74 protein-coding genes and 6 tRNA genes (1 of these 80 only partly in view) are annotated in these 53,061 nt (G+C 39.8%); 21 read left to right on the top strand and 59 right to left on the bottom strand.

From position 1 onward, the window contains the following. A protein-coding gene (locus NTZ93_02280) for an anti-sigma factor (GenBank protein MCX6816663.1) crosses the window boundary here: on the bottom strand, positions 1-41 show its start. 481 nt of this gene lie to the left of the window's left edge; the window shows 41 of its 522 coding nt (coding positions 1-41); its start codon is at positions 39-41; the stop codon falls past the left edge of the window. A 46-nt stretch (positions 42-87) separates the two neighbouring features. On the opposite strand from NTZ93_02280, the gene NTZ93_02275 reads away from it, so the two are divergent. After that, the gene (locus tag NTZ93_02275; GenBank protein MCX6816662.1) at positions 88-804 is read left to right on the top strand and encodes a glycosyltransferase; all 717 of its coding nucleotides are present in this window, start codon (positions 88-90) and stop codon (positions 802-804) included. A 48-nt stretch (positions 805-852) separates the two neighbouring features. On the opposite strand, the gene NTZ93_02270 is transcribed toward NTZ93_02275, so the two are convergent. From NTZ93_02270 to nadE, 5 genes are all read right to left on the bottom strand, one after another. Continuing rightward, entirely contained in the window at positions 853-1,050 is a 198-nt protein-coding gene (locus NTZ93_02270; protein ID MCX6816661.1) for a hypothetical protein, read from the bottom strand. Positions 1,051-1,137: 87 nt separating this feature from the next. Beyond that, the gene (locus NTZ93_02265; protein MCX6816660.1) at positions 1,138-1,365 is read right to left on the bottom strand and encodes a ferredoxin; all 228 of its coding nucleotides are present in this window, start codon (positions 1,363-1,365) and stop codon (positions 1,138-1,140) included. 27 nt (positions 1,366-1,392) lie between these two features. Continuing rightward, positions 1,393-2,088, bottom strand: a complete 696-nt coding sequence (locus tag NTZ93_02260; GenBank protein ID MCX6816659.1) for an FAD-binding oxidoreductase — start codon at positions 2,086-2,088, stop codon at positions 1,393-1,395. 11 nt (positions 2,089-2,099) lie between these two features. Then, positions 2,100-2,687: an HD domain-containing protein gene (locus NTZ93_02255; GenBank protein MCX6816658.1), complete on the bottom strand. Its 588-nt coding sequence runs from the start codon at positions 2,685-2,687 to the stop codon at positions 2,100-2,102. Then, positions 2,677-3,399 carry an NAD(+) synthase gene (gene nadE / locus NTZ93_02250; protein MCX6816657.1) on the bottom strand — a complete coding sequence of 241 codons (723 nt, stop codon included), beginning with the start codon at positions 3,397-3,399 and terminating at the stop codon, positions 2,677-2,679. Before nadE ends, NTZ93_02255 begins: the two co-directional genes overlap by 11 nt. A gap of 18 nt (positions 3,400-3,417) precedes the next feature. Here nadE and NTZ93_02245 point away from each other — a divergent pair, with 18 nt between their 5' ends. Beyond that, positions 3,418-4,437, top strand: a complete 1,020-nt coding sequence (locus NTZ93_02245; protein ID MCX6816656.1) for a quinolinate phosphoribosyl transferase — start codon at positions 3,418-3,420, stop codon at positions 4,435-4,437. Here the strand turns inward: NTZ93_02245 and NTZ93_02240 are convergent. The 11 genes from NTZ93_02240 to NTZ93_02190 all read right to left on the bottom strand — a co-directional run bounded on the left by NTZ93_02240 (position 4,430) and on the right by NTZ93_02190 (position 12,303). Continuing rightward, positions 4,430-4,969: a cysteine hydrolase gene (locus NTZ93_02240; GenBank protein MCX6816655.1), complete on the bottom strand. Its 540-nt coding sequence runs from the start codon at positions 4,967-4,969 to the stop codon at positions 4,430-4,432. The genes NTZ93_02245 and NTZ93_02240 overlap by 8 nt on opposite strands. Before the next feature lie 69 nt (positions 4,970-5,038). Beyond that, positions 5,039-5,284, bottom strand: a complete 246-nt coding sequence (locus tag NTZ93_02235; protein MCX6816654.1) for a DUF1858 domain-containing protein — start codon at positions 5,282-5,284, stop codon at positions 5,039-5,041. After that, the gene (locus NTZ93_02230) at positions 5,239-5,595 is read right to left on the bottom strand and encodes an SUF system NifU family Fe-S cluster assembly protein (protein MCX6816653.1); all 357 of its coding nucleotides are present in this window, start codon (positions 5,593-5,595) and stop codon (positions 5,239-5,241) included. Before NTZ93_02230 ends, NTZ93_02235 begins: the two co-directional genes overlap by 46 nt. Positions 5,596-5,635: 40 nt before the next feature. Next, the gene (locus tag NTZ93_02225) at positions 5,636-6,853 is read right to left on the bottom strand and encodes a SufS family cysteine desulfurase (protein MCX6816652.1); all 1,218 of its coding nucleotides are present in this window, start codon (positions 6,851-6,853) and stop codon (positions 5,636-5,638) included. Then, entirely contained in the window at positions 6,834-8,150 is a 1,317-nt protein-coding gene (sufB, locus tag NTZ93_02220; protein MCX6816651.1) for a Fe-S cluster assembly protein SufB, read from the bottom strand. Before sufB ends, NTZ93_02225 begins: the two co-directional genes overlap by 20 nt. A gap of 92 nt (positions 8,151-8,242) precedes the next feature. Further along, on the bottom strand, positions 8,243-8,911 hold the full coding sequence (locus NTZ93_02215) for an ABC transporter ATP-binding protein (protein ID MCX6816650.1): 669 nt from the start codon (positions 8,909-8,911) through the stop codon (positions 8,243-8,245). Beyond that, on the bottom strand, positions 8,905-9,282 hold the full coding sequence (locus NTZ93_02210) for an Rrf2 family transcriptional regulator (protein ID MCX6816649.1): 378 nt from the start codon (positions 9,280-9,282) through the stop codon (positions 8,905-8,907). The genes NTZ93_02215 and NTZ93_02210 overlap by 7 nt, the downstream gene beginning before the upstream one ends. A 39-nt stretch (positions 9,283-9,321) precedes the next feature. Next, positions 9,322-10,347: a phosphoglycerate kinase gene (locus tag NTZ93_02205; GenBank protein ID MCX6816648.1), complete on the bottom strand. Its 1,026-nt coding sequence runs from the start codon at positions 10,345-10,347 to the stop codon at positions 9,322-9,324. Then, complete coding sequence (locus NTZ93_02200; GenBank protein ID MCX6816647.1) at positions 10,340-11,020, bottom strand: hypothetical protein; 681 nt, start codon at positions 11,018-11,020, stop codon at positions 10,340-10,342. The genes NTZ93_02205 and NTZ93_02200 overlap by 8 nt, the downstream gene beginning before the upstream one ends. A 9-nt stretch (positions 11,021-11,029) precedes the next feature. Beyond that, positions 11,030-11,821: a hypothetical protein gene (locus tag NTZ93_02195; protein ID MCX6816646.1), complete on the bottom strand. Its 792-nt coding sequence runs from the start codon at positions 11,819-11,821 to the stop codon at positions 11,030-11,032. Further along, positions 11,800-12,303, bottom strand: a complete 504-nt coding sequence (locus tag NTZ93_02190; GenBank protein MCX6816645.1) for a hypothetical protein — start codon at positions 12,301-12,303, stop codon at positions 11,800-11,802. The genes NTZ93_02195 and NTZ93_02190 overlap by 22 nt, the downstream gene beginning before the upstream one ends. Before the next feature lie 76 nt (positions 12,304-12,379). On the opposite strand from NTZ93_02190, the gene NTZ93_02185 reads away from it, so the two are divergent. Beyond that, on the top strand, positions 12,380-12,511 hold the full coding sequence (locus NTZ93_02185) for a hypothetical protein (GenBank protein ID MCX6816644.1): 132 nt from the start codon (positions 12,380-12,382) through the stop codon (positions 12,509-12,511). Positions 12,512-12,558: 47 nt separating this feature from the next. Here the strand turns inward: NTZ93_02185 and NTZ93_02180 are convergent, their stop codons facing one another. Beyond that, positions 12,559-14,139 carry a hypothetical protein gene (locus tag NTZ93_02180; GenBank protein ID MCX6816643.1) on the bottom strand — a complete coding sequence of 527 codons (1,581 nt, stop codon included), beginning with the start codon at positions 14,137-14,139 and terminating at the stop codon, positions 12,559-12,561. A 56-nt stretch (positions 14,140-14,195) separates the two neighbouring features. Here NTZ93_02180 and NTZ93_02175 point away from each other — a divergent pair, with 56 nt between their 5' ends. Further along, on the top strand, positions 14,196-14,927 hold the full coding sequence (locus NTZ93_02175; protein MCX6816642.1) for an endonuclease/exonuclease/phosphatase family protein: 732 nt from the start codon (positions 14,196-14,198) through the stop codon (positions 14,925-14,927). Here NTZ93_02175 and NTZ93_02170 read toward each other — a convergent pair. Genes NTZ93_02170 through NTZ93_02155 form a run of 4 tightly spaced genes read right to left on the bottom strand, consistent with a single transcriptional unit; the run spans position 14,924 to position 16,919 of the window. Further along, positions 14,924-15,757, bottom strand: coding sequence for a GNAT family N-acetyltransferase (locus NTZ93_02170; GenBank protein ID MCX6816641.1), 834 nt, complete (start codon positions 15,755-15,757; stop codon positions 14,924-14,926). The two genes, NTZ93_02175 and NTZ93_02170, sit on opposite strands and share 4 nt — an antisense overlap. Beyond that, positions 15,754-16,227 (bottom strand): hypothetical protein, encoded by a 474-nt coding sequence (locus NTZ93_02165; GenBank protein ID MCX6816640.1) that lies wholly within the window; start codon positions 16,225-16,227, stop codon positions 15,754-15,756. Before NTZ93_02165 ends, NTZ93_02170 begins: the two co-directional genes overlap by 4 nt. Positions 16,228-16,243: 16 nt before the next feature. After that, positions 16,244-16,633, bottom strand: coding sequence for a hypothetical protein (locus NTZ93_02160; GenBank protein ID MCX6816639.1), 390 nt, complete (start codon positions 16,631-16,633; stop codon positions 16,244-16,246). A gap of 13 nt (positions 16,634-16,646) precedes the next feature. Continuing rightward, positions 16,647-16,919 carry an RNA-binding protein gene (locus NTZ93_02155; protein ID MCX6816638.1) on the bottom strand — a complete coding sequence of 91 codons (273 nt, stop codon included), beginning with the start codon at positions 16,917-16,919 and terminating at the stop codon, positions 16,647-16,649. Between the two features lie 116 nt (positions 16,920-17,035). On the opposite strand from NTZ93_02155, the gene NTZ93_02150 reads away from it, so the two are divergent. Beyond that, positions 17,036-17,437, top strand: coding sequence for a vitamin K epoxide reductase family protein (locus NTZ93_02150; protein ID MCX6816637.1), 402 nt, complete (start codon positions 17,036-17,038; stop codon positions 17,435-17,437). On the opposite strand, the gene NTZ93_02145 is transcribed toward NTZ93_02150, so the two are convergent. Beyond that, positions 17,396-18,001 (bottom strand): dTDP-4-dehydrorhamnose 3,5-epimerase family protein, encoded by a 606-nt coding sequence (locus NTZ93_02145; protein ID MCX6816636.1) that lies wholly within the window; start codon positions 17,999-18,001, stop codon positions 17,396-17,398. The two genes, NTZ93_02150 and NTZ93_02145, sit on opposite strands and share 42 nt — an antisense overlap. A gap of 29 nt (positions 18,002-18,030) precedes the next feature. Between NTZ93_02145 and NTZ93_02140 the strand changes: the two genes are divergently transcribed. Genes NTZ93_02140 through amrA form a run of 4 tightly spaced genes read left to right on the top strand, consistent with a single transcriptional unit; the run spans position 18,031 to position 21,262 of the window. Beyond that, complete coding sequence (locus NTZ93_02140; protein ID MCX6816635.1) at positions 18,031-18,990, top strand: PIG-L family deacetylase; 960 nt, start codon at positions 18,031-18,033, stop codon at positions 18,988-18,990. Further along, on the top strand, positions 18,987-20,003 hold the full coding sequence (gene amrS / locus NTZ93_02135; GenBank protein MCX6816634.1) for an AmmeMemoRadiSam system radical SAM enzyme: 1,017 nt from the start codon (positions 18,987-18,989) through the stop codon (positions 20,001-20,003). The genes NTZ93_02140 and amrS overlap by 4 nt, the downstream gene beginning before the upstream one ends. Next, entirely contained in the window at positions 19,987-20,745 is a 759-nt protein-coding gene (amrB, locus tag NTZ93_02130) for an AmmeMemoRadiSam system protein B (protein MCX6816633.1), read from the top strand. Before amrS ends, amrB begins: the two co-directional genes overlap by 17 nt. Then, complete coding sequence (gene amrA / locus NTZ93_02125) at positions 20,738-21,262, top strand: AmmeMemoRadiSam system protein A (protein ID MCX6816632.1); 525 nt, start codon at positions 20,738-20,740, stop codon at positions 21,260-21,262. The genes amrB and amrA overlap by 8 nt, the downstream gene beginning before the upstream one ends. On the opposite strand, the gene NTZ93_02120 is transcribed toward amrA, so the two are convergent. Together NTZ93_02120 and NTZ93_02115 are read right to left on the bottom strand one after the other, a co-directional pair. Next, a complete protein-coding gene (locus tag NTZ93_02120) occupies positions 21,239-21,898 on the bottom strand; it encodes a polysaccharide deacetylase family protein (protein MCX6816631.1) in 660 nt (219 codons plus the stop codon). The two genes, amrA and NTZ93_02120, sit on opposite strands and share 24 nt — an antisense overlap. 186 nt (positions 21,899-22,084) lie before the next feature. Beyond that, positions 22,085-22,342, bottom strand: coding sequence for a heavy metal-associated domain-containing protein (locus tag NTZ93_02115; GenBank protein MCX6816630.1), 258 nt, complete (start codon positions 22,340-22,342; stop codon positions 22,085-22,087). 32 nt (positions 22,343-22,374) lie between these two features. On the opposite strand from NTZ93_02115, the gene NTZ93_02110 reads away from it, so the two are divergent. After that, positions 22,375-23,109, top strand: a complete 735-nt coding sequence (locus NTZ93_02110; GenBank protein ID MCX6816629.1) for a hypothetical protein — start codon at positions 22,375-22,377, stop codon at positions 23,107-23,109. Here NTZ93_02110 and NTZ93_02105 read toward each other — a convergent pair. Continuing rightward, a complete protein-coding gene (locus NTZ93_02105; protein ID MCX6816628.1) occupies positions 23,092-23,658 on the bottom strand; it encodes a ferritin-like domain-containing protein in 567 nt (188 codons plus the stop codon). The genes NTZ93_02110 and NTZ93_02105 overlap by 18 nt on opposite strands. A gap of 9 nt (positions 23,659-23,667) precedes the next feature. Continuing rightward, complete coding sequence (locus tag NTZ93_02100; protein ID MCX6816627.1) at positions 23,668-24,300, bottom strand: hypothetical protein; 633 nt, start codon at positions 24,298-24,300, stop codon at positions 23,668-23,670. Between the two features lie 68 nt (positions 24,301-24,368). Here NTZ93_02100 and NTZ93_02095 point away from each other — a divergent pair, with 68 nt between their 5' ends. Continuing rightward, a complete protein-coding gene (locus NTZ93_02095) occupies positions 24,369-25,229 on the top strand; it encodes a phosphatase PAP2 family protein (protein MCX6816626.1) in 861 nt (286 codons plus the stop codon). Positions 25,230-25,504: 275 nt separating this feature from the next. Here NTZ93_02095 and NTZ93_02090 read toward each other — a convergent pair whose 3' ends face one another. Genes NTZ93_02090 through NTZ93_02065 form a run of 6 tightly spaced genes read right to left on the bottom strand, consistent with a single transcriptional unit; the run spans position 25,505 to position 26,974 of the window. Further along, positions 25,505-25,837, bottom strand: coding sequence for a hypothetical protein (locus tag NTZ93_02090; protein MCX6816625.1), 333 nt, complete (start codon positions 25,835-25,837; stop codon positions 25,505-25,507). Then, a complete protein-coding gene (locus tag NTZ93_02085; protein ID MCX6816624.1) occupies positions 25,834-25,977 on the bottom strand; it encodes a DUF3096 domain-containing protein in 144 nt (47 codons plus the stop codon). Before NTZ93_02085 ends, NTZ93_02090 begins: the two co-directional genes overlap by 4 nt. Positions 25,978-25,994: 17 nt before the next feature. Beyond that, a complete protein-coding gene (locus NTZ93_02080) occupies positions 25,995-26,132 on the bottom strand; it encodes a lmo0937 family membrane protein (GenBank protein MCX6816623.1) in 138 nt (45 codons plus the stop codon). A gap of 27 nt (positions 26,133-26,159) precedes the next feature. After that, positions 26,160-26,363, bottom strand: coding sequence for a hypothetical protein (locus NTZ93_02075; GenBank protein ID MCX6816622.1), 204 nt, complete (start codon positions 26,361-26,363; stop codon positions 26,160-26,162). A 22-nt stretch (positions 26,364-26,385) separates the two neighbouring features. Beyond that, a complete protein-coding gene (locus NTZ93_02070; protein ID MCX6816621.1) occupies positions 26,386-26,787 on the bottom strand; it encodes a YggT family protein in 402 nt (133 codons plus the stop codon). 16 nt (positions 26,788-26,803) lie between these two features. Beyond that, positions 26,804-26,974 carry a hypothetical protein gene (locus NTZ93_02065; GenBank protein ID MCX6816620.1) on the bottom strand — a complete coding sequence of 57 codons (171 nt, stop codon included), beginning with the start codon at positions 26,972-26,974 and terminating at the stop codon, positions 26,804-26,806. 87 nt (positions 26,975-27,061) lie between these two features. On the opposite strand from NTZ93_02065, the gene NTZ93_02060 reads away from it, so the two are divergent. Continuing rightward, positions 27,062-27,988, top strand: a complete 927-nt coding sequence (locus NTZ93_02060; GenBank protein MCX6816619.1) for a hypothetical protein — start codon at positions 27,062-27,064, stop codon at positions 27,986-27,988. Here the strand turns inward: NTZ93_02060 and NTZ93_02055 are convergent. Both NTZ93_02055 and NTZ93_02050 read right to left on the bottom strand, forming a co-directional pair. Next, positions 27,981-28,454: an NUDIX domain-containing protein gene (locus tag NTZ93_02055; GenBank protein MCX6816618.1), complete on the bottom strand. Its 474-nt coding sequence runs from the start codon at positions 28,452-28,454 to the stop codon at positions 27,981-27,983. The genes NTZ93_02060 and NTZ93_02055 overlap by 8 nt on opposite strands. Continuing rightward, positions 28,451-28,795: a lipopolysaccharide assembly protein LapA domain-containing protein gene (locus NTZ93_02050; protein MCX6816617.1), complete on the bottom strand. Its 345-nt coding sequence runs from the start codon at positions 28,793-28,795 to the stop codon at positions 28,451-28,453. Before NTZ93_02050 ends, NTZ93_02055 begins: the two co-directional genes overlap by 4 nt. 34 nt (positions 28,796-28,829) lie before the next feature. Here NTZ93_02050 and NTZ93_02045 point away from each other — a divergent pair, with 34 nt between their 5' ends. Then, positions 28,830-28,994: a hypothetical protein gene (locus NTZ93_02045; protein ID MCX6816616.1), complete on the top strand. Its 165-nt coding sequence runs from the start codon at positions 28,830-28,832 to the stop codon at positions 28,992-28,994. A gap of 53 nt (positions 28,995-29,047) precedes the next feature. After that, complete coding sequence (locus tag NTZ93_02040) at positions 29,048-29,236, top strand: hypothetical protein (protein MCX6816615.1); 189 nt, start codon at positions 29,048-29,050, stop codon at positions 29,234-29,236. Between the two features lie 462 nt (positions 29,237-29,698). Here NTZ93_02040 and NTZ93_02035 read toward each other — a convergent pair whose 3' ends face one another. Next, positions 29,699-30,715: a fructose-bisphosphate aldolase class I gene (locus NTZ93_02035; protein ID MCX6816614.1), complete on the bottom strand. Its 1,017-nt coding sequence runs from the start codon at positions 30,713-30,715 to the stop codon at positions 29,699-29,701. A 459-nt stretch (positions 30,716-31,174) separates the two neighbouring features. On the opposite strand from NTZ93_02035, the gene NTZ93_02030 reads away from it, so the two are divergent. Beyond that, positions 31,175-32,251, top strand: a complete 1,077-nt coding sequence (locus NTZ93_02030) for a hypothetical protein (protein MCX6816613.1) — start codon at positions 31,175-31,177, stop codon at positions 32,249-32,251. A gap of 192 nt (positions 32,252-32,443) precedes the next feature. On the opposite strand, the gene NTZ93_02025 is transcribed toward NTZ93_02030, so the two are convergent. From NTZ93_02025 to NTZ93_02010, 4 genes are all read right to left on the bottom strand, one after another. Beyond that, on the bottom strand, positions 32,444-32,989 hold the full coding sequence (locus NTZ93_02025) for a hypothetical protein (protein MCX6816612.1): 546 nt from the start codon (positions 32,987-32,989) through the stop codon (positions 32,444-32,446). A 76-nt stretch (positions 32,990-33,065) separates the two neighbouring features. Further along, the gene (locus tag NTZ93_02020) at positions 33,066-34,316 is read right to left on the bottom strand and encodes a DUF2130 domain-containing protein (GenBank protein ID MCX6816611.1); all 1,251 of its coding nucleotides are present in this window, start codon (positions 34,314-34,316) and stop codon (positions 33,066-33,068) included. 8 nt (positions 34,317-34,324) lie between these two features. Next, on the bottom strand, positions 34,325-38,920 hold the full coding sequence (locus NTZ93_02015; protein ID MCX6816610.1) for an AAA domain-containing protein: 4,596 nt from the start codon (positions 38,918-38,920) through the stop codon (positions 34,325-34,327). After that, positions 38,907-39,092, bottom strand: coding sequence for a helix-turn-helix domain-containing protein (locus NTZ93_02010; GenBank protein MCX6816609.1), 186 nt, complete (start codon positions 39,090-39,092; stop codon positions 38,907-38,909). The genes NTZ93_02015 and NTZ93_02010 overlap by 14 nt, the downstream gene beginning before the upstream one ends. A 281-nt stretch (positions 39,093-39,373) precedes the next feature. On the opposite strand from NTZ93_02010, the gene NTZ93_02005 reads away from it, so the two are divergent. The 3 genes from NTZ93_02005 (at position 39,374) to NTZ93_01995 (ending at position 41,789) form a co-directional block, all read left to right on the top strand. Then, positions 39,374-39,610: a hypothetical protein gene (locus NTZ93_02005; protein ID MCX6816608.1), complete on the top strand. Its 237-nt coding sequence runs from the start codon at positions 39,374-39,376 to the stop codon at positions 39,608-39,610. A 172-nt stretch (positions 39,611-39,782) separates the two neighbouring features. Continuing rightward, positions 39,783-40,118 carry a recombinase family protein gene (locus NTZ93_02000; protein ID MCX6816607.1) on the top strand — a complete coding sequence of 112 codons (336 nt, stop codon included), beginning with the start codon at positions 39,783-39,785 and terminating at the stop codon, positions 40,116-40,118. A 174-nt stretch (positions 40,119-40,292) separates the two neighbouring features. Then, positions 40,293-41,789: a recombinase family protein gene (locus tag NTZ93_01995; GenBank protein ID MCX6816606.1), complete on the top strand. Its 1,497-nt coding sequence runs from the start codon at positions 40,293-40,295 to the stop codon at positions 41,787-41,789. On the opposite strand, the gene NTZ93_01990 is transcribed toward NTZ93_01995, so the two are convergent. Further along, a tRNA-Asn gene (locus NTZ93_01990) sits at positions 41,763-41,835 on the bottom strand. The genes NTZ93_01995 and NTZ93_01990 overlap by 27 nt on opposite strands. Before the next feature lie 65 nt (positions 41,836-41,900). Here NTZ93_01990 and NTZ93_01985 point away from each other — a divergent pair. Continuing rightward, complete coding sequence (locus NTZ93_01985) at positions 41,901-42,146, top strand: DUF5652 family protein (GenBank protein ID MCX6816605.1); 246 nt, start codon at positions 41,901-41,903, stop codon at positions 42,144-42,146. On the opposite strand, the gene rpoD is transcribed toward NTZ93_01985, so the two are convergent. From rpoD to NTZ93_01895, 18 genes are all read right to left on the bottom strand, one after another. Continuing rightward, entirely contained in the window at positions 42,143-43,234 is a 1,092-nt protein-coding gene (gene rpoD, locus NTZ93_01980) for an RNA polymerase sigma factor RpoD (GenBank protein MCX6816604.1), read from the bottom strand. The two genes, NTZ93_01985 and rpoD, sit on opposite strands and share 4 nt — an antisense overlap. Positions 43,235-43,245: 11 nt before the next feature. Next, positions 43,246-44,997, bottom strand: coding sequence for a DNA primase (dnaG, locus tag NTZ93_01975; protein MCX6816603.1), 1,752 nt, complete (start codon positions 44,995-44,997; stop codon positions 43,246-43,248). A gap of 29 nt (positions 44,998-45,026) precedes the next feature. After that, positions 45,027-45,221, bottom strand: a complete 195-nt coding sequence (locus NTZ93_01970; GenBank protein MCX6816602.1) for a hypothetical protein — start codon at positions 45,219-45,221, stop codon at positions 45,027-45,029. Positions 45,222-45,223: 2 nt separating this feature from the next. Next, positions 45,224-46,198, bottom strand: a complete 975-nt coding sequence (locus tag NTZ93_01965) for a lysylphosphatidylglycerol synthase transmembrane domain-containing protein (GenBank protein ID MCX6816601.1) — start codon at positions 46,196-46,198, stop codon at positions 45,224-45,226. Position 46,199: 1 nt separating this feature from the next. Then, entirely contained in the window at positions 46,200-46,754 is a 555-nt protein-coding gene (locus NTZ93_01960) for an MFS transporter (protein MCX6816600.1), read from the bottom strand. 9 nt (positions 46,755-46,763) lie between these two features. Next, the gene (locus NTZ93_01955) at positions 46,764-47,003 is read right to left on the bottom strand and encodes a GIY-YIG nuclease family protein (GenBank protein MCX6816599.1); all 240 of its coding nucleotides are present in this window, start codon (positions 47,001-47,003) and stop codon (positions 46,764-46,766) included. A gap of 63 nt (positions 47,004-47,066) precedes the next feature. Beyond that, a tRNA-Ser gene (locus tag NTZ93_01950) sits at positions 47,067-47,150 on the bottom strand. 12 nt (positions 47,151-47,162) lie between these two features. Continuing rightward, positions 47,163-47,585, bottom strand: coding sequence for an NUDIX domain-containing protein (locus tag NTZ93_01945; GenBank protein MCX6816598.1), 423 nt, complete (start codon positions 47,583-47,585; stop codon positions 47,163-47,165). A 28-nt stretch (positions 47,586-47,613) separates the two neighbouring features. Then, positions 47,614-47,685 (bottom strand) — tRNA-Arg (locus NTZ93_01940). Between the two features lie 15 nt (positions 47,686-47,700). Next, on the bottom strand, positions 47,701-48,033 hold the full coding sequence (locus tag NTZ93_01935) for a GIY-YIG nuclease family protein (protein MCX6816597.1): 333 nt from the start codon (positions 48,031-48,033) through the stop codon (positions 47,701-47,703). Then, positions 48,007-48,089, bottom strand: a tRNA-Ser gene (locus NTZ93_01930). Before NTZ93_01930 ends, NTZ93_01935 begins: the two co-directional genes overlap by 27 nt. A 60-nt stretch (positions 48,090-48,149) precedes the next feature. Beyond that, positions 48,150-48,221 (bottom strand) — tRNA-Arg (locus tag NTZ93_01925). Then, positions 48,222-48,779 carry a hypothetical protein gene (locus NTZ93_01920; GenBank protein ID MCX6816596.1) on the bottom strand — a complete coding sequence of 186 codons (558 nt, stop codon included), beginning with the start codon at positions 48,777-48,779 and terminating at the stop codon, positions 48,222-48,224. A gap of 95 nt (positions 48,780-48,874) precedes the next feature. Next, positions 48,875-48,957: transfer RNA gene (locus NTZ93_01915), tRNA-Ser, on the bottom strand. A 246-nt stretch (positions 48,958-49,203) separates the two neighbouring features. Beyond that, positions 49,204-49,548 (bottom strand): hypothetical protein, encoded by a 345-nt coding sequence (locus NTZ93_01910; GenBank protein ID MCX6816595.1) that lies wholly within the window; start codon positions 49,546-49,548, stop codon positions 49,204-49,206. Then, on the bottom strand, positions 49,535-49,774 hold the full coding sequence (locus tag NTZ93_01905; GenBank protein MCX6816594.1) for a hypothetical protein: 240 nt from the start codon (positions 49,772-49,774) through the stop codon (positions 49,535-49,537). Before NTZ93_01905 ends, NTZ93_01910 begins: the two co-directional genes overlap by 14 nt. Before the next feature lie 59 nt (positions 49,775-49,833). Beyond that, positions 49,834-50,913 carry a hypothetical protein gene (locus NTZ93_01900; protein ID MCX6816593.1) on the bottom strand — a complete coding sequence of 360 codons (1,080 nt, stop codon included), beginning with the start codon at positions 50,911-50,913 and terminating at the stop codon, positions 49,834-49,836. A gap of 6 nt (positions 50,914-50,919) precedes the next feature. Next, on the bottom strand, positions 50,920-51,132 hold the full coding sequence (locus tag NTZ93_01895) for a helix-turn-helix transcriptional regulator (protein ID MCX6816592.1): 213 nt from the start codon (positions 51,130-51,132) through the stop codon (positions 50,920-50,922). 84 nt (positions 51,133-51,216) lie between these two features. On the opposite strand from NTZ93_01895, the gene NTZ93_01890 reads away from it, so the two are divergent. Further along, on the top strand, positions 51,217-51,540 hold the full coding sequence (locus tag NTZ93_01890) for a hypothetical protein (protein MCX6816591.1): 324 nt from the start codon (positions 51,217-51,219) through the stop codon (positions 51,538-51,540). Between the two features lie 50 nt (positions 51,541-51,590). Further along, on the top strand, positions 51,591-53,061 hold a 1,471-nt coding region (locus NTZ93_01885; GenBank protein ID MCX6816590.1), incomplete at its 3' end, for a recombinase family protein.

Genomic DNA, 53,061 nt, shown 5'->3' with positions numbered 1-53,061 from the left:
AATAAAACCGCCAATAACCCTAAAATTATTTTTTTTAACATACTCCCTCCCTTTCTTATAACTTATACTATAATATCTTATCTAACTATGCCAATACCTAAAATTTCCGTCATCGTCCCTGCCTATAATGAAGCTAAATCTATCGGTCTTTGCCTAACCTCCCTGAAAAATCAAGATTACCGTCACCCCTACGAAATTATTGTTGTCGACAACAACTCGACTGACTCCACGGCCGCCATCGCTAAAAAATTTAATATTCGTGTTGTTAGCGAAACTAAGGCCGGGCCGGGCCGGGCCCGTAACGCCGGCGCTAAGGTCGCCCGTGGCCAAATTTTAGCCTTTATCGACGCCGACTCAATTGCTCCTTCTGACTGGCTCGATAACATTAATAACGCTTTTAGTTCCCAACCAGATCTCGCTGCCCTAGTTGGCATCTATCGTTTTCATCACAAATCAAAATATCGACTCATCCCCTTTTTAATCTTTCCCTTAGGCGAAATGCTCAATAAAATGATCACTGGCTATTTTTCTTTCGGTGGGGCTAATTTTGCTATCAAAAAAAAGGTCTTTACCACTGTCGGCGGCTTTGACTCTAAATTCTTCTCTTTCGAAGACATGGAGTTAGCCCGACGAGTTAGCCGCGTCGGCAAAATCGGTTATCTCCATGAATTAGAAGTTAAAACCAGCGATCGCCGTCTGCGTTATGGCATCAACCGTTATCTCAAATACGGTTTACCTATTTTCCTCTCCTTTGCTTTTCTTAATAAACCCTCAAAAAAAATCTTTCCTAACATTCGGTCATAAGAAACCCCGCTGCTCGCGAGCAGCGGGGTATATTTTCGCTTTAAAAAATTAAGCTTTCTTCAAAACCGGCATTCCGGTTCTCTGAGTTTCCATCACTGCATATCCGGACGGAACTGCATCTAAAGATCCGCTTCTCACGTCACGGGCAAAGAAGTAAATTCTCTGCTTTTTCCCGCCGCGAAGATTAACATCTTTAAAGTGTAAGTAATAAGTTACACCTTTTTTATTCTTATAAGAATAAGCCATTTATACCTCACCCCCTCTCTATATCTGACCTAAGCCTAGACAGTTATTCCCCTGATGTCAAGAGGCGCACCTCAAGAATATTATAAGCTAGTCCTTGGGCCACACCTTTTCGTTTGTTTCCGCGTCGTAAATTTCAATCGCGTTCGTCGGACAACTTTGTGCGCCTAATAAAATATTCTCTGCCGTATCCCCGTTTTCGTCCGCCACATAAACAATATTATTCTCATCCAATTGATAAACTTTAGGGGCGATTCCCACACACGCCGCCGCGCTGATACACTTATCTTTAATAATTTTAATCTTATATTTCGCCATATTTATCCGCCTGTGGCGGAATCCTCCTTAGAATTTTTCAAAATGAATATTGACTTCTGGTACTCCCTTATCTTGCAACATTTGTTTAACTTCTGCAATCATTGTTTGGTTTCCGCACAAATACGCCCCCCAATCATTGTTTAAATCTAAATTCTTAATCTCATCAGTCACGTGCCCGCTTTCCACCGGCCATTTTTCCGGCGGCTTAGATAAAACTAACCGGTAATGAAAATTAGGATAATACTCGTCAATCTGCCGGAATTTTTCTTCCCAAAACATATCTTCCACATACCTTAGTCCCCACAACAGCCAAATTTCCCGTTTATCTTTTTTGTCTTCCAATAAATCAAATACCATGCTCCGTATTGGCGAAATCCCACAGCCGGTCGCCACGAACAACAACTTCTTCTCTCTGCCAACAATAAATCTACCCAGCGGCCCTAAAAATTTTACCTCATCTCCTGGCTGTAAATTTTTTAAATAGGTTGTCCCCTTCCCTTGGGGCGATAAATCCACGCACAAATCCACTCCGTAATTTTTTGTCGGTGTCGAAACAATTGAATAGGCCCGTTTCTCTCCGCCGCCAATTTCTAAAGAAAGATACTGGCCGGCCTGAAAATTAATTGTGTTGGGTTTAATTAACTCCAGTTGAAATAAACAATAGTTTTTATTTAATTGTGTCTTTTCGCTTAATTTAGCTGTATATTGCTGCGGAGTCACCATGAACACTATTATTACTGAATTATCAAACCTATTTCAACCGCCGCTTTGCTTACTTCATTAAACGCCTGATACTGTGTTTCAAATATTTGGTGCGTTTTTCCCCAAAGTTCGCCTGCCTTACCGATTAATTCTCTCGAACTTTGAAATCTAAGCCTAAAACGACTTTCGTCTAAAATCCCATTTTTGCTAAATCTCACTCCATCCAAATTATCTGCATCTTTAAATACCTTTAATAACCAAGCTTCTGTAGGATTTAATCCATAAATTTCATTATCATCAACCCAGTGACAATTGCATAAAAGCTTAACGAGATTTCTACCTTTTTCACTAAGCTTATCGCCAATAATCTGATCAACCTTCTCCGCCGCTTTCTGCCCGTGAGTAAAATCATTTAACTCTTTCATTTCTGTATCATGTAATGCTCCTGCCCAATCTAGCACCTCAATAAAAAAAGCTGGCTCTTGATGAATTTCCTCTGGAGCATTAATTGCCTCTAATCGGAATATTTCTCGCGCTAAATACATTACTCTAAAGCTATGGTCCGCTTTGTATTGCTCAAGCCGACCTTCTGCAGAACTAATTAATTCCTTATTTAGCATAATCGGTCAATATTATATCATCATCTCCAAGATTATATGGCGCTCTTTTCTTAAATTCCACCTTTTTTAGCCATTTCTCAATTTTTTTATTTGGTTTTTTGTTTTTAAAATATCCTTCTACTTCTTCATAGCTAAAACCCAAATCGCCCTCATCAGTTTGCCCTTGCCACAAACCTGCGCTCGGCGCCTGCTTAATAATTTTTTCCGGAATTTTTAATTCTTTCGCCAGTTGGCAAACTTGGGTTTTGTACAAATGAATAATCGGCTCAATGTCTGAGGCCTCGTCGCCATAACGGGTATAGTAACCTAAAAGTTTTTCCGACTTATTCTCCGTCCCCACCACTAAGGCTTTTAGTTTTTTCGCCTGGTCAAAAGTATATATCATTCTCACCCGTGCCATAATATTTCCCAACCTCACTTTGTCTTTTACCCCGAATCCATCCACGATTTTGGCAATGTTTATTTTAACTCTGTTTTCTGCTGAAATTTTCACCCAATCGATAATTAAGCTAGAATTCTCTACTGACTGGTTTTTATAAGGTAATTGCATCGCATAAACATTTTCCGCTCCCAAGGCTTTCACCATCAGCACCAACACCACGCTGGAATCAATCCCACCGGACACTGCCACCACGGCTTTTGATTTTTTTTCTTTTTCAAAAATAGCTTTAATAAACTCAATTTCTTTATTCCCTGCTGACATAGTAGACATATATTGTATTATAACCTCATGATTAAGTTTTATTTCCCGACTGCTAAAATCCGGCGTGGCGACTATAGTGACGTATATTTTAACCGTGCCAGAAAGATTTTAATCGACGACAATTACCACCCAATCCTTACTTTGCAGGTTTTTCAAAAACAAAAAAACATAACTCTTTGTGGCATTGAAGAAACTAAACAACTCTTTCGACAAACAATTGATTCTATTTCTCAGTTAAAAATTCATGCATTAAAAGACGGTCATCAAATCTCCTCATGGGAAACCGTGTTAACTATTGAGGGGGACTATTCTTATTTTGCTCATCTGGAAACTGTCTATTTAGGTATTTTCGCCCGCCGCAGCCTGATTGCTACCAATATCCATAATGCTGTTGTGGCCGCTAACGGCAAACCTGTTCTCTACTTCGCCCCCCGCTTTGATTATTTTCTTAATCAGGAGGGTGATGGTTATGCCGCCCTTATCGGTGGCGCCAGTGGAGTCAGCACTCCCGCCGCTGCCTCCTTAATTAATCAAAAACCTGTCGGAACCATTCCCCATGCCTTAATTGTTGCTTATCATGGTGACACCGCCAAAACCGCCATCAAATTTAATCAATATTTTCCTGAAATTAATACTATTAGCCTGATTGACTTTAATAATAATTGCGTTAAAGGAGCCCTCGAATCAGCTAAAAAATTGGGTAAAAAACTTTGGGGGGTCCGTCTCGACACTGCCGAAAATATTGCTGATATTTCTACTCCACAACAAACCGGCGTTAATCCTCTGCTGGTCAAAAAAGTCAGGCAGGCTTTAGACAATAACGGCTATAATTGGGTAAAAATCATCGTTTCCGGCGGCTTTAATCCGGAAAAAATCAAACAGTTTGAATTAACTAAAACTCCTGTTGATATTTACGCTGTTGGCAGTTCAATTTTTTCCGGCAAAATTGATTTTACCGCCGATGCTGTTCGTTTAAACGGCAAAAATTTGGCCAAAACCGGCAGAAAATATTCACCCAACCCCAGATTAAAACCCTGGCCTATTTAATTAAATCTTTAGCTTTCACTATTTTCGCTTTGTAACACATCTTTAGGTATTCCAAGCCTTTTTCTTGATCCTCTTGAGTAAATGACTCAACGCAATCACGCGGAATAATAATATCGTAATTTCTCGCAAAAGCGTCGGCGCTGGTATGCCGCACGCAAATATGCGTATGTTGACCTGTAATAATGACTGTTGTCACCCCATTTTGTCTCAATGACAAATCCAACCCTGTTTCATAAAAAGAGCTGTAAGTTCTTTTTGGTAAAATCACATCGCCCTTTTGTGGTTTCAGCATCTTAATGACTTGAGCTCCCGACGTCCCCGCTAAAGCATGCATTCCCCAAACTTTTTCTTCTGGATCTCCAGGCAAATGAGCATCATTCGCATAAACCACTAACCAATGTTTCTTCCTGGCATAAGCTAATAACTTTTTTATGGGGTTAATAATTACTTCTGCTCTTTTATTGGCCAAACTGCCAAAAACAAAATCCTCCAACATATCTATCACTATTACTGCTTTTTTATCTTTAGACATATAACTCCTTTATTTTTTAATAAATTGATAGTGGCATTATAACAGACATGGTTAAGCTTGCCTCTATCATTAATTTCCGTCTCGGCGCTTCTTCTTAATTATCTCGTTTAATTTTTTCACCATTTTCTCTACCTCTTTATTATCAAACCCGTGCGCCCTCGCCCCCTCTTCCAAAGTTTCAAACGCCGCCGCCATACAGCCAACACAATGTAAACCGTAATCATCCATCAATACTTCTGTCAACTCCGGATAAGCCCCTGTTAACTCACCTAAATTAGTAGTTTTTGTAATACCACTAGTCCGAGTGTGGCGCATTTTTTCCTCCCTAAACTAACATTTATGCCTAATTTTTTAATCATGTCCTGATCGGTTAATTTTTTTACTTGAACCACTGTTTTCCCTTTCACCATTTCCGTCAGCATGCTGGTTGCCGCCATGGCAATCGCGCAACCTTCGCCTTTAAATTGAATGTTCGTTATTCTTTTATCTTTAATCATTAATCCTATCTCAATCACATCCCCACAGCTGGCATTCCGATCCATCGCTTTTATCTTAAACTCATCAACCGGACCAAAATTTCTCGGATTTTTATAATGGTCCAGTATTTCTTCTCGATATATATCCATAAAACTTATTTGACGCAGGCAATACAAATTTTTCGCGCGATCATTTGAATACTTTCCTTACTTTTTCTAATGCCTTAATTAACGCATCTATGTCTTTTTTGTCATTATAAATATAAAAACTGGCTCTAGTCGACGCCACCAACCCAAACCGCTGGTGTAACGGCATCGTGCAGTGGTGGCCGGACCTGACCGCCACTCCTTCACTGTCCAAAACCTGCGCCACGTCATGTGCGTGCACCCCTTTAAAACTAAAGCTCAGTACCCCGCCGCGGATGTTCACGTTTTTGGGTCCGTAAATTTTAATTTCTTTAAATCTAGCTAATTCTTTCAAAGCATAGGCCGTTAATGCTTTCTCGTGCTCTCTAATATTTTTCAACCCCAGCTGATTATGATATTCGCAGGCCGCCGCCAAACCCACTGCTCCCTCCACGTTCGGCGTCCCTGCTTCCCATTTTTCCACCCCCCTCGCCCACACCGCCGGTTTGTCAATATAAACTTCAGAGATCATCCCGCCACCGGTTAAAAATACACCCATTTCCTCCTGCCGTTCTTTTTTAATATACAAGGCGCCAATTCCCATCGGCCCCAACATTTTGTGTCCTGAAAAAGCTAACCAGTCACAATTGATTTTTTTCACATCAATCCCTACATGCTGCACGCTTTGCGCTCCGTCAATTAACACCCGGGCTTTCACTTTTCTGGCCATCCTGACAATTTCTGCCACCGGATTAATTGTTCCTGTCATATTGGACATGTGCCCTACTGATATCAACTTAGTTTTTTTTGTTAACTTCTTCTTAAAATCTTCCATATCCAAAACCCCTTCATCAGTCACATCCACAAACCTTACCGTTAACCCCAGTTGCATCCACGGCAAAATATTGCTGTGATGCTCCATCACCGTTGCTAAAATCTCTCCGTCTTTATCAATATTTTTCCCAGTCCATGCTTTAGCCACTAAATTAATTCCTTCAGTCGTATTTCTCACAAAAATAATTTCGTCTGAATTTGCCCCCACGAACTTCGCCACTGCTTCCCGGGATTTTTCATACAATTCACTCGCCTCTTCTGACAAAATGTGTAAACCCCGATGCACATTGGCATTGTGTTTCAAATCAAAATCCCGCATCGCTTTAATTACTTGAAGCGGTCTCTGCGACGTCGCCGCGTTGTCCAAATACACCAAACGCTTACCGTTAACTTTACGTTTTAAAATCGGAAAATCTTGTTTTATCTGCTTAATGTTCAGCATAAAGATCGATCAATCTATTTATTTCCACAGCATACTCCAAAGGCAAATTTTTGACTACCGGTTCAATAAAACCATTAATAATTAAACTGGTTGCCTCTTGTTCTGACAATCCCCGGCTCATTAAATAAAACAGTTCCTCCTCAGCAATCTTCCCTGTTTTGGCTTCGTGCAATGCCGTCACGTCGTCTTCTAAAATTTCCATGCTTGGATAAGTTTTAGCCTGGCTTTTGTTGTCCAATAACAATGATTCGCAATTAACACTGCTTTTTGCCCTTTTCGCCCCTGGTAATATTTTTACCAACCCTCGGTAACTCGCTTTCCCACCGTCTTTACTGATCGATTTCGACACAATATTGGAAGTGGTCTTCTTGCCGATATGGATCGCTTTCCCACCCGTATCCATCTCCTGCCCCTTTCCTGCCAAACTTAAAGATAACTGACTCGTCTTCGCCCCGTCGCCAATTAAAATACTCGCCGGATAGACCATGGTCGCCTGACTGCCCAAACTAACCGACACCCATTCCATCACCCCATCTTCGGCTACCATCGCTCTTTTCGTGCCTAAATTATAAACATTTTTACTCCAGTTCTGAATCGTGGAAAATTTGACTCTGGCCCTTTTCCCCACAAATATTTCCACTACCCCGCTATGCAGAGAATCCTGCTGGTAAACCGGCGCACTACAACCTTCAATAAACTCACTTCTGCTCTTTTCTTCAGCCACAATAATCGTGTGCTCAAACTGCCCTCCCGCCCTTAAGTTCAGCCAGAAGAACCCTTGCAATGGTTCTTTGATTACTACCCCTTCCGGCACATAAACAAATACCCCGCCAGACCAAATTGCCCCGTTTAAACTGCTGAATTTATTATTATTTATTGTCACCGCTTTCGTCATAAAATACTGCTTGACCAAATCCGGCCACCGCTTCACCGCCTCTTCCATCGGGCAAAAAATCACTCCCTGGTTCTCCAGTTTTTCCTTTAATTTCTGATAAATTATTGTGCTATTCCATTGCGCTCCCACTCCGGCCAAAATCTTTCTCTCTTGTTCTGGAACCCCTAATTTTTCAAACACATCCTTGGTTTCTCTCGGCACCTGATTCCAACTTCTTTTCGGTGAATCTTCCGGCTCGCTAAAATAATTAATTTTCTCAAAGTCTAAACCGCTTAAATCTACCCCCCAATTAGGCATTGGTTTTTCTTGGAAACTTTTTAAAGCTTTCAATCTTAACTCCAACATCCACCCAGGCTCTTTTTTTTGCTTGGAAATTTTCTTAATTAAATTTTGGTCAAGAATAGTCATATTAATATAATTTGACGCAGGTAATGTAAATTTCGCGCGCAATCATGTTGCCCTTCGGGCACGCGTGAGCACGATAATTTATCTTTACCGAGTCAAAAATTACCATAACCGTCTTTCTCAATAATTTTTATCAGCTCTTTTCCGCCGCTTTTAACAATTCTTCCCTCTTTCATTACTAAAACCCTATCCGGTTTTAAGTATTTAAAAATTCTGGTGTAATGTGTAATCAGCAAAATTCCTAATTTTTTCTGTTTAATTTCCCCTAGTAATTTTAAGGCGTCAATATCCAACCCCGAATCAATCTCGTCCAAAATCGCATACTTTGGCTTCAACATTATCAGTTGTAAAATTTCCAGCTTTTTCTTTTCTCCGCCGGAAAAACCCACATTAATCTCTCTTTCTAAAAACTCCGGCTTAATTTTTAAATCTTTCGCCGCTAACAACAACTCTTTTCTTGGCTTTCTTACTATCTGCCCCACCGTCACCCCCCTGATGCCGATCGGATTCTGCCACGCCAAAAATAAGCCTATTTTTGCCCGTTTATCCGGGCCCAAATTCAATAAATTTTCCCCGTCAAGTGAGGCTTGTCCGCTCACTAACTGATAGCTCGGGTTTCCCATTATGGCGTTCGCCAAACTACTTTTCCCACTGCCGTTCGGCCCCATTAAAGCGACAATTTCTCCCCGCTCAATTTGCAAATTAATCCCGTCTAGAATTAATTTATTTTGCACTTTTACTTTTAAATTTTGCACTTTTAACATAACTCTTCCAAATTCATCTGATTTAACTGTTTTTCCAAAACTTGATTTAATTTCACCAGCACTTTTCGCTGATGGCAAAACTTGGCCGCCGCGCATGTCTGCCCCTGCAGACACGCCACCACTCCCTTTTTTCCTTCAATTGCCTTAAAAATCTCTCCCACTTTGACTTTTTTATTCAACCAATAGCCGCCCTCTCTTCCCTCTCGGCTTTTAATTAACCCCGCTTTTTTTAGCTTCACCGCAATCTTGCTTAAAAACCTATATGGCAGCTTCTTCTCTTTCGCCCACTCCGACAAACTTAACGACTTTTTTTCGTAAAGTTCCGCCATTAACAGCAACCCTAAATCCACCTCTCTGGAAATTTTAAGCATGTAGTACTCCTCCTAATATAGTCGGAGTTTACCACAAAACTACTTGTCCATCAAGACATCAATCCCCGGCAAGCTCCCCTTTTCAATCAATTCCAACATCGCTCCGCCGCCGGTCGAAACATGAGTAAAACTTTTGACATAATCTTTATTTTTATTTAACGCCGCCAACGTGTCCCCTCCACCCACAATCGATAAGGCCTGTCGATTCTTTTTAATTGACTGATAAATAAACTCCGTGCCTTGGGAAAATTTAGGTTTTTCAAACATTCCCATCGGCCCATTCCAAATAATTGTCTTGGCCCGGCCGATTATTTCTCCAAACAACTCTCGCGTCTTTGGTCCAATATCCCTCATTATCTTTTCTTCCCAAACTCCGTCAACCGGCAACCTCATTTTCTCTCCGTTTGCCAGCTGACTATCAACATCTTCCATTAGTTTATTAGCTACCGCCCCGCCGACTAACAACTGATCTGCTTTTATCAGTAATTTCTTAATCAACCCTATTTTTGTCTCCAGTTTAGCCCCGCCGACGATTACCACTAACGGTCTTTGAGGCTTCTCCATTGCTTTAATGATAATGTCCACTTCTTGCTCCAGTAATAACCCCGCCACCGCCGGTAAAAATTTTGTCACTCCCACCGTTGACGCCTGCGCCCGATGGCAAACCCCAAAAGCATCATTAACAAACACTTCTCCTAAATTTGCCAACTGGCGGCTAAAATCTGCAGTGTTTGCTTCTTCCCCCGGGTTAAACCGCAGGTTTTCCAACAAACTAATTTTACCTTTCGGCTCTCCAAAGCTTACTTCTTTTTGCAGGAATTTGGCCAAACATTCAACTACTGGCTTTAAAGATAATTCCGGTATCACTTTTCCTTCCGGTCGTCCTAAGTGTGACATTAAAATTATCCGACAGTCTTGTTTTAATAAATACTCAATTGTCGGAATTGTTTGACTGATTCTTAACTCATCTGCCACTTGCCCATTCTCCAAAGCCACATTGTAATCCACCCGCAATAAAATCTTTTTCCCTCTTAAATCAATGTCTCTGATCGTCTTTTTATTCATAACCGTTAACAATTTCCACCAACTGTTTAATTCTGGATTTGATTATTTTTTCGTTCAAGTTATTCACCTGATCCTGCCACAGCGCCCGCCCGACCGCAATTCCGCGCGCCCCGTTTTGGCAGCTAATTTTTACCTGTTCTTTGTACTCTTCAAACCCTACTCCAAGCGAGAGTAACACCCATGGCGTTTTCACTTTTGCCCCCGGAAACTTTAACTTTAAAATATCCGCCCCAAGCCCTTCTAACTCCGCCTCGGGACAATCCATCACCTCCAGTAAAAAAATCATTTCCTCTTTTTTACATTCTTCCCCGATTTTTTTCACTGCTTCTTTCTCCTCCACGCGATAATACCACAACAATTTTGCCCCCACCGCCCCGGCTGCTTTTGCCTGTTTTACTCCCCAATTCGGGTGCAAACTTAATTTTTCCTTACATTTTCCCGATTCTTCCAAATTATAAATTAGTGCCTTGTTGGTCACTAATTTGGCTGCTTCTTGGCCATACTCCGGATCCAGTAAAATTGCCGATACCTCCGGTAATAATAATTCTGTCAGTCTTTTTTTAAACCCCGCCATTTCTGGTTCCGGTAAAAGTTTTTTTAATGACTCCCTATGGTCCAACGCCGCAATGATAATTTTTCCCTTGTTATTTAAAATCGGCTGTAAATTCACCATTAACCTATCTTAAGCATTTTTCGCGTAATAATCCAGAATTTTCTTCATCCGCTCCTCTATCGTTAAACTGCTCTTTATCCCCGGCCCGCCGATGCATCCGCCTTCGCAAAACAAAATATCCAGCAACCTGAGCTTAGGATCTGTATTAAAATCTTTAATTGCCTGCTGGCAATTTTCCCACCCCGACACCACCTTAACTTCCCCCCCGGAAAATTTTTGCATCACCCCGCTGCTGTGGGACAACCCCCCATCCACCGGATAAATTCTGGTTAAACCTGTCTCTGCCAGATCAAATCTGTCGTTTTCCCCGCCTTTCTCTTGAATATTTATCTTAAAATGGTCAAAAACCTGCCTTAGCTCTTCGTACGTAATCACTAAAATATTCAGTTCCGGATGGTCTTCCACCGCTTCCAATTTTTTCACAATACACGGCCCGATAAAGACCGGTTGGCAGCCTGGAAACTTTTCCGCCGCAATCTTAGCCGTCGCCACCATCGGCGAATCCACTCCAGTCGTAAAGTATTTAGCATACTGAGGCATTTGCTTCCTGACCATCCGGACGATCGTCGGACAGGGACTGGTAATATACCGTCCTTCCGGATTTTTTCTCATTAGTTCCAGTAATTCTTCGTTAGTTTTTTTGGCTCCGACCGACACCTCAATAAAATAGCTAAATCCTAACTTTTTTAAACTGGCAATAATACCCGGGTAAGCAAAAACAATCGGAAAAGACGGGGCCATCATTGCCACCAACTTCTTTTTCTCAGTTAAGGCTTGAATTAAGCGATCGACTTCAGACATTTTGCTACCAACCCTCCTAAACAGGCAGTTATTAATTGAATTGCCCCCATCGACATCACGAACAATTGCGGCACAATATTCAACCTAAAATAAATATTGGCAATACCCACTAGCACGATATATTTAGCTACTGCCGCTCCGCCTATTCTCAAACCATAGCTTTGTCCTTTCGTTAAACCAAACACTGTCACTTGAACATAATTCCCCAGCCAAATAAACGGCAGAAAGTAAATCAGGAAAAATGTCTGCGGCCCAAACAGCAGTCCCCGGCTGACCGCCCCCAAACTGGGCAGGATCAAAATCGGCCACAGGGCTTTTTTGCTTAATCTATCCGCCACCGTAAAAATTAAAGCATTAACAATTGTTCCGGTTACCACCTGCGGATGAGTAAAAATAAGGGGAATTAAAAATCCTGCCAAATAAATCACCAAGTTTAACCTTAAGGCTAAATATCTTTGTAAAGTTAGAGCCACTGTTTTCATACTTTATGTTTTTTCATTATATAATATAAATGCGGTTTTAGGTCAAACCTCAGCTTATTACTTTCCCAATGTCTCTATGAAAACCGAAGAAGTCGCCCTGTTTTATTATTGGGCTAATCCTGAACTGCGGGATAAAACCAGTCTCCTCGCTTCTAGTGAAAACCCCGGCACAAAAGTCATTATCTACGGCGACGCACCTTGGGAATAATTATTGTCATATCAAGTTAATAACTGAATTCCGTTCACTAAAAATACTCAGGAATGATCTATTTTCATTCCCGCCAACACCTTCAGCCAAAACTGTTTTTCTTCTGGCTGTTTCAAATCTTTAGCCTGATTGCCAACATGCACTTTAATTGTTTTATCCAGAAGCACATATATTTCTACATCTACCCCGTCTTCCTTATTCCCCGCTGACTCCAATCTATCCTCAGTCAATCCCCGACTCGAGACACCTTTAATATCTACCCTCATGTGCGTTGTCACAATTTTACCCTCGTCTTGCGTTGACATCACTGAACCATAACTGTAATTATGCAATGAGTTTTTATAAAAATATCCCGCCTTCCAGGCAATTCCCTTCACTACCGCCTGATTATCTTTATTTTCCCAAAATGCCGACCGCTTTTCCCCAACAACTCCATCTTTTACCCTTTCTCCCCAACCTCCTCCCAGCCTTCTATCCAGATAATCAAATAAATTAAGGTCTCCATTCTCTAGCCACGCTGCTGTCTTCAATGTCTCCTCATTATCTAAATCAACTATCCTGGCTTTATTTTTCTCTGCTTCAGCCTCAATCATCTGTATTTGCTCCTTTAATTTTGCCGCGTCTTTTAGCCACCCTTTCTCATCAAACACCCTCAGTGTTTGTTTTTCTAAATTGACTTGAAGCAATGCCGTGCGCAAACTGCCAAATCTTTCTGAAACAAAAATTCCAACCGCTCTAAGTCTTTCCGTATCTCTCATGTTTGCCAGTTTATTGTTAGCTATATCACTGGCGGATAAAAAATTGGTGCCTAAATTATCAAATAAATCAACCTCATCCCCATCCTTCCTCGCCCTCACTTGCCCTCTTTTACCGGGAATAATTTCTATATCCAAAGTTGTAATTTGACCCGCCTCCTCCACTAGAATCTTTGGCCGCAACTGCTGACTAATCTGCTTCCCTGACTCAGTCATCACCAACACTGGTAATTCTACTGTTTCCCCATCCACCTCGGTCTTTATTCCCCACAATCTGGCTGAACCATAATTTGGACTCATCCATTCTCTTTCAAAAACCCTATTAATATTCTCTCGCGTCCTATCCACTAAACCAATCTCTTCCTGTAGTTTTTCTATTCTTGGATCTATCGACTGAACAGCTTCACCCTCAAGATTAATCATAAACCGCTCTGCCCAAAAATCATTAATCGTGTTTCTTGCCTCTCTTCCGGTAATAATTTTCAATCCTAACTTTTGTTTCTCTGGATCAAATTTTACAAATCCTCCTTCTTTAAGATTAATTTTTACTCCCTCTTTATCAACTTCGCCAATGGCCAAACAATCCGAGTCTCCCACCTCCACAAAAAATCCAAGCTTCCCCTTATTATCTCCTCTTAATTCACTCAATATACGTTTATAACCCAAGCGCAAATTCTTAAAGTTACCGTTTTCATATTCTCTTTTTGCCGCTTCACTAAATACCAAAACTGCCGGTAAACCACTTGGTAGAGCTTCCCCCAACGGATCACCGGATCTTTCCGGCATAATCTGCACCGGCAAAACTAATCTGTCTGTTAAACTTTCTCCCAAGACATGTTCCGCTTTTTCTCTGAGATGTTCCGATATTGCCATAAAAAATCCTGCTTTCTGGCAGGATAAGACGAATTATATCATAGTATAATTTATCTATGTCTCTTAAACTTATCTCTTTAAATATCGAGGCCAGAAAACACTTTCAACTGGTTATCCCCTTTTTAAAAAAGGCCGAAGCGGACATTGTTTGTCTTCAAGAAGTTTTCCAAAAAGACGTCGCGTATCTGGAAACAGCGCTTAGCCTCAAAGCCGCCTTTGTCCCCCTCTGGTATCTTAGCGAACAAGAAAATTATCACTCCGGTAACCTGCAAAAAGAAGTCTGGGGCATGGCAATTCTCTCCCGTTTATCCCTAACCAACACCCAGCATCAATATTATTTCGGCCAAGCCAAGCCCCTTCTGACTTATACCGGCCCCGGCTCTTCCGGACGCGCCCTGCTTTGGACCACTGTTACCAAAAACCACCAATCGTTTACTGTTGCCAACGCTCATTTTACTTGGGCCAAACCGGAAACCGCCGACCAAATTCAGGCAAAACCACTGCAAAAACTTCTAGACATTCTTAAAACTATTCCCGAATTTGTGCTTTGTGGTGACTTTAACGCCCCCCGCGGCCAAAAAACTTGGACCACCCTGGCCTCTTTATATCATGATAGTCTTCCCCTCAATATCACCACGACTATTGATCCCCAACTCCACCAGGCCGGCCCGCTCCAATTAGTGGTTGATGGCCTGTTTTCTAGTCCCCAATACCTGGTTAAAAATATTTATCTCCAAACCGGACTTTCCGACCACCAGGCCATCATTGCCGAAATTACCAAGCTCTAAAGCTCTATTTCTATCTTGTATAACTGTAAATTTTTCCCTCCCAACTCGTATTTATACCGCTCGCTGCCGCGCAAAAAATCATATTTTTTCTTACCCGCCTCAATCGCCTGTTTAATACTCAGGGCTTTTAACAATAACCCCACACTGTAAAAACTAAATTCCGGGCCATAACCGGAGTTATACAACCACCACTCGTCTTGATTCTCAAAGCTCATTATTCCGGCGGCATATTTATCTTCTATCTTTAAAAAGTTTAAAGACACCTTCCAACCCGGAATTTTTGCCTCAACCACATCTTTAAAAAACTTTGCCATTGGCTCACTCATAAACTTATTTTTCGCCGGATCAGACAAACGGTGCAACCGGACAAATTCATCTATATTTTTCTCGGTCACCACCTGATATTCTGTTTCCCCTAGGCGTTTAAATTTTCTCTTTAATTCTTTTCGATATTTTCTTTCCAATCCGCCCAAATACTCTTCCCAAGAACTCGGTAACTCAATATAGGGAGAAACCTCCTGCTTCGTGACCCTAGCGAAGCTTTTAGCGAAGTGGGTGTATGTTTCACTATCCTCCCTCACATAATCCAACTGAATTTTTTTATACCCCGTCGGTAACTGTTTAATATCCGTTTTCGCATAATCAGTTACTTCCTGACCACCCTCGCCCCGCGAAGCCTCGGCGAAGTGGGGTAACACCGGCTTCATCCCCAACAAAACCAATTTATCCTCATAAATTTCCCAAATCCCATCAATAATATTTTTTGGATCACAAAAATTCTTGGCGAAAATTTCGCCATATTCTTTTGTCTGAAACAGCCCGACGCTCATTGCCCAGCCCCTTTCATCATCTCTCCCAGGTCAGTAAACTTAATTTCATTCGGCGGCACAAATTTATCATCACCAAATATTGCCGGGCCACAGTTGTATTCCTGGCTCCAATCAATTCCCTGGAATTTATTTTCATCTGACGCGGCCGGTTCAGAACAAAGTTTCATTCCTGTCGGTTCTCCTTTATTCCAAGTCCAAAAACAATTATCTTTCAGAATAATGTATCCTGTTCTCTCCGCGTGGGTCGTTTCAATGAACATCTGTTTGCCTTTAATATAAGCCGTCGCTTGACTGGTATCTTTCTGCCAATCACACTTTATTGGCAGACCTGACCCCATCGCCTTTAGTAAGTTACCGGTAAATTCTTCCACTTTACTGGGTTTTTCTTCAGGGGTAGTTACGGCTGTCTTTTTTTGTAGACAGCCTGTTAATAATAACGCCGCTAACCCGAGAAATAATAGCTTTTTCATTACTTATCTCACCTCCTTAAATTTGGCAACTGCTTTTTTGCATCAATTGTTCAACACTCATTTCCCCCTCCACTCTCTCGCCGTTGCCAAAAATCCACGTCGGATATACCTTAATCCCGGCGTCTTTACATTCTTGGGCTGGCTCATTTCCTACCGCTAAAGCACATTCCACGTACTTAATATACTGGAAAGAATCCCCAAAGCTTCGTTTTTGATTTTGGCAATGCGTACACCAATAAGCGCCAAACATTTTGGCACCCGACTGGGTCAAGCATTTAGCCAAATTGTCGTATTGTCCTGGTTTAACCGCTGATTTGGTGCTAACCAAGCCCCAAATTATCACCGGTATTAACACCAGTAAAAACATTCCCAATGTTAACCAAAAAGTTGACTTACTTGGAGTCATTCTTTATTAACTATTAGTGATTTCTGGGTCGAAAATCTTGTCTTGGCTGCAACGGCCTAGCTTCATTAACTCTTAACTTTCTACCTTGAAAGTCAAATTCGTTAAATTTTTGCATGGCTTTTTTTGCATCCTCGTCAGCCATTTCTACGAAACCAAAACCTTTTGAACGGCCTGTATTTCTGTCAGAAATTACTACTGCTTGAATTACTTGACCACACTCACCAAACAACTGCGCTAACGCATCGCCAGTAACGGTGTAATCTAGATTGCCTACGTATAACTTCATTTACTTATCTCACCACCCCTCAAAAGCAGAATCCCTTGGCAACCGACTGGCAACCAAAAGACACCTGCGAAAACTTACGTCTTGATTGTACAATAAATATTTATAATAATAAAGTTATGAAACTTTCCGTTATTCTTTGCCTCATTGGCATTCTGTTAGCCAGCTATTTATTTTACAACTATCTGGCAGTCATCCCTTCCGGTCTCTGCAACATCAGTCAAACCGTTAATTGTGAGGCCGTCACTAAAGGCAACCTGGCGACTCTTTTCGGCATTCCCGTCTCTTTAGTCGGCCTAATCGGCTATATTTTAATTCTCTACGCCTCTTTAATGAAGTTGCTCAAACTTCACTTGTTTATGAGCACGTTTGGCATGCTTTTTTGCCTGCGCCTAACTTATTTGGAAATATTTATGGAAAATGTCCTCTGCCCCGTCTGTCTTGCCTGCCAATTGGTTATGCTGACGCTCTTTATTATCTCACTTAAACTTCTCCGGAAACCTTTGCCGCAAAGTAATTGAGTTCTTATCTCTCTGGCTTAAAATCATCTCTTCTCTTTTAATCGGCCACTCAATCTTTAAGTCCGGATCAAACAAAGAAATCGCCACATCCCCTTTTGGATCCCGCTGACCGTAAAGCCGGTCAACGCAATAAACATAATCCACCGGCCCCTTTAACACGCAAAAAGAATTGGCAATTTCTTCTTCCACCAGCAATGATCCGGTTAAAAATTCCTCTCCGAACCCTAATTTAAAGTTAACCACTTTACCGAAAGTGGCGGACTCTGGCCGGACATCGGCCAAGGCGCAGAAAGCCGCACCATTCGTTACCGTAATCACTTTTTTCCAATCTTCGGCATGCATTCCCCTTACCACATTGGTTATTGACCGGGAATGATTAATCTGTTTTACCACAAACTGCCGCCCTAATACTTTTTCCAATTTATAAGTCTGGGCTACTTCTGTAAAAAAACCTCTTTCATCGCTGAATTGCTTTCTGGCAATATACCATAATCCTTTAATTTCTGTCTTGAATATGTCCTCTTCTATCTCCAAATCCTTTGTCGGTTCAAAAAGTTTTATCATTTTTGAATTATACCGTGATAAAATTCATTATGTCCAGCTTTTTCCGTTGGCTAAAAAAAATTAACCATCGCCACCGACGCCTAATTATTATTGTCTTTATTATCTGGGGATTTTGGTTTTTTGGGTTTGGCGCCCTACTTAGCTTTTTCTTATCTAAAGGCCAGTTAGCCCGATTTCCCGATCTAACCAACCATGACCGGATTTTGATCCTGGCACCCCATGTCGACGATGAAGTTATCAGTTCTGCCGGAATTATTAACCATGCCCTTAAAACCGGTGCCGCTATTAAGATTGTTTATCTGACTAACGGCGACAATAGTCTCAGCGCTGTCATTAAAGAAAATAGAAATCTTAAACTCAGCCCCAATGAATTTGTCAGTCTGGGCGAGCAAAGAATGTCTGAAGCCAAGGCGGCCACGGCCGTTTTAGGTTTAACCGCTGATAATCTTATTTTTTTAGGCTACCCTGACCAAGGCCTAACTCCGATGTTTAATAAATATTATGACCCTTCCAATCCCTATGCTTCTAAGGGCACGGAATTTACTTACAATCCATACAGCGGCACATATAAATCCGGGCAGCTTTATACCGGCACCAATGTTGTCAACGATCTGAATGAAATTATTCAATCTTTTAATCCTACTGTCATTATTGCCCCCCATCCTAGAGACATTCACCCTGACCACCATGCTGCTTATTTATTTCTTGAAAAAGTTCTCAATGAAAATTCCCTCCGGCCGCAAATTTTTACCTACCTAGTCCATTATCCCCGCTTCCCCGTCGACAAGAAGTTAGCCAGCAATCAATTCCTTTACCCTCCCAAAAAACTCTACACTCAAGAAGGCTGGTACAGTTATGACTTAAGCCCGGATCAAATTACTATCAAATTAGAAGCAGTCAAACAAAATGTTTCTCAAAAAGAATTCGGCCGGGTTTATGATTTACTCCAAAGCTTTGTCAAAAAAAATGAAATTTTTGAAAAAATGTGAAAGCAGCAAAAGTATTTAAAAAACTGAGTGGTGGAGTCGTCCAATGCCAGGCTTGTTCTTGGTATTGCCGCATCGCTCCTGGGAACTTAGGCGTCTGCGCCACCCGCTTAAATAAAAACGGCCGGCTTTATTCTTTGGTTTACGGTCAAATCGTCGGCCCGGCGCTCGATCCGGTTGAGAAAAAACCGCTCTATCATTTCTTACCCGGCTCTAACCTCCTTTCTTTCGGCACGGTCGGCTGCAACTTTGCTTGCACTTTTTGCCAAAACTGGGAGCAAAGCCAGGGAAACAAAACCGGTCTGAAAATCAATACCACTAAAATTACTCCTGAAGAACTGGTGGACCTGGCCTTATCCCAACACGCTTCCGGTATTGCCTACACTTACAATGAACCGGCGATTTTTGTGGAATTTGCTCATGACACCGCTGTTTTAGCCAAAAAGAAAGGCTTGAAAAACGTCTATGTTTCCAATGGTTTTGAGTCTGTCGAAACGTTTAATTATTTAAAACCATATTTGGACGCCATTAATATTGACTTAAAAAGTTTTTCCGCTAAGTTTTACCAAACGATTTGTAAGGCTAAAATCGAACCGGTAAAGGCCAATATTAAGCGCTTTTTCCAGTCCGGCATTGCCACCGAAATTACCACCTTGATCATTCCCAACCATAACGATTCTGTCAAAGAGTTAACCCAAATTGCTAAATTTTTATATCAGATCTCTCCGGATATTCCCTGGCACCTTTCCGCTTTCCACCCGGACTATAAAATGACTGATATTCCAGTCACGCCTCATTCCACTTTAATCAAAGCTTGTCAGATTGGTAAAAAGTCCGGTTTGCATTATATCTACATCGGCAATGTTTTTGACCCGAAACACTCCTCGACGATCTGCCCCCACTGTCAAATCCTGCTGATCTCCCGCAGCCATTATGTCGGTCAAATCGAGAATTTAAATACCAAAACCGGCCGCTGTAGTAACTGCGGCTATAAAATTTATGGCGTCTGGCACTAGACAAGCGGCTGTCGCCGGCAGTTTCTATCCCGATAATCCTCTCGGGCTAAAAACACTTTTGAAAAATTATTTTTCTCACTCTCGCCCTATTGCCCTAAACCCTAAAGCCCTGATCCTGCCCCACGCCGGCTATATTTATTCCGGCCCAACTGCCGCCTGGGGCTTTAAACAATTAAAGCCCACTAAAAACCAGCATTTTGTTTTACTTGGCCCATCGCATCATGGTTATTTTTCCGGTTTAGCCGGCTCTACTGACAAGTTCTGGCAAACACCACTAGGGAAAATCGCCCATCTTCCTGCCAAGGATTTTTTAAACAACCAGCCGCATCAGCTGGAACACTGTCTGGAAGTCCAACTACCCTTTCTACAATTTTGCTTGCCGGAATTTTCTTTTACGGCTTTTTTAACCGGTGAGCTAAGCCATCAAGAAACGGCCGATTATCTGATTAAAGCTTACCCTGATTCGATTTTTTTAGTTTCTTCTGACCTCTCTCATTATTTACCGGAAACAGTTGCCAATAAAACCGACCAAACCACAATTGATGCCATTTTAAAATTAAATTCCGGGTACTTTGCTGACCATGATAATGTCGCTTGCGGCACTACGGCCATTCAAATCCTCTTAGGTATTGCTAAAACCAAACATTGGCTCCCCCAGCTGCTTTGCTATGATACTTCCGCTTCAGCTTCCGGTGACAAATCTCAGGTTGTCGGTTATGCTAGTCTTGGTTTTTATGAATAACGAAGAATTGGCTTTCCGCGCCATCAGCCATTACCTCAAAACCGAACAGGTGTTGGAAATTAAACCAAAAAAACCAGTCGGCGCCTGCTTTGTGACACTTTATATCAACGGTAGGCTAAGAGGTTGTATTGGCACGCCGGAAGCCTTTGAACCGCTGGAGAAAAATATCATCCGGAATGCCATTGAAGCGGCAACTGCTGACTGGCGGTTTAACCCAGTTACTCAAGACGAACTGCCCCGCCTGACGCTAGAAGTTTCGGTGCTAACACCCCTAAAACCCTATCACCCTAAATCTACTGCCAGCCTGTTAAGTTTTCTTTCCAAAGATAAACCGGGGCTAGTAATTGAACAGTCCGGCAAGCGAGCCCTGTTTTTACCTCAAGTCTGGAAAGAATTACCCGAACCAAAAGAATTTGTCACCCAACTCTGCCTCAAAGCCGGCCTGTCTCCGACCGCCTGGCAGGATAAAAATACTGAATTTTTTATTTTTACCTTAAAAACCGTAAGCCGCCAGTGAAGCATTCCCGATTCTTGTCCGCGGTAACTCTAATCTCATTTTTTTACATAAAATCGAACCGGGTTGGGTCGTAAAACCCAACAAATAGCCTTTTTCCCCGGCCACTGTTTCTGCCAACCCCCAAGCCGATCCGTAAGGATAGGCCAAAAGTTTCGGTGAATTTAAACCGTGTTCTGTCAGTTGTGTATCTGCCAAACCAATCTCGTTATTCACGGTCTCCCTATTCCCCCCTAAATTATTGTGCGACCAAGTGTGGTTACCAAAAGTCACGAGCCCTGACTGGCTCATCTCTCGAATCTGGTCCCAAGACAAATAACCCGGATTATTGACTAAACCGGTCGGCACAAACACAGTCGCTTTAAAACCAAATTCTTTTAAAATTGGATACGCCTCGCTAAAAAAGTCCTCATAGGCATCATCAAAAGTCAACAAAACCGCTTTCTTCCCTAATCCTTGTCCTTGGTCAAACCAAGCCACTAACTCTCCCGCTCCGATTACCGTATAACCATGGTCTCTTAAATACTCCATCTGTTTTCTGAACCATTCCGTGGTCACCGTCAAATTTGCCGCTTCTTTGGCAATATGATGATACATCAGGCTCGGCGCCCACGCGCACGGACCATAAAGCTGATTCATTTCACTAAAACTCAACGGGCTAGGGCTGGGACTAGGACTCAAGCTGGGGCTTGGGCTGGGACTAATGACCCCCACGGGTTGAACTGGTTTTGGCCGTGAAATCATTACTCCCACTCCTATGAAAACCAATAATATAATTAAACTAAGTCCTAACCGCTTCATAACCGGCTATTTTAATCGATTGTGTTATTTTTTAATCCTGCCGATCAAGCAGGAAACATAAGACTGGGCTTTTTTCAACAAACTCTTAGCTTCCGGACTGTCCGCGGCCGGATAACCCATACCGGTCAAGATTTTTCGGGCCACGACTTCATCGCCATTAAATTCAACAGTTTGAGTTTCCGGACTGACTTTAATTTCAGTCAAACCCTGCTTTCCCAGTATCCTCTTAATGCTGTTCTCACAGCCGCCGCACTTGATATTAACTACTTTAAGTTTAGTCATACTTTAGAAAGTATACTATATAATATTAACTTATGAAAATTCTCGGTTTGGATCGTGGTGCTTCCTTTGTTGATGCCGTTATTATTGATAACAAAAAAATTGTCTTTAACCAATCCGTTTCTCGTTCGGAATTTTCTTCCTCTTGGCTTGATTCTCTCCCTTCTTTTGATCAAAAAGTTGTCGCTCAGGACAAAAACGAACTTGACTGCGTTTGTCAGGGAGCCTTATTTCTTGCCTCGCTCACCCAAGCTGTTGTAGTCAGCTGCGGCACCGGCACCAGTGTTTCCTTGGCTAAAACCAACCAACCGTCTGTCCACCTCGGCGGCACCGGCATTGGCGGCGGCACCCTGATAGGCTTAGCCAAACTTATCCTAAAAACCGATCAGCCGGAAATCGTGTTTAAACTCGCTCAAACCGGAGATAAAACTCAGGTTAATTTAACCGTTGGTGATATTCTCAACCATGGTATCGGCTTATTGCCCCCTGAGGCCACCGCCGCTAATTTCGGCAAATTAAAGTCCACCAAAAAAGAAGACATAGCCGCCGGGATTATCTGCTTAGTTAGTGAAACTATCGCTATGACCAGTTGTTTGGCCGCCAAATCCACTCAGGAAAACAATCTCGTCTTTGTCGGCCGCTTAGCCACCAATAAGTTAATTCAAAATTATTTACGCCAAGTTTGCGCCCTTTTTCAACTCCAGCCGCTTTTCTTTCCTGATGCCGCTTACGCTACCGCCTTAGGTGCCGCTTTATCTTACCAACCCTAATGGCATGTACCAACTAAATGGTTTCTGGCAGACCGGGCATTTTTCCGGCGGCCGCTTGCCTTTATAGATATAGCCGCAATTAACACACTTCCACTCCAGTTCCGCGTCGCTGTCATACAAAGTTTTGCTGTCTAGTTTATGAGCAATAATGATGTATCTTTCTTCGTGTTTTTCTTCCACTTTTTTTAAGCTGCCGAACAGCCTAATCGACTCCGGCTCTTTATCGCTAATCGCCTGTTTTTCAAAATCCGGATACATCTTTGTCCATTCAAATTTTTCTCCCGCTGCCGCCACTTTCAAATTATCAATCGTTTGACTATAAGCCTTTATTTCTAATTCTGCCTGCGCCTTTACTTCCCCCTTAATCTGCTCAAATAATTCTTCGGCGTGGACTCGTTCGTTTTCCGCTGTTTCCTCAAATACTCGAGCCACCCATTCCAAATTCTCTTTTCTGGCCATCTTGGCAAAAACTGTATACTTATTTCTCGCCTGCGACTCGCCCGTGAAAGCCCTCAATAAATTTTGCTGGGTTAAAGAATTTGTCTGCATGTCCCTCCTTTACTTGTAATTTTTTATCCCTTCGGCAATCTTGCTGGCAAAATTAATCAGTTCTTCCGTGCTTAAATTACTGCCGGAAGACCGCTCAATGCTGATAAATTTTTCATCTCCTAACACCAGGTAAATCGTATTAACCACCCCGTTTTCCTGATACACCACCATGTTGCGCATCGGAATTCGCGGTTCTTCTTTGGTTGTTCTTCCCATTGCTTCCTGGCCGATTTTCTGATTAGCAATCGTTAAATAATCCAATACCAACATCACGTATTCCTTGTCGTCCAAATAATAAGAGCAATTGTACAGTCCGCTGATTTTTTCCGGCTCAATTCTTACAATAGTTCTTCCTAAGGCATTTTCCACAAACTCTTTGGCAAACTGGCCGCAAATATCTTCCACTACGTAGTAACTCTTGTCCTGCCGCGTCGGCTCGCCCGGATATTCCACAAAACAATTGCTTAATCTTTTTCCTTTGTCGCCGTAATTCTCCAAACTCACCTCTCCCGGCTGACACTTTCCCACCTTTTCAGCAATGGCCACCGGACTATTGCTAACTTTTGTTGATATTTTTGAACTACAGCCTGAAAATGTTAACCCGCTCAAAATTAACAATAAAATTAAGCCTTTTTGCTTCATTCCTTATCTTAAACATCGCCCTCTATTTATGCAAGTCGAGAGTCATTCGTTTTATACTATAATTACTTATGTTTTGGATAAAAATTAAACGGAGCGAATCATGGTTACTGTTAGCCGGTTTATTCGCGACCGCGCTATTAACTACCATCAAGTTAGCCGATAATTTTATCGATAAAGACGGTTTAATTCTTTTTGACCAACCCATCAATTTATTTATCCAACATTTAAGAACACCCATCTTAAATAAACTCATGCTTTTAATCAGTCTCACCGCTAACTGGCAAATGCTCCTCTGGGGTACCCTGCTGGCCTCTCTTCTTCTCTTGGCCGCCAAAAAAAGACGTTACTTATTAACCATGTTAATCAGCAACACTAGCGCTTGGATTTTAGTCGAGCTGACAAAACTTCTCACTGCCCGCCCCCGGCCGCCGGTGGAAAACGCCTTAATTGTCGAACATGGGTTTGCTTTTCCCAGCGGCCACAGTTATTTTGCCGTTGTCTTTTACGGCCTGCTCACTTACTTTTGGGTCAGGCATTTTCAAAAAAAATGGGAAAAAATCAGTATTCTAATTTTAGGTTCAATTTTTATCTTACTGTTAGCCTTCTCCCGGATCTATTTAGGCGTCCATTGGTCCACCGATGTTCTGGCCGGCCTCTCTACCAGCACGGCTTGGCTAACCATAACCATCGCCTACATCGAATACAAAAGAAGATTTTTTCGTCAAGAGCATCAATCATTTAATAAAAAATTGGTCTGGCAAGGATTTGGTATTTTTATGATTTTGTGGTTAACCGGCCTAATTTGGCTTTATCGAAACAACATCAATATCTTAGGCAAAAATATTATTAAACCCACCACTGCCGCTGTCAGTGCCATTACTAATACTGCTCCTGCCGCCAAGTCCCGCACCAACTTGGTCGCTCCCTGACCAAATTTATTGCTATCGCGGACAATATTAGCCAATTCTTCAATACTGCTATTAAATAATTCCGCTGTTAAAACCATTCCTATCAACAATAAAACTACCAACCACTCAATTGTCGAAATCTTCAGCCCAATCGAAGCCGCCAGCACCACCATTGTCACTCCCAGTTGAATTTTAAAATTCCGCCCTTTAAATCCCTGAACAATCCCTTTCAATGCATATCCAAAGCTTTCCATCATTACTATCAGTATTCCTAATCTAACCCCAACAGTCAAGATTTACGTCACTATTCTTGTCGTACTTAACTCTTCCAGCTTAGCGATCAGTTCTTTCTTGGTGTAGTTAAAAGTGTCTATTTGTTTATTTTCAAAAATCCTTAACCCCTCGATAATTCTTCCCTCTTCAATATTAATGGTGTCGGGAAAAATATCCAAAGGAAATGCATGAGAAGAGATGCTTACCAATATCCGATTGGATTTTTTAACCAAATTTTCCACCGCCTTGCTATTCAGTCTTTTTTGTTTATTTACCACCTGCCCCTCTTGCTTCTCTTCTCTTTTCTCCAACAAAACATCTACTTCCTGCTGCGTATAAAGCTTTCCCGCTATCATTTTATTAATCCTAATCCGATAATTCCAATAATAATCAGGTAAACCGCTATTAAATAATTAAGAAATTTCGGAAACATCAGAATTAATATCCCGAATACCAATGAAGCCAAAGGGCTTAAATTTGTAAAAGATAGACTCATATTTTTTCACCTCCTTTTTACCCTAAAAGACGGACAATCAGAATAATTACGGCAATCACCAACAGTAAATGAATTAGCCCGCCGCCAATCTTGAGAGAAAATCCTCCCAACCAGGAAATCACTAACAATATAATGATGAAATCTAATAACCCCATATCTCTCACTTCCTCTCTTTATAGAATTTATTGATTCGGCTGATTAATATTTACGTCTATTTTGCTCGGTATATTAATCTGCGGCGCTCCGACTTGCACGCGTCTAATCGCCGGCAGTCCGAACATAAAAAACAGATAGACCACAACAATCAGAACAATCAACCCAATGATCATTCCCATATTTCCTCCCGACTCTTTAGTAGCCGGAGGCGTATTTATAATGGTTGTCATATTCTTCTCACCTCCTGTATTTTTATTGATTATCAACTGTTTCTTCTACTTCCTCTTGATTCGTGGGCTTAACTAGTTGAAAAAGCGCCACAATTCCATAAGCAATCACGGCATAAACTGCCATAGCAATTAGCGTTGACCATTCCAGGATCATTCCTGAAACTCCTGTTTTCCCTAATATTCCCGCAAACGGCAAAGCTAAGGGGCTGCTGATTGCATAGATGAAACTGGTAAATCCGCTCTGGGTGCTTGCCCCAAGAAGTTTAAACAGAACTCTAAATGCCAGAACCACCTCAATTACCCCTAGAATGTACCAAATGACTTGATAGGTACGAAAAATTGCCTTTTTTGTTTGGTAGGCTTTTTGGGGAGACCCTGTCTTAACCTGGGCTTCTTCTCCTGTCTGTGTTTGTTGTTGTAACATATCTCTCTCACTTTCTTTAATTTTTATTAATTTCAGCTTTCTTAATTACTGTTTGCGTTGGTAAGTAGTTAGTCAGGGCTTTTTCTACAAGATTAGTCAAAGTTAATTCCTCAACGACCGCCTGAGCCCGAGCCTGTTTAACAATCGCCGGATTAATAAATAGAGTTATTCTCTGCTTAGTTGTCATACTTCATACACTACAACTAGTTATACTACTTGTAAAGCACCAACGATAGTATAAATTAATCCTATAATGTAGAGTATAATCAGCTGCATGAAAGAACTTTCTTTGATAAATACTCTTAGCGTGCTTGCCCTTATTGCCAGCCAGACTGGATGTAAGGCCTCGCCCACCACACCTGAGGCAACTCCAACAAACACTTTTCCGACTTTGACAATCGAAACCCCAACCTTCGCTCCTTTTGATACACCAACATCAATCTCAATTGCGACTGAAGCTGCAACCACCCAAGAACCAACAAAAAGCTGGGAACCTCTAACTGAGGAAAAACGCAAATCTTTATTAGCCAATCCCGACTTTTTTACAAAACCGCTAGATTCAAGCGGAAGAGTCATTCTTACGTCCCAATTTGACGATACCCAGTATGAAGGAATTGTCGGTACTGAAAACCGTAGTGTCAGATGTGGTGAGGCAGTTATTGCCACTATATTAAAAATGTTTACCTATTTCGAGACTGGTAAGGTTCCTGACATTACCATAGCTAATGTCTACAATAAACTTAAAGAAAAAATGCCGCCTATACAAGCAGATGGCCCCATGAGCGATTATCAACTTTGGTCGGCAATTGATTATCTTGGCCAAGAAAACGGTTTGTCAATATCAACACGTCCTTTGATACCTTATTGTGATGATCATTGCAGCTCGGCTGCCCACGAGTCTGACTGGCCCAACTATTTTGTAACTACCCTTAGTAAGAGTGGAGTTTTGCTCCTACGGGCCTGGGCGCACGACCAGCCACACTTTTTCATCATTAGCGCAGGTAATGAAAGGGGGGCATTAATTATTGATTCTATTGGTTCGGGTGATCAAGGATCTGTTGGGGTACAAAACTTGGGCGGTTATATTGAAAAAATCCCAGAGACGGAAATGCCGAACGCGGAGGGAAGATTGGCTCCGTATGAATTGGCAGGTCAAAAAGTAATCCTCTCGATGACGCTTATCTTTCGCGCTTCTAAGTAGAATTCGATAGTTTCCGCTGTTTCAGCGCTTCATCAATCAAAAACACCTGATTTTTTCGAAGCAAAGGCAGTTTGTCTTGGGTAAACCAACCATATTCAGATACTTCGTGAGTTGGTTTAAAATCGCCGCCAATTAAAACACCGATGTAGCACATATCCAGACGGGCGCTCTCCCGATCGGTCCGGGTTTTCAGCGATTCATCCACGCTGACGACCAGTCCCGACTCCTCTTTAATTTCTCTTTCCAGGGCTTCGCACGGATGCTCCCCGCTCTTTAAGTAGCCACCCGGTAAACTCCAGGCATGCGATCGATAAGTATGCTTGAAAAGCAGTACTTCATTTTTGTCATTAAAAATAATTCCTGTCACCCCAACTAGAAATTTATCTTGAAAAAAACGCATGACAAATAATTGCAATCCCTTAGAAAGATGTAAAATTTTATAGATTTTGGCTAAGAGATTTTTCACAAAGCGTTTCTGTCGTCTGGTTCAGAATTTGACTTATGTTTTAGTTTTTCGTTTTCCAACTCCAACTGGTGCACTCGTTTGGTTAACTCCAGCACTTCATCCTTTTCTTTCTTAATTTCCTTATCTTTACCCCGAAATTTAAAAGAGTTAGAAATCGTGTGGACAAAATAAACCAAATAAGATAGAACCAAACCCGTCAGCAACGAACCAACCATTACATAAAAGAGGGAAACATCCTTAAAAACATACAACCCTAAATTAACTGAAACTAACATGAAATTAAATTTTGAGATATAGACAAGAATCGACCCAACAATCAAAAACAAGATTAAAATCAACATATCTTACTATACACCTGGAGGTATAAAATTAGCTGTGTCTACAAAAACTCTTTATTACCTAGCGGCCTTTATCGGATCGATAATCGGCGCTTACCTACCGGCTCTCTGGGGAACAAATTTAATTTCCTTTTCCTCAATTTTTTTCAGCGGCGTTGGCGCCATCATAGGAATTATCATCGTCTGGAAGTTTTTTAGTTAGTCTGCATATAATTAGTATGTGAATTCCTTTCTCAAGCCTACTAAAGAAAAATTGTGCGGACTACAAATTGTGTTGGAAATAAAGACGAATTAACTCATGCTCTGGCGAACCAAAAACCAAACGATACCGTGACCGTAATTACCAATGCCAATACTTACCACGTTGCTTTATTTGCCAATCCCCAAAATCCCCAACAAGTTCTTTTAGGAATTGGAGTAAAACAAACTGCGTGCGAAAAATAATCTTCATTAATAACTCCTCAGTTCTGAAATAATTATAGCAGCCTTGGATAGGATATTATTAGCTTTACAGGATACTGTTCAAATGGAGTCAGTTAAGAGTAAATGGGAAGAAATTAAGAAGTCGTCAGGTCAAATGGTTCTATCTTCTACCTAAGCCAACGCCCAGCCACGTATGAATAGGGTCTACTTCCACCGATAAAAATGTACAGCTATATACATTGCTAACATCCCTATCAAGAAACCAGCGGAAAAGATACCTATGCTCATCCCTCTACCAATAAACCACAACCACACAATAAAATTAATAATTGCGAGAACGATAATAACGCCAGTTACATACAGACTAAGGGGGTATCTTTTCATGATTTCATTCTAGCATAACACCTAAACCGCGTGGTGCACAAAATTAGCCTCAGCTCCCCCGCCATGAACTAACACGAATTTTAATTGTGTTAATCAACACTACCCCTCCATTCCGGGTTTATACATTCCGAAACGTGCAGAGCTGTTTAACCACGCCCGCTTTATGAAAGCCTTTTGAGCGGCTATTACGTTCTCGGGCTTCCCCACCCATGCCCGGAGTACCGGCTCCTGAAGAGCGCGTCCATAAGAAAAGCTAAGCTGCCAAGGAACTTTATCCCTAAACATTCTATTCATTGCGTTTAATCTTCTTGTTGCCTCTTGAGGATTTTGTCCTCCTGATAAAAAAACTATGCCGGGAACCGAACGGGGAACGGTCGCCAACAGCACCTCTATTGTTTGTCTAGCAATTTCTTCGTCATCAACTTGATCGGGGGAATTCTTTCCGGGAAGAACCATGCTTGGTTTAAGGAGCATACCGGAAAGGTCTACATCGTGATCTTTTAACGAAGCAAAAACCTTTGTTAAAGTAGCTATTGAAACTTCCCGACACATCTTTATTGAATGGTCACCATCCATGAGAACCTCTGGCTCTACGATTGGAACCAATCCGGCTGCTTGAGAAAATGCTGCATATTTTGCCAATCCTTCAGCATTTCTGGCAATTGCGGCATCGGTGGGTGCACCATTTCCAATGTTTATGACTGCCCTCCATTTCGTAAATACAGCTCCCAGAGCCGCATACTCTGCCAATCTTTCGGGAAGACCTTCCAATCCTTTCGTAACCTTTTCGCCGTTTTCTCCCAAGGGCTCAAGCCCCTGATCAACTTTTATCCCAGGCTTGACACCTTTTTGTGTGAGAAGGTCGGGAAATAAAACACCCCCGCGTGTACTTTGTTTTATTGTTTCGTCAAACAGAATGACGCCGCTTATATACCGCTCCATTCCTGGCGCAGTAAACAGTAATTCTCTATACGCTCGTCTATTTTCTTCTGTAGAAATCACCCCAATGGTATTAAATCTTTTCTCTATTGTACCGGAACTTTCATCAGCAGCTAAAATTCCCTTACCCACAGGCGTGAGACCTCGAGCTACCTCTGCTAAACTTTCTACATTCATTAGCCGCAATCTACTCCAAAAATAATGTTTTTGCAAGTTAAAAGTTTTAGGCTAAAAATGGTTGGCTCCAAAGCCCGCCGAACGTTCTGTATCAGCTATTCCCTAGAGAAGCGTTAGCACGAGTTAAGGTTCAGTTACAAGTATTACAAGACTTATTAAAAATGCAAACTAATTATACCGTAGTGGAGGCAAACAATGGAAGATTTTGGAAAATACCTGTACCAGTATTAAGTAAATAGACACAGTTTCAGCTTCAGTATCCCTCGTGGAAGTAGTTATCAATTACGGCTTTGTGCAGAAGTAAAGTAAAAACCGGATAAATATATCCTCTAAAACTACTTCTCTTCAAAATGCGCTACCTATAATCCTAAACCCATGGGATAGCTTAGGAGGTTAAAAACCTCTCTAGTATCTCTCTGAATTGGCATTCATAGGGAACCGATTTTTACGGTTTCCTATATGAATAATCTAAATAATGAAAAATGCGCATATTTTCACTATGATGCCAAAGTCGTTCTAGAAGACAGAACAACAAAGAAGATTGGTTATCTCGTAAATAACAGGGTTAAAGCGAATATACTAACGTTAAACACAGATACAAACAGTATTGAGCCAAAACCGATATTAAACTGGATTCATAATAGTAAAGCAGAATATTTCATTCAACTTTATTCAACTAAGTGCGAAGGAAATGGAAGAGCAAGATTCGCCTGTACTCCAGAACAACAAATATTAACACCAAATGGTTATAAAACAGTTGGAGAGATAAATGTCGGTGATAGTATCCTTTTATTGATTAAAGAATGGCAACCGAGCGATATCCAAAAAGAAATTATTTTAGGTGGATTACTTGGTGATGGATGTTTAAGAAGAATAGGCAATGAAAAATTTCAATATAGGGAAACCCATTGTAAAGAACAAGACGACTATTTACTGTGGAAATCTAGTTATTTTAAAGTTAAAACAATGGGAAAGCACAAACGGGGAGGTTTATATCTAGAAACATTTTTAAGCACTACGTTTAGACAAAGATATATTGATTTCTATCAAGGAACAAAGAAACATAAAGTCCCCAAAGACATAGATATTTCCCCCCTTGTTCTAGCTATTTGGTATCAAGACGATGGATCTTTTGTTGATGGTGACAGAAAAGCTATTAAAATCTGTACAAATTGCTTTAATGAGCCCTCCATTGAGATATTAAGAACTTTCCTAAAACAGAGATACGATATTAATACAAAAACAACAATAGCACGCGATACCGAGCTCATAATAACCCTTGGAACAAAAGAAACAAGGAAATTCTTTAATATTTGTGGGGAATATATTCATCCTGTAATGCGATATAAAGTACCTGTTGAATATCGATCGAGTAATTTTATAGAACCAAAAAGAGTCTTTGAAACTAAAAAATACCTTATAAAGGAAAGTAAGATATTAACTAAGTATATAAAACAACGAACACGCACAATGGAAAGATTTAGCCTTGAAACAGAAAATAACAACTTCTTAGTTGACGGAATTATTGTTAAATAATGGCAATATGGAAACCCAAATATAACTACTGGGGGTCGTGCTTTAGGCTTCTATGCTTCATTAAGAGTAGAAGTATCAAGAGGGGAATTAATCGAAGAAGATAAAAAGGTAATAGGACAACAGGTTAAGTTCAGAGTAACGAAATCGAAAGTTTCCCCGCCTTTCAGAGAAGGTTAAAAATGTAATGCCTTTCTATTTTTCTTTCAGAGTAATTTTGAAGGATCCAAGCCTATCTATTTTAATCCTGAACCTTGTTTGCGCATCGTCTCCTTTTTCATAAGCGAACCTGCCTACTCTACCTCCTGTATTCACCAATGGACAATCCAGGAGTATTTCCGTTAACAGCTTTTTGAACTTAAACCATTTACCATTATTTTCAATTAGATCCAATGATAAACCGTTTTTAACTAGGAAATTTCGTAGTTCTTCTTTTAAATCTACTAACAGGTAGAAATTTCTTTCTCGTTCTTTAAAAAGTCTTGATATTTCTTTCAGATCGGTAATACCTGAAAAAAGGGATTCGAATCTGTTTAAAAGTGTTTTTGTTGGAGTTCGATCCATTTGAATGTGTAAAACCCAATCGCAATAGAAGTATAGGTTGGGATAATTTTCTTTTTCCGCTTCATCGTAACCGTCAATGTACTTTCTAATCTCAGCAAGTATATATAGAGTCTTCGGTTCGGTATCAATTCCACTACTGAGTTCTCGAGATATTTTTTCTAGTATAGCTACTCTCATAAAATTCCAATAACCATTTCTCTAAAAGCTTAATTTCATTTAATCTTCGTTGCTAAAACATTAAAGTAATCCATATTTAGACTTTTTCCGCAAAAGCCCTTGCAACACTTGGACTGTTAGCTGTCAATCTTTTTACTGTAAGTTCTGTGGCTTTGTTGTTAGCTAATCTCAGGTTATTGTCTGATTTGAGCAAATTTTCTTTAACCTTATTGAGATGATCAATAGTCTTATCGATTTCTTCAATTGCTTTACTAAATTGATCAGCAGCTAAGTTATAATTTCTAGCAAAAGCATCCTTAAATGCATTTATATTGGATTCAAAATTGGTTACATCGATGTTTTGATTTTTAAGATTTTGAATAGTCAGTCGCAATTCTTGAGATTTCAAATTACCTTGGCGTAAAAACCCAATTATTGTAATAAAATGTTGAGGCCTTATGGCAAACATGCATGGATATTCAGGCACTGTAACAATATCGTCATAATATTCGTTTTCTTTTTCCAATAAGCTGACAAGTACTGCATATTCACATTTTTTTTCTCGTCGATCTTTATCTAATTCCCTGAAAAAGTCTTTATTTTTATGTTTAGTAGATGTTTCATCTTCCTCATTTTTCATCTCAAACATAATGGTTAAAATTTCATTACCGTCATCGTCAAGTTCTCGATAGATATAGTCTCCTTTGGACCCCGAAGTTGAAAGTTGATTATCTTTTCCGAATTGAGCCTTAGGAAAAGCAAACGGGCGAAGCCTATTAAACTCGTTCTCACAGTGAACCTCTAATGATTCACCAATCATTTTGGTACTCATTCTAGACCGCATTTCTTTTAGAGAGACTAAAGCAGTTTCGCTCGCTTTGAGTTGATCCTGGTATTTTTGCTCATTTAGTTCTTTTTGATGTTTAATCTCTTGAATTTCAGCTTCTTTTTCAGTCAATTTTTGCTGATAACCATCTTCCAAAGACTTTTTCTCTTCTAAGGCTTCAATTTTTGCATCCGATTCAACCTGTTTGGCAATGTTTTCGACTTTAGTGTTTAAATTGACAATCTCCTGATCTTTCTTTGCAAGCGCTTCTTTCGCTCTATTAATAATGTCTTTTTCTTTGAGTTGAGCCTCAAGACCCTTCTCTTTTTCGATATTGCGTTTTGCTTCCTCTAGCTGTGAATTAAACTCATCAGTTTTGATTGATTTGATTAGGATATCAATTGTAGTTTTATCTATATCCGTTTCGTGTATCGATTTGAGATCGATTATGTCACCCCTTTGGGCATCTTCTAATAGTTTTAGTGTGTTTTCGTCCTGGATTGTTACTTTAATTTTTTTCATATTTTTAATTAGATATATTGTCTAGTTCCTCTACAATAAGGGAAACGGGAACATCCATAAAAACGGCCATATCTCCCATTTCTTAAAATCATACTTGAACCGCACTTGGGACAATTCTTATCACCAGAAGTTACAACGTCATTAACTTCTTCGACGGGCTTATCAACTAGCGTATAACCCTTACAATGCATGCAAAATCGTCCATATCCGGTTGTCAAATCGGGGTCCCTAAAATCTTTGTATTCTCTAACCTCCTTACATTTTGGACACTCCTTCATCGAACCATTTTCTAAATTTTCTACTGTCTCGTGTATATGACTAATAACATTGTTTTTCCCTGCACCATTTTTAACTAAACTTGTTATTCTCTCGTTAAGAGTGGCAATGGGGTTACTACCAATGTTAAATTTATTTACTCTTAAAAATCTGTAGCCGTAACTTTCTAATACTTTTTCTCTATAAATATCTGACTCAGAATAATAGTCTTGATAGTTATATTCATTTATCTCATCTACATCCTTAAAGTGCTCCTTAAAACCATCATATTCCATTACGATCTTATGCTCTTTATGTGTTTCATCTTTATATACAAGTAAGAAATCTACCTTATATTTTGGATGATTGTAGGTTCTATCAAGTTGCTTCAAATATTTTCCAAGCTCAAACTGGGGAATAAACTCAACACTATCTTTATGTTTTGTCCAAAAATCCGTCTGGTAAAACCAATTCATAACTTCAGGCTCCATCTTGGATTTTTTATCAACTTCGGTAACACTATGCTCTTTTTTGGCTTCATTAAGGACAAAATAATAGTGTCTCAAAGCCTCGCCTATTGAGCCGGTATAGTTTTCAATAGGTTTACTTAGCACAAAATGCATACATTCTTTAGCACGACTTAAGCCAACATTTAATCGTTGGGCTTTTATTCTTCCTTCTTCTTCAACATCAACATCATTTAAATCTTTGATGAACACGCCCCAAAGATGATCGTCTTCTTCAGTCGCAACCATTGAATAAAATATAATGTCTCTCTCTTCACCCTGGCAGGTATCAAAAGTCATTATCTTTAATTTAAAAGTATCGTAAAAGTAATCCTTTTCGGGTAATTGGCTAATTTTTTCAACTAATAATTTCTGTTGGTTAGTATGAGGCGTAATAATACCAACGCTTTGGCTAGATCCTGATTCCTTTAGTTTTTTCAATTCCGAAATAATATATTTGACTTCCAATTCATTAGAATTTTGCAACAACTCCGTTTTTCCATCATGTTTGATAAACGAAAATTTCAGTACTTCATCAATCGACTTCCCTCGAATTTTCATTACTTGAAGACTGTCCTGATAAAAATATTTATTCGAATAGGAAATAATCTCTTTGTAGCCTCTAAAATACTTTAAGAGTTGCGTGTTGTAGTTGCTAATAAATTCAAAGAACTCAAGAATAGAGGTTTTAATGTTAAATTTTTCGAGCTTTACTAATTTTGTACCTTCATCAGAAATACATTTAACAAAACAATCTTTTAATTGACTTAAATATTTTCTATTTTCATCTGATCGAGCTTGGGCAGTCTTAACGTTACTAAATTGTTTCTTGTCTCCAAGGATTAATACCTTTTTAGCTCTTAATAGAGCAGGAAAAGCCTGAGCAACGCTTACTTGTGAAGCCTCATCAATAATTACTAGATCAAATATTTCTGGCTCGAGAGGGATGTACTCGGCATAATCTCTAATTCCAGCTAAAATGCAAGGGAAAGCCTCCTTAAGCTTTAGAAATTCACTTTGAGGAAACTTCATTTTGCTTTGAATTATTTTCTTTAAAGCAATCGCAGTAGCCTGATGTTGAGTCCAAAACCCAATGAGCCTGTTGTCCATGACGTGAGTCATCTGCACAGTAAGTAAGCTCTCAATATCCTTCTTTTGACTGTCGTAGTTAAGAGCAGGAATGTCTTGAAAATCCTTTTCAATCTTTTGGTTTAGACTCAAATACCTGATTAATTTATCAAAATCCAAATCTGATATTTTTGTGAACTTATTATCAGTAAGAGTTTTAAACGACGAAAGATTAACTTTCAGTTTTTTAGCCGTAAGTGGATACTTATTTATATTGGAGCCGAGATATTTTATATCATCATTTAAAGCTATTAAGTCATTTAAAAATGACAAAACACTTTCATCTTTTATGACTTGATGAAAAAAGTGTAAGTAGTCCAGTTTACTAATAAATTTGTTGTCAAGTTTGCTAAATATTTCATCTGCGTAATTATAAATGTTTGCCGCTTCGTCAAGCTTCTTTAAGTTTTGTTGTGGTTCAATTGACGATGAATATTTAAAATTTTTTCTAAATTCAGTATTTAGCCGCTCTATCTGATCTTTTTTGAATAGATAGCCGAATAGCCAGTTTTTCTCCTCTTTATATTTTTGTATTGAGGAATTTAGAACTTTTAATCTAGAGGAATCGAAGTTTTCGAACTCTAGAATTGAATTTAAGTTATCCCCATATACTTCACGCAGTTTAGTGATAGAGGAAGAAAGAGAGTTCAAAAACTGTAAATATTTTTGAAAATCAGATGTATCTTTAAAGTCATCAAGAGAAAAATCCAATAATTCAAATATTTTTAGCGTCTTTTCATTTTCATCAGTATCAATTACTAATTTAGCTTTCAGTGTTAAAAATATCTTCCGGAATTCTTCAAGATCTATCGCAGACTCCTGCTGTTTAACTACTTCTTCTAAATCAATCGGAAAGCCATTGTTTGTATGGTAGCTTTCAAGATCAAAGTATTCGTGAATCTCTTTTATGTCGATATCCTTATAGGTTAATATTTCGGCTTCTATGTCCTCTTTTAATGACTTTTGAGATTTATCAATATTCTGTTCTAAATCCTTATAATTTTTCTTTACTGCAAGAAAATTATTTGTAATAGCTTTAATTGATATTGGACTTAGTATCTTTGCATAAGCATTACCTATTTTCCCCAATCTTAAAACAGGGTTTTGAAAATTATCATCAGTCCTGACTTTATTCATCGTTTCCGTTATCTTATCCTCGACAACATCAAGAGCCTCTTTCTTGTCCGATAGAACTAAAACGGATTGGTTTTTAAGTATTGCGTTGAAAACAACTGCGGTTATTGTATGGCTTTTACCTGTTCCAGGAGGACCTTGCACAATAATATATTTACAATCATCTTGCTTTATAGCAGATAGTATTTGAAGCTGCTCTTCATTTAAAGGAATTGGGCTTTGGAATACAAGTTTATCCTGGACTTCTTGATCATTCCAATCTTCTTGAATTTCTATATTGAAACTTTTTGGGTCTTTCTGAATAAAGTCATCAATTAACTTGTTAAAAGCGCCAGCTAAAATACTATCCTCGGAAGAAAGAAGCTTTAAAATTTCTTCGTAATCGTTTACCAGCGCCTCATCAGATTTATCGAATAAGGTTATGTAGCATGAATTAGACGCCCTAACAAGGAAACTCTTTGCAACCTGCGGATCTGTTTTGTCTATATTAATATTGTTGTCTAATTCAAAAAAGTTAGTAATCTCATTCAATATTTCGCTTATTAATTCTCTGAAATCATTTTGATGTTGTGCTAGATAAATAATTCTTTCAGCAATGGTTTTTAGATTTCCCTTTTTATCTTTTTCTTGATTATATTGCTGTGAAATGTATTCAAGTGCTTTCTTGTTTATATAGACTTGAGAATCAAACTCTATATTTAATAGATCATTTTGTTTTTCTACAGTAAACGGAATATAGAAAATTGGATACTTTGCCTTTTCAAAAGTAATATCGCAAAAATAAAGATAGAATTCCTGTTTATCTAAAATGGTACGATTCCGCTCCATCTCATATACTTCCGCAAATAAATCTCCGACACGGAAACTTTCAAAAAATGACAAAATATTAGCTTTTGCGTTATCGATGTCAAAAACATCCTTTAGTTGTTTGGAGATATCAACCTTTTCTTTTGCCAATAGAAGCTTAATTACTTCTGAAATTTTATTTTCAAGCAAGGAGGTGAGAACAGAGGTAAGTTCCTCTTCCATTAAGTAAGTGCTGTCTTCATCTCCCAAATTCAAATTCTCTAGCGGCTTTTCTAAATAACTAATAAACGGTAAGACTAAATTTGTTTGGATAATTTTTGAAGCTGCTTCAAGGGCGGTACTTAGGGCTTGATCATATTCTTTTTTATATAGAGTAGATGATTTTTCAATCTCTTCTGTGACTTGCTCTAGTATTTGAGCAATTTGCTTATTTGTTATTTTATTGAGAGATAATTCTATTAAATCAAGGAGATTTTGAGGAATATTGGTGCGATAAACCCCTTTTGGTATCCCATTTAAGACACTTTTATCGAAAGAGTGGTTAATCGCTTTCCAAACCAGATTAGCAAAAGTGGGATACTTGTTGAGGTTTAAACCAATAAGCAGATTATTTCCACTCCTTAATTGAACACTTCGTTTTGGATTTTTTCTTTTATGGAAGTCTGTTTCCAGGAAATCCATAAAATATTTAGCCACTTCGCGAATAAAAGTAAGGCTCTTAGAGAGCTTAACATTGTCCTCACTGTTATCAGTTTGAATATTATTTTCGTTCATTTTTCTTAATAAAATTTTCTATATCTATTTTCCTATATCTTCTTACTTTCTTCTCACCAATACGCACCGCAGGTAATATCCCATTTTTATCCCACAACCTAAGTGTGTTTGGATGTACCTTTAATATTTTACTGGCTTCTTTGAGAGTTATTAACTCTGGAATGTCTGACATATTCGTTTTCCTACTAATAGATACCAATATCATACAAAAATAACCGCTTTTTTACAAGTATTTTCCCTCGGTTGTGAGGCAATATATGTTAGTTCATAAAGACGGATATCAATAAATAACCCGAACCATTCCTCTCTCATACAATCATGTTCTTATCTTCTTAATCCCCAAAGATACTACCCCCCGTTTTACCCAGTTAATACCGCTAAACCCCTCGTGCCATATTGATAATTTGTCGTGATAATTATTTAAAAGTTAATAAATAAAGGAGGTGAATATCTATGTCATGGACCGAAACACAAAAAAAATACGCCCACTCAGAAAAAGGAATTGCTGCCCGCAAAAGATTTATGCAGTCTGAGAAAGGCAAAGCGCTAATGACTAAATATCAGGCAAAAAGAAAAGCCAAACGACACGAAATAAAAAAACAGAAAAATCTTGATACTGCACCAGTAGCAATTGAGGTTAAAAATAATAAAAAAGTTAATAAAAATAACCCTAAATTATTAAATAATTAATAAGATTAGGGCTTGACATCGGGATTATTTACATATATGCTGTTATTACATCAGTTCAAAATACTGACAGTTTTAAGTAAAAGTTTTTTAGTTTTAGACGTAGTTTCAGACGGCCTTCGTGCCGAGAGCTACGTCTTTTTTGTTGTCTAAATTTAGTTAGGAGGTGATAAATATGAATAAAAAAACAAAAACTGCAATCGGTTATGCAAGAACCGCAGTTGATGTTAAAAATACAGTCTTTAACACAATTGAGAAGCAGGAACAGTTAATTAAGGATTACTGTAAAAAGAATAATATCGAACTTTCAGGAGTACTCTTTGACCCCGCACAGTCAGGATTAGATATTAACCGACCAGCATTAAACATGCTGTATACATTAGCGGCAAACAAAAAAATCACATCTATTGTTTGCTCCGGTCCCGATAGATTGTCGAGAGATACAGCGAGTTTCTCTGATATTGAAAATTTGTTTAAGAATGATGATGTTAAATTGGTGTTTATTTATTAAAACTATGAAAAACAATCTAGAAAAAAATCTTGAATTGTTAGCCACTCGGATAGCTGAAGTAAGGCTGTCCGAGCTAGGCTATCGTTTTATTCCTGGTATCTATCCAGTCATAAAAAGGATTAGACAGATTATTTGTGCTAAGGCATTTATAGTCAATCCAAAGGGGGTACAAGTATGAAAAAAGCAGTGATATATTCTAGGGTCAGCAGTGAGGAACAGATGAAGGGTTTATCGCCTGAAGTTCAAAAAGAGTCATGTATTAAATGGGCAAGACAAAAAGGTTATGAGGTCGTAGGTGTATATCAAGATGGGGGCAAGACAGGCACTAAGACCGTTGGAAGAGATGGACTGGAAGACATGATAATTCAATGCCAAGAAGAAAAAATTGATGCAGCACTTGTGGTCGATACCGATAGAATTGCCCGAAATGAAGTTGACCACTTTTTTATTAAAAATGAACTACGGAAAGGCAACACTCAGCTAATTGCTATCAATCAACCACTAAACGATACGCCCGAAGGGCAATTCTTTGAAACTATTCTTGCGGGTACAAATGCTTTTTATAGTCGTTTACTTGGAAGGAAAGTTAAAAAGAGTTTAGAGAAGAAGTGCGAACTAGGTGATTTCCCGGGTTGGGCGCCATTAGGTTATCTTAATGTGAACTTGGGCACAGAAGAAAAACCTCACAAGGTGGTTAAAATTGATCTAATAAAGGGACCATTTATAACCGAAATGTTCCGACTGTATTCAACTGGTAATTATCCTGTCGATACTTTAGTTGACCTTATGTTTGAGAAAGGCTTGCGTTCTAAGAATAATAAGCGAGTATACAGAAGTGTGTTATACAGCCTTTTAAAAAATCCTTTTTATCTTGGAATGTTTCGGTATAACGGAGAAATTATTAAAGGCAATCACAAACCACTCACAACTCCTGAAATATTTGATACCTGCAAAAGAATATCTACCCTACATAATCAAAATGCCTGTCGCAGACGCAAATATCAGTGGCTTTTAAATGGTTTTGCTTTCTGTCAGAAAGACAATACTCGTTTGTGCGGCGATTGGAATAGAACCAAAAAATCTGCTTATTATCATGGCAATGCTTTACGAGGCTGTCATCACTACACCCCTCTTGGGAGTTTAGAGGCCCAAGTAGTTGAACAACTGGGGAAAATAAAGTTTAGTAAAGAATTTACTCAACAAATAATTGATAAGGCCAAAGCACTGCTAAATCGTTCTAGGGAGACAAAGGAAACAGAAATTCAGGGCGTCCAAAATGCAATCAAGGCAATTGTGGCAAAACGTAAAGTCCTTGAGGATGCCCTTGTTGACCAAATAGTAGACAGGGAAACATTTAAACGAAAGCATAGTGAGCTAACAATTGATTTACAAAATCGAGAGAGTGAGTTGGCTACTATCGAAAATCAGGGAGGGTTTGATGTTGATGCCACTATCGCAATTCTTGACCTGGTAAACAATATCAAAGAAACTTTTGCTAATGCGAATTTTGAAGCTAAACGCCATTACTTATCAATGTTCTTTGAGCGGATAGAAGTGAGGGATAAAAAGATTGCGAAAGTAATCTATACACCGCTATTCCAAAGTCTAATAGAGGCTAAGACTGTCAGAATAACGACTACCTTGCTCCGCGGACTGGACTCGGACCAGTAACATCCTCTTTAACAGAGAGGCGCTCTGCCAATTGAGCTACCGCGGAATAAAAAAGCGGAACATCAACCCCTTATTTTACCAAAATTTCTGCTTTATGCTAAACTAAATTATATGCACTATATTTTCCCGCCATTTTTCTACAATCAGTCTTTTCTCCCCTCATTCTTCACCTGGTTGTTATTTCCTCTGCTTGCCTGGCATCTGGTTTGGAAAGGCTTAGCCCTCTGGAAAGCCGGCCGGAATAATCAACGCGGCTGGTTTATTGTTTTGTTAATTGTCAACACTCTTGGCCTTCTGGAAATTATCTATCTTTGCTGTTTTCAAAAGAAAACCGTCTCGGCCAAAGGCCGACATTAATCTAAATAATCCTGCAGTTTCTTCCTCTGCGACGGATGTTTTAACTTTCTTAACGCCTTGGCCTCAATTTGCCTGATTCTCTCTCTTGTCACCCCAAACTCCCGCCCCACTTCTTCCAAAGTCATCGACCGCTTGCTGTCGTCTAAACCAAACCGCATCTTCAATACCTTTGCCTCTCTATCCGATAACGACATTAATACCTCATCAACATTCTCCTTGAGCATCTTAATCGAGGTCGCATCATAAGGCGACGGCTGGGTTTCATCCGGAATAAAATCGCCTAAATATGAATCTTCCTCGTCCCCGATCGGCGTCTCCAATGAAGTCGTTTTCTGCGAAATTTTCATAATTTCCCGCACTTTCGCCGGCTCAATTTCCATCTCTGAAGCAATCTCCTCCGGCGACGGCTCCCGCCCCTGTTCCTGCATCAGCTTTCTGGATACCCGAATCAACTTATTAATCGTTTCCACCATGTGCACCGGAATCCTGATTGTCCGCGCCTGATCGGCAATCGCCCGGGTAATCGCCTGCCTAATCCACCAGGTGGCATAGGTGGAAAACTTAAACCCCTTAGTCCAGTCATATTTTTCCACCGCTCGGATTAATCCTTTATTCCCTTCCTGGATTAAGTCTAAGAAGCTCATCCCCCGGCCGATGTATTTTTTAGCAATCGACACCACTAGTCGCAAATTTGAAGTAATCAATCCATCTTTAGCTTTATGGCTCCCCTTGTCCACCCCCTGGGCCAACTCAATTTCCTGATCGCGGGTTAATAATTTAATCCTGCCGATTTCTTTTAAATACATCCGCACCGGATCGGCATTGCCGACTTTTTCCAAATTACCTAAGACCACCAATTCTTTTTCCAGTTCGGTCACCGCCTTCACGTCTTCTTTCAACTCTTCCTCGCCTGTATTAAACACGTCCACGTTCATTTTCTCTAAACGATCGTAAAATTTATCCAATTCTTCCACTCGCCACTCCGCGTCCGTAAAATAACCCAAAATCTCTTCTTGAGTTAAAAAGCCCTCTTTTTTCGCCTTTTTTAAAAGCTTGTCGACATTAACCGGTTTTCTTGCCTGTTTCATCTTAAATCCAATTATACCAGTCCTCGGGCAATTTCCCTAAACTCTTTTTCTAAAGTTTTAACTTTTTCCTTGTCTTTTTCTTGTTCGGCCTGCTTAATTTGGCCCGACAAAAGGGTTAGTTTCTCTTTCAGTTGCGCTTTTTTTATTGCCGTTATCGCTTTATCTACTTCCACCTCCGTTTTATCAGAATCGTCAATGATTTTATCTAAATCCAATAAATAGGCCGCGTCTGTTTGTCCTGCTAACTCCTCCGCCAGGCTTTTGACAAAGCTGTTAATCTCCCATTTTTTACCCGCCTTAAACCACTGCTTTAATTTTATGAATATTTTCTTAATCGCCGTCTCTGCCAGCCATTCTGGCTCGACTTTTTTAACCAACTCGTCCATCCACTCACCTGATTGCAATATTAACGCCAATAAATACTCTTCCAGTCGTTCTTGTCTGGTTTTTATTTGTTCTACTTTTGTTACTTTTGTTACTTGTACTACCTTCTCCCCTTTCTCTACCTCCGCCTCCACTGCTTCTTCGCTGACATTTAATACTTCCGCTAATTTTTTAACATAATGGGCCTTAATTACTTGATTGTTCACCCTTGCTAAAACCCCCGCCAATTCCTGGCTGATTTTCTTCTTCCCCTCAATCGTTTTGGTGCCAAATCTTTTCACTGCCGAATCAATATAAAATTCATAAATTGGCACCGCCTCTTTGACCGAATCTTTCCATAACCCTACATCTTTTTGAGCGCACTCATCCGGGTCTTTGCCGTATTTAACCCGGATTACCCGCAAGGATAAACCGCTATTTTCGGCTAATTCTATCCCCCGCCTCGCCGCCGCGTCACCGGCCGCGTCACTGTCCAAAGCCAGGCTCAAGTTTTCGCAAAATCTTTTCAAAAGCCCTATTTGTTCTATCGTTAAAGCCGAACCCTTGATCGCCACCGCATTTTTCACCCCGGCCTGATAAGAGGAAATCATGTCCAGTTCCCCCTCCACCACAATTGCCCGGTTATCTTTTTTAATCTCCTCTTTAGTCGTTTCCAGGCCGTAAAGCATGGCTGATTTGTGGTATAAAAGTGTCTCCGGTGAATTAATATATTTGGCTTCTTTAACTTCTCCCTCCATCACTCTTCCGCTAAACCCCAAGACTCTTCCCCTCATATCAAACAAAGGAAACATCACTCTACCTCTAAACCGGTCATAAACTCTTCCCTTATCGCTTTGAATACCCAAGCCCGCTTGCTCGATTTCTTCTAATTTATAGTTCTTTTTCTTAGTTAAATAATTAATTAAACCCTGCCATTCATTCGGTGCATAACCTAATTTAAACAGTCGGATAGAATCTTTTCGTATCCCTCTTTTTAGTATGTATTGAAGCGCTTTTTTACCCAATTTATGCTCGACTAGTAGATAGTGGTAAAACTCGCTGGCTAAATGATTAATCTCCAATAACCGTTCTTTGATTTTCTGGTCCTGGCTTGGCCGGAAATCTTTAAGCTCGATTCCGGCTTTATCGGCTAAAAACCGCAGTGTTTCCCCAAACTCCATCCCCTCTTTTTCCATGATAAATTTAAAAACATCCCCGCCCTTTTGACAGCCGAAACACTTCCAAATCTGCCGCTCTTGCGACACCATAAAGCTGGGTGTTTTTTCCTCATGAAACGGGCACAGTGCCTTAAAATTCCTCCCGGCCTTTTTTAAAGTGATATAACCGGAAATCAAAGCTACAATATCCGTCTTCCGCCGCACTTCCTCAATCTGATCCATATCTCCTATTTTACCACCCGGGCCTAATTTTATTCCCCGCCTGCCGCAACCGGTGTTGCCGGTGGCGTTACCGCTTCTCCTTTAATTTGTTTTTCCCCACCTCCCACGGCATCAACTAAATCATTAAATTCTGGTGATCCTGGAATTACCCTATGCCCCGGCTGCACTGGCAATCCATCTTCATCATATTTTGGTAAATTTTTTGCCACATCTGGTCCAACCATAATTACTCCTTTAACTGAGATTTTACTCCTATTGCCAAATAATTCAAACTCACAAAACCCGCCAAAAGCGGCAGCCATAAATTTATCGCCCTGAAAATAAGGATTGCCAACAAGCCGGTTTCAATTCCTACCCCGAACGAGCTTAAAATTACCGGGACCAACCCCTCCACCACTCCTATCCCCTGCGGTGTTGGCGACACAATTAAAAATAAAACAATCAAGCTATAACCCACAAACACCGTCGGCAATACCACTGTCTGCCCTAATGCCAAAAACACAAAAAATAAGGCGGTTAAACTCATCGACTGCATTAAAATTCCTATGCCGAACAATTCCCAGAGTTTTTTTGGATCTTTCTTAAACTCCATTTTTGCTTCCATTAATTGACTCTTTACCTTTCTTTTTCTGATTTTTCTCCACCAAGCCATAATTTTTAATAAAATCTGCCGCCACTTCCCGCTCGAGGACACGAATAAAATTAACCCTCCTGTTACTAAAAAGAAAATTCCGCTGCAAAGTAATTCATACCAATATAGCCGGTGTTTTAACCATAAAATAACCAGCGCTCCCGCCAAAAACAGGCCGATGCCTAAAAATTCCATCAAAATTCCCAGATAATATGCCCCCATCGCCGCCAAGGCTCTTTCATTTTTCGTCCTGGCATGTTTAATAAAAACCCCGGCCCCGGCCAAACCCGCCGTCGGCGCCGTTAAATTGATAAACAATGAGCCGAAAGTCAGTAATAAAATCTCTTTTACCCGCCAGTGAATACTGTATTGCTGCAGTGATTTTTTCCACATTAAACTATACAGCCAATAGTAAATAAATTGAAAAATCAAAGCCAATAAAACCCATCTTAATTGTACCTGCCGGATAATTAAAACGAGTTTTCTTTCCTCTCCTAAATTAGCCACAATTACATAAGCCAAAATTAAAGTCAGTCCGATCATGATTAAAATCCGCCACTGAATCTTCATCTTACAGTAACCTTCTCGGTTTAAATAACACTCCGAAAAACGCCACCAAAGCTAACAGCGACATCGCTAAAAATAATGGGGTAAAACCAAACCTGGAGGCAATTAACCCCCCTAAAATCGTCCCGACAGCCGTCACTAAATTTACCACCACTTTCCAGTCTGCGTAATCATCGATGTGCTTGCCTTTTTCTAAATGTTCGGCAAAAATCACTTCAAACGCCGGCGTCCCTACCGCCTCACCTAAACCTAGTAAAATCTGCAACCCGATTAATTGAGAGATGTTTCTGATGTAAATATACGAAAACCAGGCTACTGCCCTGATTAAAAAACCGGCCAATAACAAATACTCTTTTTCTTTCACCCGGTCGCCGACTCTTGTCAGTACCAAAGAAAATATTGTTGTGCTGACTAAAAACGCCGCCCAGGAAGCGCTGACTGTCAAAATCCCCTTTTGCAATCTTTCCACATAAATCGCATATAGCGGCCCCAGCAAGCTTCCCGCCAGCACAAAAATCCCGTTATATTTATACAAAACTCTTAAGGCCTTAACGTGCATAAAGATATTTTATATCATTTGGTGTTTTTTCATAAATGCCCTACCTGATCCAGATTTAAGATATTTTTCAAAATTAAAGGCTGTATATTTATTGGAAAAAGCAAAATAACTGATTAATTTTATTGGCAACCTGTCTTTTGTTGCAGGAACATAACCTTTCTTATGTCTTTCTATTCTTTCTTTTAAATTATCTGTACACCCAGTATATGGTTCACCATCAAAGCATAAAAGAATATAAACATAATACATATCTCTCCTTCGCAATCTTCTTGGCGGACTTTGTCCGCCGTAGCTCGCTACGGCGAGCGAAGGCGGAGGAGGCGAGATTCGAACTCGCGAGAGCTTGCGCTCGTACGCTTTCCAAGCGTATGGAATGAACCGCTATCCGACTCCTCCAGTTAAAAACTATTATACCAACAACTTCCTTGCCTTATCCAACGCCTCTTTCGCCCCATGAAAATTTAGTCTTTTTCTCGCTTCGTCAAATTCCAACCACTCAATTTCCTCCATTTCAAAATCGTGATTTTTAATATCCCCGGAGATATATTCCATCAAAAAATAAAAAACCATCTTAAAAATCTTCACCCCGTTCATGGTGTAAATATATTTTTCCGGCTCCGGAATTTTCGCCACTACTTTTGTTTTAATTCCGGTTTCTTCTCCTACTTCCCGTATTGCCGTTGCCTCTAGCTTTTCTCCTTTTTCCACCAAACCTTTTGGCAACACCCATTTATGATACCCTGAATGTTTGGCTACCAACCACAAAATTTTATTTCTGTCTTTTTTATAGACAACTCCTCCGGCTGAAAACTCTCTTTTAAATTTTGTCATAATGTGCCCCGCACCGAGCTACGCGAGGTGCTCCTAAGAAGAATTGAACTTCTATCTAAGGTTCCGGAAACCTTCGTTCTATCCGTTGAACTATAGGAGCCTATTTATCTGATAATTATACTATTATTTTATGCTTTCTTAAAAACGCTCTGCCCGATCCAGATTTAAGATATTTTTCAAAATCAAAGGCGGTATATTTATTAGAAAAAGCAAAATAACTGATTAATCTTATTGGCAATCTGTCTTTTGTTGCAAGAACATAACCCTTTTTATGTCTTTCTATTCTTTCTTTTAAATTATCTGTACAAGCAGTATATGGTTCACCATCAGAGCATAAAAGAATATAAACATAATACATGTCTCTCCTTCGCAATCTACTTGGCGGACCTTGTCCGCCGTAGCTCGCTTCGGCGAGCGAAGGCGGAGGAGACAGGATTTGAACCTGCAAGTCCTTGCGGACGCCGGTTTTCGAAACCGGTGCCTTACCATTCGGCACACTCCTCCATCAACAATTAGAGTGCTTGTCCTGAACGAAGTGAAGGACTTGCACTGAGCGTAGCGAAGTGCGCCCAGTAGGAATCGAACCTGCATCCTTGGTTCCGCAAACCAAAGTTTTATCCATTAAACTATGGGCGCTTATTCTCTCTCTAGGGGTATTTTATCACTTAACCACTTCGCCGACCGGTCCATAAACGTCGTCTCTGGCACTTCGTACTGAATTTGCTTCTGCAATAACTCCTTTATTTTCCCTTCTTCTACCTCTCCCAAAAGCATCATTAACCGACTGGGGAACTTTAAATTTGTATCAATATTTAAAATCGTCTCACTCCATTTTTTACTAAACCAAAACCTTTTCAAATCTTTCCATAAATAGGCCTTGCCGCTGGTTACCACTCCCCTTGTCGTAATCTCATGACTGGTTTTTTCCGGCTGGACAGTCGCCAAAACATACGCCACAAACATCAGCGCCACCATTACGGCAATCAACAACCATTCTTTTAAGAACAATAAAATCACTGCTAATAAAAACACAATTGCCGCAATCGTCGTGTAATAATCCCGATCTCTTTTCTTAAACGGCCGCACCGGCGCTTCCCATTTTAATAAACTTTTTAATTCCACTGGCTTGTCCGCCGGAGCCTTGGCAAAGGCGGATTTCTCTGGTTCAATCTTCTTTTTAAATAGGCCGGCCATATTTTTATTTTAATACAAATTGGCGGACCTGTCCGCCGCAGTTTCCGAATGCGAAGCCGGCTAAATCGCCGAGCGAGCAATTCGAGAAACGTAGGCGGAGGGGGCGAGACTCGAACTCGCACATCCTTAACGGACGCGGGTTTAGCGAACCCGTGCCATACCATTAGGCGACCCCTCCTGATTAGGCTAATTATACTATAAAAACGCTCTTCCCAATCCAAACCTAAGACATCTCTCCTTCGCAATCTACTTGGTGGACTTTGTCCGCCATAGCTCGCTTCGGCGAGCGAAGGCGGTGCCTTTTGGTTAAAATCCGAACTTTTTTTGACGAAAATCCGGACTGCGAATTTTGATAAAAACTTTTCCGCCCTCGCTTTCCCGCCGCCGAATTTCGTGCCAACGAAGTTGGCGCACCGCCTACAAATTATTTAAAAATTAAAACTCCTGTAATATATGAACAAAAATTCATCACTAAAGACAAGGTAAATAATTTTTTTGAATTTTGTTGTAGCGTAAATCTTAACAACAACCACTCAACCAAAACAACAACTATTTCTAAAAACAAAATTGCTGTCGTGTTGATTTGCGCTATTTTAAAATAACCATTTATAAATAAAAGATAATTAAGTAATGGATTAGAGATTAAGTTTATAAATATAATTGTCGCTATTTCTAATTTTTTTCTGTAGCCAAAAAATATAGCGACAGCAATTTCAATCGCAATCGTTAATAAAAGCGCGACTAGATAACTACCGCTATTTATTAACATTCTTTTTTCTTATCTTTATAAGGACAATAACAGAAACCACTATCACAACTATAACTACGCCAGCAACCACTCCATAAATAATAAGTTCATTTTTAGGGATCAGTCGTCCCGGTGAGCCTCCCTTTCCTCCGGGCACTATCAAATCAGCGTAGGCGCTTTGCGCGAAGAGAACCAAACTCAAAACAAATGCGGAAACTAAAGATGTAATTTTGGATAGCTTTTTCATATTTTTGTTGATTTAATTTATTTAATTATAACTGAAAAACGAAATAAAATATAGAGAAATTAATCGACCAATTTTTTCTCTGGATAATTTTTAAAATAAGTTTGCAAAGCATAATAAAGAGCCACTGATGAGATAACAATAATTATAAAGATAAACAATTGTCCTCCTAAAAGTTGTTTCAACCCGCTAAAAGCTGGTAATGCACCAAGTATCAATGCCAGACAAGTTAGCCCAAAGGCAAATCCGGGACGACCGGGCAATATGTTCGAAATAGCGACTAATGTTATCGGCATAGTTATGTTAAACAAAAACATTCCGATAATAGCCAGATAGGGAATATTTGCGCCAAAAACAAGGAAAGGAATTGATAATATTAATGCTCCTACGGCAACCCGAATCCAGCCAAGCTTATCAGCCAAAATTCCACCCAGTCCTTTACCCAACACGACCGCCGCCGTCAAAATTATCAATAAATCAATATTTATTTTCCACGGAAACACAAGCACCATACCAACAAGTGAACGAATAGCAATTGAAAGAAAGACTAAAAATAAAATAAACTCAAAATAATTAAACTTAATTTCTTTGATTTCTTTTTGCTCATAATTCATTTCCGGTTTTTTAATAATAAACATCAACAAGCATAGAATAGCTAAAATTAATATGGCTGGCCAAATAATAAATTGTCCATTTTTGCCAAGCAGTGTTCCCACGAGAAGGCCAAAAGCTCCGGGGGCTACATAAATTCCTGGAGCAGTCGCTTTTTTAGGAGTTAAATTCAAACTTATACTACCACCGCCAATATGAAATAAAGCATTACCTAGTCCTGCAAAAACAATGGCTACGATTGGAAAAGATGAAAATGTAATTGCGGAAAGTCCAGTCAAAATACAACCTAAAAAAGCAACTGCTCGTGGAGATTTGAAATAATCTGTCACAAGTCCAAAAATTGCCTGAAGACCAAATGCTAAAACATTATATAAAATTACTAAACTTATAAAGTCTGTTGTGCTGACGATTTGATTTTTGAGAATACTAAAAATTACTGCAGCACAAATTCCGTCAACTATGGCGTGAGTAGCCCCATAGACAAAAAGATTTGCGGAAATATTTTTTAGCGATAATTTTTTGTATTCCATAAAATTTTATTTCATTAAATCGTCAATTGTGACGCCCAAACCTTTGGCAATCTTTGCCATAGTTTCAATTGTTGGATTCGGCGTTGCGCCGGATTCAATTTTGATAATCACATTGTAGGCAATATCAGCCAGTTTCGAGAGTTTATCTTGCGAAATTCCCTGCTTCTGCCTGTATTTCTTTATGTTTTTTGCAATTGTTGGTAATTCTTTTGACTTCATAGTATAATTATACTAGTATAAGTATAGAATAAGTTTTACTACTATAATTTTACCAAATTAAGTGAATTTAATCAAACAAATTTTATGGCGGCGCATTTCGCAAAGCGAAATACGAAATTCGGCGGCGGGAAAGCGAGGGCGGAAAAGTTTTTATCAAAATTCGCAGTCCGGATTTTCGTCAAAAAAAGTTCGGATTTTAACCAAAAGGCACCGCCAATTTTCAAAATTAGGATTTTGGGCGATTGTTGCCTCGCCCCGCCAAAGGCGGGGCTCGGCTTCGGCAAGGATTTTGAAAGGATTTTTAAAATCCAAAAACAATTTCTGCCCGCTCAAACTGAAGTTCGGTTTGCCGAAGGCAAACATAAATTTGAAAAATTTATCAACCAATCTTTTTTCTTTCGCCTTTGACGAAAGGCAAAGCGATAATCTACTTTTGACTGCCAATTAACTAAAGCAATATGACAAACGACAATCAAACCAAAAAGTTTTTCATTTATGCCCGCAAATCAACGGACAGCGAAGACAGGCAAGTTCGCAGTATTGCCGACCAATTAGCCGAATTGCGAGAGCTGGCGAAAAAAGAAAACATTGATGTTGTTGATACTTTGGTAGAAAAGCAAACTGCGAAAAAGCCGGGCCGGCCTGTCTTCGCTGAAATGTTAAAGAGAATTGAAGCGGGCGAAGCAATGGGAATTTTAGCATGGCACCCCGATAGATTAGCAAGAAATTCCGTTGACGGCGGGCAAATTATCTATCTTGTGGACACTGGGATTATCAAAGAGCTAAAATTCCCAACTTTTTGGTTTGATCCCACACCGCAAGGAAAATTTATGTTATCAATCGCTTTTGGGCAGTCAAAATATTACATTGATAATCTTTCGGAAAATATCAAACGAGGACATCGTCAAAAATTGAAAAACGGACTTTGGCCTCAAATGGCCCCGCTCGGATATCTTAACAACAAAGAAACAAAACAGGTTTATGTTGATAAAGAAAAATCACCGCTTATTAAAAAGGCATTTGAGGCCTACGCCACTGGAAAATATACGCTGAAAGAAATCCGAAAGATTATCAATGCACTCGGCTTGAAAGGGCGGCGAGGTTCTTTGCTTTCCGTTTCAAATTTCCAGTATCTTTTGCGAAATCCTTTTTACTACGGATTGATAAGGTATAACGGAGAATACTTTGAAGGAAAGCATGAACCGATTATTTCAAAGAAACTTTTTGACGAAGTGCAGGAAGTGATGAAGCAAAAGAGCAAACCGCAAAAAGTGGACAAGATGAAATTTTTTCTTTACCGCGGATTTTTCCATTGTGGCGAGTGCGGATTTACCATAACCGCTGACAAAAAGATAAAGCCAAGTGGCAGGTCATACATTTATTACTATTGCACCAAGAAAAATCCAAACCACATTTGCTCGCAAAATGTTTTTACGAGGGAAGAAAAAATTTCATCTCAAATCAACGAAGCGATACAAAAAGTTTCTTTGCCCGATGATTGGGCTGATAAAATGCTGAACGAACTTGAAAACGAGAAAAATGGAAAAGCCCAATCATCTCGCTTTTTTGCTCAAAAAACAGAAAATGAAATAAAAGTGATTGACGAGAAATTAGAAAAATTGATGAACGCTTATCTTGAAAATGCCCTAAATCTTACTGAATACCGAGAAACCAAAAACAAACTCGTCAATCAAAAACAGCTTTTGAAAGACAAACTGACGGCTTTTGAGCAAAAAAGCAATAATCGGTTCGAACTCGCCGCCCGATTCATAAATACCGTAAAACAAACCGAAATTATCGCTTTGCAAGAAAATCCCGAACAGGGTCGGGATTTTCTAAAAAAGATTGGTTCGAACTTCCGTTTGAGCGGGCAGAAATTGTTTTTGGATTTCAAAAATCCCTTCAAAATCCTTGCCGAAGCCGAGCCCC

The sequence above is a fragment of the Candidatus Beckwithbacteria bacterium genome (assembly GCA_026397255.1).
GTDB lineage: Bacteria > Patescibacteriota > Microgenomatia > UBA1400 > CG1-02-47-37 > JAPLVF01.
Note: the sequence above shows the minus strand (reverse complement) of the source record. Positions and strands in the feature narration are given on the sequence as shown.

Bases quoted from the DNA above. Each gene is read 5' to 3' on its own strand.
- NTZ93_02275 (MCX6816662.1), top strand. From the start codon at position 88: ATGCCAATACCTAAAATTTCCGTCATCGTCCCTGCCTATAATGAAGCT.
- NTZ93_02270 (MCX6816661.1), bottom strand. From the start codon at position 1,050: ATGGCTTATTCTTATAAGAATAAAAAAGGTGTAACTTATTACTTACAC.
- NTZ93_02265 (MCX6816660.1), bottom strand. From the start codon at position 1,365: ATGGCGAAATATAAGATTAAAATTATTAAAGATAAGTGTATCAGCGCG.
- NTZ93_02260 (MCX6816659.1), bottom strand. From the start codon at position 2,088: ATGGTGACTCCGCAGCAATATACAGCTAAATTAAGCGAAAAGACACAA.
- NTZ93_02255 (MCX6816658.1), bottom strand. From the start codon at position 2,687: ATGCTAAATAAGGAATTAATTAGTTCTGCAGAAGGTCGGCTTGAGCAA.
- nadE (MCX6816657.1), bottom strand. From the start codon at position 3,399: ATGTCTACTATGTCAGCAGGGAATAAAGAAATTGAGTTTATTAAAGCT.
- NTZ93_02245 (MCX6816656.1), top strand. From the start codon at position 3,418: ATGATTAAGTTTTATTTCCCGACTGCTAAAATCCGGCGTGGCGACTAT.
- NTZ93_02240 (MCX6816655.1), bottom strand. From the start codon at position 4,969: ATGTCTAAAGATAAAAAAGCAGTAATAGTGATAGATATGTTGGAGGAT.
- NTZ93_02235 (MCX6816654.1), bottom strand. From the start codon at position 5,284: ATGCGCCACACTCGGACTAGTGGTATTACAAAAACTACTAATTTAGGT.
- NTZ93_02230 (MCX6816653.1), bottom strand. From the start codon at position 5,595: ATGGATATATATCGAGAAGAAATACTGGACCATTATAAAAATCCGAGA.
- sufB (MCX6816651.1), bottom strand. From the start codon at position 8,150: ATGACTATTCTTGACCAAAATTTAATTAAGAAAATTTCCAAGCAAAAA.
- NTZ93_02215 (MCX6816650.1), bottom strand. From the start codon at position 8,911: ATGTTAAAAGTGCAAAATTTAAAAGTAAAAGTGCAAAATAAATTAATT.
- NTZ93_02210 (MCX6816649.1), bottom strand. From the start codon at position 9,282: ATGCTTAAAATTTCCAGAGAGGTGGATTTAGGGTTGCTGTTAATGGCG.
- NTZ93_02205 (MCX6816648.1), bottom strand. From the start codon at position 10,347: ATGAATAAAAAGACGATCAGAGACATTGATTTAAGAGGGAAAAAGATT.
- NTZ93_02200 (MCX6816647.1), bottom strand. From the start codon at position 11,020: ATGGTGAATTTACAGCCGATTTTAAATAACAAGGGAAAAATTATCATT.
- NTZ93_02195 (MCX6816646.1), bottom strand. From the start codon at position 11,821: ATGTCTGAAGTCGATCGCTTAATTCAAGCCTTAACTGAGAAAAAGAAG.
- NTZ93_02190 (MCX6816645.1), bottom strand. From the start codon at position 12,303: ATGAAAACAGTGGCTCTAACTTTACAAAGATATTTAGCCTTAAGGTTA.
- NTZ93_02185 (MCX6816644.1), top strand. From the start codon at position 12,380: ATGAAAACCGAAGAAGTCGCCCTGTTTTATTATTGGGCTAATCCTGAA.
- NTZ93_02180 (MCX6816643.1), bottom strand. From the start codon at position 14,139: ATGGCAATATCGGAACATCTCAGAGAAAAAGCGGAACATGTCTTGGGA.
- NTZ93_02175 (MCX6816642.1), top strand. From the start codon at position 14,196: ATGTCTCTTAAACTTATCTCTTTAAATATCGAGGCCAGAAAACACTTT.
- NTZ93_02170 (MCX6816641.1), bottom strand. From the start codon at position 15,757: ATGAGCGTCGGGCTGTTTCAGACAAAAGAATATGGCGAAATTTTCGCC.
- NTZ93_02165 (MCX6816640.1), bottom strand. From the start codon at position 16,227: ATGAAAAAGCTATTATTTCTCGGGTTAGCGGCGTTATTATTAACAGGC.
- NTZ93_02160 (MCX6816639.1), bottom strand. From the start codon at position 16,633: ATGACTCCAAGTAAGTCAACTTTTTGGTTAACATTGGGAATGTTTTTA.
- NTZ93_02155 (MCX6816638.1), bottom strand. From the start codon at position 16,919: ATGAAGTTATACGTAGGCAATCTAGATTACACCGTTACTGGCGATGCG.
- NTZ93_02150 (MCX6816637.1), top strand. From the start codon at position 17,036: ATGAAACTTTCCGTTATTCTTTGCCTCATTGGCATTCTGTTAGCCAGC.
- NTZ93_02145 (MCX6816636.1), bottom strand. From the start codon at position 18,001: ATGATAAAACTTTTTGAACCGACAAAGGATTTGGAGATAGAAGAGGAC.
- NTZ93_02140 (MCX6816635.1), top strand. From the start codon at position 18,031: ATGTCCAGCTTTTTCCGTTGGCTAAAAAAAATTAACCATCGCCACCGA.
- amrB (MCX6816633.1), top strand. From the start codon at position 19,987: ATGGCGTCTGGCACTAGACAAGCGGCTGTCGCCGGCAGTTTCTATCCC.
- amrA (MCX6816632.1), top strand. From the start codon at position 20,738: ATGAATAACGAAGAATTGGCTTTCCGCGCCATCAGCCATTACCTCAAA.
- NTZ93_02120 (MCX6816631.1), bottom strand. From the start codon at position 21,898: ATGAATCAGCTTTATGGTCCGTGCGCGTGGGCGCCGAGCCTGATGTAT.
- NTZ93_02115 (MCX6816630.1), bottom strand. From the start codon at position 22,342: ATGACTAAACTTAAAGTAGTTAATATCAAGTGCGGCGGCTGTGAGAAC.
- NTZ93_02110 (MCX6816629.1), top strand. From the start codon at position 22,375: ATGAAAATTCTCGGTTTGGATCGTGGTGCTTCCTTTGTTGATGCCGTT.
- NTZ93_02105 (MCX6816628.1), bottom strand. From the start codon at position 23,658: ATGCAGACAAATTCTTTAACCCAGCAAAATTTATTGAGGGCTTTCACG.
- NTZ93_02100 (MCX6816627.1), bottom strand. From the start codon at position 24,300: ATGAAGCAAAAAGGCTTAATTTTATTGTTAATTTTGAGCGGGTTAACA.
- NTZ93_02095 (MCX6816626.1), top strand. From the start codon at position 24,369: ATGTTTTGGATAAAAATTAAACGGAGCGAATCATGGTTACTGTTAGCC.
- NTZ93_02090 (MCX6816625.1), bottom strand. From the start codon at position 25,837: ATGATAGCGGGAAAGCTTTATACGCAGCAGGAAGTAGATGTTTTGTTG.
- NTZ93_02085 (MCX6816624.1), bottom strand. From the start codon at position 25,977: ATGAGTCTATCTTTTACAAATTTAAGCCCTTTGGCTTCATTGGTATTC.
- NTZ93_02080 (MCX6816623.1), bottom strand. From the start codon at position 26,132: ATGGGGTTATTAGATTTCATCATTATATTGTTAGTGATTTCCTGGTTG.
- NTZ93_02075 (MCX6816622.1), bottom strand. From the start codon at position 26,363: ATGACAACCATTATAAATACGCCTCCGGCTACTAAAGAGTCGGGAGGA.
- NTZ93_02070 (MCX6816621.1), bottom strand. From the start codon at position 26,787: ATGTTACAACAACAAACACAGACAGGAGAAGAAGCCCAGGTTAAGACA.
- NTZ93_02065 (MCX6816620.1), bottom strand. From the start codon at position 26,974: ATGACAACTAAGCAGAGAATAACTCTATTTATTAATCCGGCGATTGTT.
- NTZ93_02060 (MCX6816619.1), top strand. From the start codon at position 27,062: ATGAAAGAACTTTCTTTGATAAATACTCTTAGCGTGCTTGCCCTTATT.
- NTZ93_02050 (MCX6816617.1), bottom strand. From the start codon at position 28,795: ATGTTGATTTTAATCTTGTTTTTGATTGTTGGGTCGATTCTTGTCTAT.
- NTZ93_02035 (MCX6816614.1), bottom strand. From the start codon at position 30,715: ATGAATGTAGAAAGTTTAGCAGAGGTAGCTCGAGGTCTCACGCCTGTG.
- NTZ93_02030 (MCX6816613.1), top strand. From the start codon at position 31,175: ATGAATAATCTAAATAATGAAAAATGCGCATATTTTCACTATGATGCC.
- NTZ93_02025 (MCX6816612.1), bottom strand. From the start codon at position 32,989: ATGAGAGTAGCTATACTAGAAAAAATATCTCGAGAACTCAGTAGTGGA.
- NTZ93_02020 (MCX6816611.1), bottom strand. From the start codon at position 34,316: ATGAAAAAAATTAAAGTAACAATCCAGGACGAAAACACACTAAAACTA.
- NTZ93_02015 (MCX6816610.1), bottom strand. From the start codon at position 38,920: ATGAACGAAAATAATATTCAAACTGATAACAGTGAGGACAATGTTAAG.
- NTZ93_02010 (MCX6816609.1), bottom strand. From the start codon at position 39,092: ATGTCAGACATTCCAGAGTTAATAACTCTCAAAGAAGCCAGTAAAATA.
- NTZ93_02005 (MCX6816608.1), top strand. From the start codon at position 39,374: ATGTCATGGACCGAAACACAAAAAAAATACGCCCACTCAGAAAAAGGA.
- NTZ93_02000 (MCX6816607.1), top strand. From the start codon at position 39,783: ATGAATAAAAAAACAAAAACTGCAATCGGTTATGCAAGAACCGCAGTT.
- NTZ93_01995 (MCX6816606.1), top strand. From the start codon at position 40,293: ATGAAAAAAGCAGTGATATATTCTAGGGTCAGCAGTGAGGAACAGATG.
- NTZ93_01985 (MCX6816605.1), top strand. From the start codon at position 41,901: ATGCACTATATTTTCCCGCCATTTTTCTACAATCAGTCTTTTCTCCCC.
- rpoD (MCX6816604.1), bottom strand. From the start codon at position 43,234: ATGAAACAGGCAAGAAAACCGGTTAATGTCGACAAGCTTTTAAAAAAG.
- dnaG (MCX6816603.1), bottom strand. From the start codon at position 44,997: ATGGATCAGATTGAGGAAGTGCGGCGGAAGACGGATATTGTAGCTTTG.
- NTZ93_01970 (MCX6816602.1), bottom strand. From the start codon at position 45,221: ATGGTTGGACCAGATGTGGCAAAAAATTTACCAAAATATGATGAAGAT.
- NTZ93_01965 (MCX6816601.1), bottom strand. From the start codon at position 46,198: ATGAAGATTCAGTGGCGGATTTTAATCATGATCGGACTGACTTTAATT.
- NTZ93_01960 (MCX6816600.1), bottom strand. From the start codon at position 46,754: ATGCACGTTAAGGCCTTAAGAGTTTTGTATAAATATAACGGGATTTTT.
- NTZ93_01955 (MCX6816599.1), bottom strand. From the start codon at position 47,003: ATGTATTATGTTTATATTCTTTTATGCTTTGATGGTGAACCATATACT.
- NTZ93_01945 (MCX6816598.1), bottom strand. From the start codon at position 47,585: ATGACAAAATTTAAAAGAGAGTTTTCAGCCGGAGGAGTTGTCTATAAA.
- NTZ93_01920 (MCX6816596.1), bottom strand. From the start codon at position 48,779: ATGGCCGGCCTATTTAAAAAGAAGATTGAACCAGAGAAATCCGCCTTT.
- NTZ93_01910 (MCX6816595.1), bottom strand. From the start codon at position 49,548: ATGTTAATAAATAGCGGTAGTTATCTAGTCGCGCTTTTATTAACGATT.
- NTZ93_01905 (MCX6816594.1), bottom strand. From the start codon at position 49,774: ATGAAAAAGCTATCCAAAATTACATCTTTAGTTTCCGCATTTGTTTTG.
- NTZ93_01900 (MCX6816593.1), bottom strand. From the start codon at position 50,913: ATGGAATACAAAAAATTATCGCTAAAAAATATTTCCGCAAATCTTTTT.
- NTZ93_01895 (MCX6816592.1), bottom strand. From the start codon at position 51,132: ATGAAGTCAAAAGAATTACCAACAATTGCAAAAAACATAAAGAAATAC.
- NTZ93_01890 (MCX6816591.1), top strand. From the start codon at position 51,217: ATGGCGGCGCATTTCGCAAAGCGAAATACGAAATTCGGCGGCGGGAAA.